This is a genomic window from Sedimentitalea todarodis, assembly GCF_032595355.1.
Taxonomy (GTDB): Bacteria; Pseudomonadota; Alphaproteobacteria; order Rhodobacterales; family Rhodobacteraceae; genus Sedimentitalea; species Sedimentitalea todarodis.
The window spans coordinates 1-57,671 of the sequence record NZ_JASMWN010000015.1; the positions used below are offsets into that span (position 1 = coordinate 1).

Genomic DNA, 57,671 nt, shown 5'->3' on the forward strand with positions numbered 1-57,671 from the left:
CAGACCCGCTTCTTCTGCCCCTTCTTCCCCGCCATCACCTACCTCAAGATGTCCACTATCGATGGTGGACACTATCACCCACTCCATCACGCAGGCAGGGCAGTCAGACCAGGACGGATACGCATCTCCGACATGCCGGTCTCACGCCTGCACGAGCTTCTGCCTTGGGAATGGGACGGGGCAACGCAACACGTCAAGGCAGCCTGACCGCGGTACACGGCGGATGCTTACGCCACGACAGCGCCGATGCCCATCAGCGTCGCGCCAAGAATCTGCCGCCGCAGCTCTCGCGGATCGTCACAGGCTTTCCATCTGAAATGGCCCATGTACAGGCTGCCCAGCAAGGCACCGAGGAGAACGCCGACAACAGAGCCTGTCCCGAAACTGATGGAATTGCCCGAAGACGTCATTAGATAGAGGATGGTTTCACCGATCGGGGCAGCAAACGTATGGCTGACCACGGGTGTTGCGTCATGGCCTTTGCTGACGACCCATTGGGTGCCGGCCCAGCCGGTCACAATTGCAACCCCAGCGATGGCACCCCACAAGATATGGCTCGTGGATCCGCGCAGATTGCGGCTCAGCAAGGTCGCACTCAGAATGATGCATCCAAGTGCGATACCAGTGCCTTCAATTGAGGCTCCGCTTGCCTGCGCCACTGCATGCGCAAACGTCGGGACATTTGTTGCGTGTTCGGGAGTGCCAAATATCCAGATGCGCAAACCTGACAGCGGCCCGCCCGATGTCACATAGGCAGAGATCCCCATGATCAACACGATGAGGAGAGAGCACAAGTCTCCGCCTCCGGCGCGTGCCAGGGCACTAAAGCCACAGTTGCCCGCAAGTGCCATACCGTAGCCAAAGATCAAGCCGCCCAATATGCTCTCGAATGGGTTCCAGCTTCGTGACAGATATAGCGTTTGCTGGAAATCCAGGAAACCAAAAGCAGAGAGCGCATAGGTGCCGATGACCGAGACCCCAATCGCGATGCCCCACATTCGCAGGCGCAGTGGGTTTTCGCCGTAATAGAGATCTTCTATCGCCCCAAGTGTGCAAGATCCGGTCAATGCGCGCTGCAAGCCCGAGCAGGACCCCGCCAAACAAGCCGACAAGCGCGACGAGGACTGGTTCCGAGGTTATTTCAAGCATGAGGCCGCTCTTTCCGGGTGAACAGGACCGCTCAGCGCGGCCCGTTCACTTTTCGCGACAGAACAGATCGTAAACGACTTCCATGATCTGTTTCGGGCGGTCATCGGCCAAACTGTAGTAGATGGCTTTGCCATCACGCCGAGGTGTGACAAGACCCTCCAGGCGCAAGCGTGACAACTGCTGTGATACTGCGGCCTGCCGCGCGGACAACAGTTCTTCAAGCTCGGTCACAGATTTCTCTCCCGAGGCGAGATGACACAAGATCATCAATCGTCCTTCATGGCTGATCGCTTTCAAGAAGTTGGACGCTTTCATGGCGTTGGCCGCCATCTTATCCATATCTTCGGCGCACATGTCGGTATCGAAAACTGGAAGTCCCATTTTTTCCTTGGTGTCCGGAAGAGTATCGGCTGCAATCGCCGTGTCATGCGAATTCATATTACTAACCTCGTCCCGCTACATCAATATTCGCTTGCGATAGCATTTGTGCCAGAAATCCCCAAAAGAAGTCTTCACCGGGATACCCTTCGATGCGCGAAACCTCTGTCCCATCGATCACCAGTACAAATGTTGGCGTAAAATTCAGCCCGCGCGCAAAGACAATGCCTTCGGGGCGTTCGGCGTGAACATCGATACGCAAGAGGGGCGCGGCTTTGCCTTCATTCGAATTTGGATAGATATGTGAGATTTCGTCGTTCCAACGTGCGCACCAGACGCAGCCCTTTTCCTCGACCATAACCAACACAGGTTCGGCAGCCGCCGTGATCGCTGAAAACAGACCTAGAAAGATGCCGATGATCAGAGTTCGAAAGAGCATACCAAATTTGACCCTTGCCTATCAAACCACATAATATGAATATGTGAATTATACAAGGAGAAGTGGCTGCCATGATGGAGATCACCTGTTACGGCGCTGCTTTTGCGGGTTTGTTGTCGTTTCTGTCTCCCTGCATTCTGCCAATCGTTCCGTTCTATCTGAGCTATCTCGCAGGTATCGGGATGAACCAGATCGCGGCTGGCACCGAAATCGACGGGACGACCCGCCGCCGTGCGGTAGTGGCCGCTACGCTTTTCGCAGCAGGAGTCATCACGATCTTCATGGGTCTTGGGGCTGCGGCGACTGCTTTTGGGCAGGTCGTACGGGAGCATTTTGACATCCTGCGATGGGTGGCCGCGGCCATCATCATTGCCATGGGACTGCATTTCCTAGGCGTAATCAGGATCGGTTTTCTCTATCGGCAACTGCGGGCGGATGCGAGGGCAACTTCGGATGCGGGTCTGCTGGGTGCCTATGTGATTGGATTGGCTTTTGCATTTGGCTGGACGCCCTGTGTCGGTCCGGTTTTGGCAACGATACTCTTCACAGCGGCCGGGGCTGATACGGCAACGACGGGGGCGACGTTGTTGTTTGTTTATGGCTTGGGGATGACAGCGCCGTTTATCTTCGCGGCATTTTTCATCGGCCCCTTCATGCAATGGATGACGCGGTTCCGCCGGTATCTTGGTCTCGTCGAAAAGATCATGGGTGCGATGCTTATCCTGTTCGGTGTCTTGATCGCCACGAACTCAGTAAACTACATCGCCCAGTGGATGCTTGAAATCGCGCCGGATATTGGAGTTCTGCGCTAAATTGGAGGACGAATGATGAAGATCCTGTTTTCAACCTTGGTCGCCCTGTTCCTTGTCATTGCGGGCCCATTTGCCGCCGAGCTCGGGGACGATGGTTTGCACAAAGCACCCTGGATGCGGGACACTTTCAAGGACCTGTCCGAGGATCTCGCCGAGGCAAATGCCGAGGGAAAGCGCCTGATGGTGTTGATCGAGCAGCGAGGGTGCATCTATTGCAAGAAGATGCACGAGGAGGTTTTTCCAGTCGAGGAAGTAAAGGCCTACATGGATGATCACTACTTTGTCGTCCAGATCAACATGTTCGGCGATGTCGAGGTTACAGATTTCGACGGAACCGAGCTTCCTGAAAAGGATATGGTCAGGAAGTGGGGTGCATTGTTCACTCCAACGATTCTGTTTTTTCCCGAAGAGGTCGCGTCTGGCACTTCCGCCGCCCAGGCCGCAGTGGCGACAATGCCAGGAGCGTTTGGGCGACACACCACCTTCAACATGCTGAACTGGATCGTGGAAAAAGGCTATGATGGAGACGAAAGTTTCCAGAAGCATCATGCGCGTAGGTTTGCGGATCAAGGCAACTAGAAGGTTCGCGCTTGTAGTTATCACCAGTCACATCTTGTCATTCAAACAGTTGAATTTGTTGTTGCGTTATCCCGGATCCCTGCGCTACGGTGTGTGAGATCGAAGTGTTTGGGAGGGCGCATGAAGATTCTTGTCATTACAACCGCACTGGTGGGGGGCTTGACGTCAGTCGCCCTCGCTGAAGAAATCTCGCCGACTGGCGTGAACTTCAGCGAAGGTGCTGTCGAGCAGTCATTGTCAGGCACGGCCGGAGATCCCGCGACTGGCCGGATCATCGTCGGCGACAAGGGACAGGGCAACTGCGTTGCATGTCATCAGGTTTCTGATCTGGCGGAGGTACCCTTCCAAGGTGAAATTGGGCCAATACTGGACGGCGCAGGTGAACGCTGGTCCGAGGCCGAGCTCCGTGGCATTGTCGCGAATGCCAAAGTAATGTTCGAGGACAGCATGATGCCGTCCTTCTACAAGACGGAAGGGTTCATACGGCCGGGTAACGCCTATACGGGTGAAGCGGCAGATGACACCTTCGGCCCTCTCTTGAGTGCACAACAAGTTGAAGACGTTGTCGCTTACCTCGTCACACTCAAAAAATAGCCGGCCCCGTTCAGGGTTGAAGGAGAGAGATATGGAACTGACAAGACGTCGTGCGATTCAGATCGGTGTTGGCGCGCTATTGATCAGCGGATTGCCGTTTCGCGCATCCGCATCAACCGAAGATGCAATTGCAGCATTTACAGGTGGTGCCGAAGTTGGCTCTGGTGATGTCAAGCTCATCGCACCAGAGATCGCAGAGAATGGTAACACGGTGCCAATCGAAGTGTCGTCCGATACCGCCAAGGAAATCATGGTTTTGGCCACAGGCAATCCAACGCCAAGTGTCGCGACGTTCAAGTTTGGCAAGCTTGCTGCGTCGCGTGCCGCATCAACCCGTATCCGGCTTGCCGGGACGCAGGACGTTCTGGCGATTGCAAAGCTTGAGGACGGTTCGTTCGTTCAGGCTTCGCGCACTGTCAAAGTCACCATCGGCGGCTGCGGCGGCTAACAAGATTCAAGGAGAGTTAAGATGGCAACTGGTGTAAAACCGCGCGTCAAGGTCCCGAAGAGCGCGGCGGCCGGAGATACGGTCACGATCAAGACGCTTATCAGTCACAAAATGGAATCCGGCCAGCGCAAAGATGATGACGGCAACGTCATTCCACGCTCGATCATCAATCGGTTCACCTGCGATTTCAACGGTGAAAACGTGATTGAAGTCCTGCTGGAGCCGGCGATCTCGACCAATCCCTATCTGGAGTTCGAAGCGATGGCTCCCGAGGCAGGCGAGTTCAAATTCACTTGGTACGATGACGATGGATCTGTTTACGAAACAGCAAAGAACATCGCAATCAGCTAGGCAACTGTCTTGGGAGGGACGACATGAGAAAATTGACAGGTGCAATTCTGGCCACGATTCTGGCAACACCATTTGCTTCGGCCGACCCGGTTGATGACACGCTCATTCTGAACGAAGAAACGGAGTTGGTGACGAGGACAACAGCGCCTGCACATGTCTCGGATGCTCTTGATGAGGTGATGTCAGGTTGGCTGTTCCGCGGCACTGAAACGCGTGCGATGCAGGCGGATGACTTCGACAATCCTGGGATGATCTTCGTAGAGCAGGCCCAGGAAATGTGGGAAACCGCCGAGGGATCCGAGGGCAAATCATGCTCATCGTGTCACAACGATATGGAAAGCCTGGCAGGGGTAAAGGCGACATATCCCAAGTGGAATGAAGCGGCAGGTGAAGTACGCACGTTGCAGATGCAAATGAATGATTGCCGTACCAATCGCATGGGTTCAGATGCCTGGAAGTATGACAAGGGTCCGGCAATCAATATGGAAGCCGCACTTTCCTCAGTTTCGCGTGGGCTTCCGGTCAACGTCGCGATTGACGGACCTGCTCAATCGGCCTGGGAATTGGGCAAAGAGCTGTATTATACACGGAACGGACAGCTCGAGTTATCCTGCGCAAATTGCCACGAGGAAAACTATGGCAACATGATCCGCGCAGATCACCTGAGCCAAGGTCACGTGAATGGCTTTCCTGTTTACCGCTTGAAGAACACCAAGCTGAACGGTGTGCACTCTCGGTTCAAGGGTTGTATTCGCGACACCCGCGCCGAAACGTACAGCCAAGGTAGCCCGGAGTTCGTTGCGCTTGAGCTCTATGTGGCATCTCGTGGCAACGGGCTCAGCGTTGAAGGTCCGTCCGTTCGCAACTGATTTGCGTGACGGCCTCATTCAACACCCCGTTGGGGCCGTTCTTCGCAAAACCATGCATAGATGCGCATACGTGCGCATGATCCGGAGTCACCAATGATCTCTCGTCGCGATTTTCTGCAAACGACGATGGCCACCGCGGCTCTTTACGGTGGTTCCGGTTTTGGAAATTGGGCCAAAGTCGCCGCTCAGCAATTGCTGACCCAGGACAAGTTGCTGGAATTCGACACGTTCGGAAACGTCTCATTGATTCACATAACGGACATTCACGCCCAGTTGGTGCCTCATTATTTTCGAGAACCGTCGGTCAATATTGGTGTCGGACGCAACACGGGCGCGGTGCCTCATGTCACGGGTGCAGAATTCAGAAAGCTCTACGGTATCGACGACGGCAGCCCATCGGCCTATGCGCTGACATACGATGATTTCGCATCTCTCGCACAAGGGTATGGTCGCGTTGGTGGCCTGGACCGCGTATCGACCGTGATCAAGTCAATTCGCGCAGACCGTCCGGATGCGTTGCTGCTTGATGGCGGCGATACGTGGCACGGCAGTTACACGTGCTACCAGACGCAAGGCCAGGACATGGTCAATGTCATGAATGCACTCAAGCCAGACGCAATGACGTTCCATTGGGAATTCACTCTGGGCTCGGACCGCGTCACCGAGATCGTCGGGGGGTTACCGTTCGCGGCACTTGGTCAGAACATCTTTGATGCTGAGTGGGATGAGCCAACAGAGTTGTTTCCGCCATACAAGTTTTTTGAACGCGGGGGCGTGAAAATTGCAGTTATCGGTCAAGCCTTCCCCTACATGCCCATTGCAAACCCCGGTTGGATGTTTCCGGAATACGCATTCGGGATCCGCGATGAGCGGATGCAGGAAATGGTCGATGAAGTGCGCGCGGCGGGTGCCGAGTTGGTTGTTTGTCTAAGTCACAACGGATTTGATGTAGACAAGAAGATGGCGGGCAAGGTGAACGGCATTGACGTGATCCTGTCAGGCCACACGCATGATGCTCTGCCTGAACCTGTGCTGATTGGCGAAACGATACTCGTCGCGTCCGGATCAACCGGCAAGTTTGTCAGCCGCGTCGACCTCGATGTGCGTAGCGGACGCATGATGGGATTCCGCCACAAGCTGATCCCGGTTTTTTCGGACGTCATCGAGCCTGATGCCGAACTCACCACCCTGATTGAAGAGCAGCGCGCACCTCACGCGACCTCCTTGTCTGAGGTGATCGGCAGGACGGCGGACGATCAACTTCTTTACCGTCGTGGCAATTTCAACGGCACATGGGATGACTTGATCTGTGATGCGCTGATCTCGGAGCGCGACGCAGATATTGCGCTGTCTCCCGGCGTAAGGTGGGGGCCATCGATCTTGCCCGGCCAGGATATTACCCGTGAAGACATCTGGAACGTCACGTCGATGACATACGGACAGGCCTATCGCAACGAGATGACGGGAGAGTTCCTGCATGTTGTCTTGGAAGATGTCGCCGACAACCTGTTTAATCCGGATCCGTATTATCAGCAGGGCGGTGACATGGTGCGTGTGGGTGGCCTTGGCTACCGTATCAATATCACCAAACCGCAGGGTGAGCGGATTACCGAGATGACCCTGCTCAAGACAGGTGAGGCGATTGATCCGTCCAGAACCTATCAGGTCGCCGGTTGGGCTTCGGTCAATGAAGGGACGGAGGGCCCGCAAATCTGGGACGTTGTCGAGGCGCATATCGCCATGCAGGGCACCATCTCTCTTGACCCAAACAACAGCGTGAAAGTCGTCGGCCCGTAATCTGGCCGTGAAACGGAGGCATCTGGTATGTCAGGCAAGAAACCAGGAAACGGATCATCACGGCGCGCGTTCTTGCGCGGCGCGACGGCTGCGGGTGCAGGGGCGCTGGCAGCGGGTACTGCAAGAGCTCAGGCGCCGGATCCGTTGATCACCAAAGTGCAACCCTGGGCGCAGGGGTTTGGCGATGGCGTCGACGAAACACCGTATGGTCTCCCGATCGAATATGAGAGCGACGTCGTTCGGCGTAATGTAGAATGGCTGACGGCAGATACAATCAGCTCGATCAATTTCACGCCGATCCATGCACTTGATGGAACGATCACTCCGCAGGGTTGCGCGTTCGAGCGTCATCACTCTGGCGCGATCGATCTCAGGAAGGAAGACTACCGTTTGATGATCAACGGTATGGTCGACACTCCGCTGGTGTTTTCCTATGCTGATCTTGAGCGCTTTCCCCGTGAAAATCAGGTCTACTTTTGTGAATGTGCGGCCAACACCGGGATGGAGTGGGCAGGTGCACAGCTGAATGGTGTGCAGTTCACTCACGGTATGATCCACAACATGGAATATTCGGGCGTGCCATTGCGCACGTTGCTGCAAGAAGCCGGCCTCGATACTGCTGGCGATCTCACGAACAAATGGGTGTTTGTTGAAGGGGCGGACGCGTCCTCAAACGGACGCTCGATACCGATGGAAAAGGCGCTGGATGATGTGCTGGTTGCCTTCAAAGCCAACGGTGAGGCGCTGCGCAAGGAACATGGCTATCCCGTCCGCCTTGTTGTTCCCGGTTGGGAAGGCAACATGTGGGTCAAATGGGTCCGACGTATCGAGGTCATGGATGGGCCCGTGGAAAGCCGTGAAGAGACCAGCAAATACACTGATACGCTGGAAAATGGCATAAGCCGGAAATGGACATGGGCGATGGATGCAAAGTCTGTTGTGACCAGCCCCAGCCCGCAAGCCCCGATCACGCATGGCAAAGGTCCGCTTGTGATCACGGGCCTGGCTTGGAGTGGCCGCGGCGCAATCACCCGCGTCGATGTATCCAGAGATGGTGGTATGAGTTGGCAGGCCGCGCGTCTGGCCAAGCCCGGTGAGCAGAAGGCGCTGACCCGCTTCTATCTCGACACGGATTGGGATGGATCCGAGATGCTGCTGCAATCACGCGCGATGGATGACACCGGTTACGTCCAGCCGACAAAATCACAACTTCGCGAAGTCCGTGGTCTCAATTCGATCTATCACAACAACTGTATACAAACTTGGTTGGTGCGTTCTGACGGTGAGGCTGAAAATGTCGAAGTTTCTTAAGACCGTTCTTATGTTTGGCGCGGTTGCATTGTCTGCAAGCCCGACCGTTGCAGAGAAATTCGGTTTGGGTCGGGCCGCATTGCCCGAAGAAATTGCTGCATGGGACAGGGACATCCGGCCAAACGGCACCGGCTTGCCCGAAGGTTCAGGTGATGCGATTGTCGGCGAGGAGATCTTTGCCACGCGTTGCGCCGCGTGCCATGGGGACTTTGCCGAGGGCATAGATAACTGGCCCGAACTGGCAGGCGGAGCCGATACCCTCGACCATGATGATCCCCTCAAGACCGTAGGATCATACTGGCCTTATCTTTCGTCAGGGTACGACTACATCAAACGGTCCATGCCCTATGGCAATGCCGGTACGCTGAGTGATGACGAGGTCTATGCGCTCCTGGCATATATTCTCTATTCCAACGACCTCATCGAAGACGATTTCGTTCTCTCCAAAGAAACCTTCTTTGATGTCGAGATGCCCAACGCCGAAGGCTTCATCATCGATGACCGCACCGAAACAGAATACACTCAATGGACCGGCGAGCCCTGCATGGAGAATTGCAAGGATGAGGTCAGGGTCACGATGCGCGCCATGGTGCTGGACGTCACGCCCGAAGAAGAAACAACACCCAAACCGGCCCAAGAGGAAACAGTTGGCGCGGGCGCCGCATCCTTTGACGCGGAGTTGGCGGCCAAGGGCGAGAAAGTCTTCAAGAAATGCAAAGCCTGCCATCAGATCGGAGAGGCTGCGAAAAACCGGACGGGTCCGATCTTGACTGCAGTGGTGGGCAATCCGGCCGGTGCTGTTGACGGGTTCAAATATTCCCAACCATTGAAGGAAAGGGCCGAAAATGGCCTGGTGTGGACCGAAGAAGAGCTAGTAGCGTTCCTTGCCAAGCCCAAGGCGTACATGAAGGGGACCAAAATGTCGTTTGCGGGTCTGAGCAAGCAAGATGATCTGGCCGCAATCGTCGAATACCTGAAATCGTTTGGGGTTTAGGTCTTGGGTATCCGCCGACAATTCTTCCTGACACTTGCCGCAATGTTTATGGCAGGGGCCGCTTGGGCGAACGAATTTGGTGACCCGAAAAAAGGCGCGGACGTCTTCAAGAAATGCAGTTCGTGTCACCAGATTGGTGAGGGTGCAAGGAGTCGTGTTGGCCCTCAGCTAAACGGTGTTTTTGGCCGCACAGCGGGCACTTTGGTTGGTGCCAGGTATTCGCAGAACATGACGCACGCCGGCGACGAAGGGCTGGTCTGGACCCAGAAAACCCTGGACGCATACATCGAAAATCCAAGAGCGCTGGTCTCGAAAACACGGATGGATTTTGGTGGAATTTCTGATCCAGTGGAAAGATCACACCTGCTCGCGTATCTCAGAGCTTATTCGGATGACCCTGCAAACATACCCGAGGCCGAACCGACAGCCACCGGAACCGATCATGAGCTGGACCCCGCGATCCTCGCAATCGTCGGTGATCCAGAGTATGGTGAGTACCTCGCGAGTGAATGCACGACCTGCCATCAGGTCAGCGGTGCGGACAGCGGCATCCCTGCAATACGCGGATGGCCCACCAAAGACTTCGTGGTCGCGATGCACGCTTACAAACGAAAGCTCAGACCACACCCCGTCATGCAAATGATGGCAGGCCGCTTATCTGATGAAGAGATCGCTGCGATCGCTGCGTACTACAATGACCTCGAATAGAGGCTGCCTCAGGGAGGAGACAACATGAAACTCAATAGACGTGTTTTTATCGGCACCGGTGCTGCCGGAGCGGCGGCAGTGGCCGCGCCATCTGTTTTTGCGGACGGTCACGGTAAGCCAAGGGTCGTCGTCGTTGGTGGTGGTGCAGGCGGCGCAACCGCTGCACGCTACATTGCCAAGGACAGCAAGGGGGAAATTGACGTCACGCTGATCGAGCCATCACGCATGTACTACACATGTTTTTTTTCGAACCTCTATCTCGGTGGCATCAAGTCCATCGAAGATTTGGGCCATTCCTATGGAAAACTGGCTGCTGGTGGCGTGAATGTGGTTCATGACTGGGCTGTTGGTGTTGATCGTGACGCCAAAACTGTCGCACTGGCGGGTGGCGGTTCGCTGCCATACGACAAGCTGATCTTGTCACCCGGCATCGACTTTGTTGATGGCGCTGTCGAAGGTTGGGATTTGTCCTCACAAAACGCCATGCCACATGCCTATAAAGGCGGCTCACAAACTGAACTTCTCAAGGCACAGCTTGCCGCGATGCCCCAAGGCGGCACGTTCGCCATGGTGGCGCCACCAAACCCTTACCGCTGTCCTCCCGGCCCATACGAGCGGGTTTCGATGGTCGCGCACGCCCTCAAGGCCACCAACCCGACGGCCAAGATAATCGTGGCAGATCCCAAGCCAAAATTCTCAAAGCAGGGCCTGTTCCAAGAGGGTTGGGCGGACCACTATGAGGGTATGATTGACTGGATCGGTGAGGACTTTGGTGGCGGCAACGTATCTGTTGACTCCGCTGCAATGACGGTCACGATTGACGGTGAAGTCACCAAGGTTGATGTCTGCAACGTGATCCCGGCCATGAAGGCCGGCCGTATCGCAGAGCTTGCGGGTGTGACGGATGGCAACTGGGCCCCTGTAAATGCCGCAGACATGGCAAGCAAGGCAGATGCAGACATATATGTCCTGGGCGATGCCTCTCAGCAGGGCGACATGCCGAAGTCCGGCTTTTCCGCCAACAGCCAAGCGAAGGTTTGTGCAAACGCGGTACGCGGTGCTTTGACGGGGTCCAAAGTGTTCCCTGCGAAGTTCTCCAACACATGCTGGTCGCTGATTGATGCAAACGATGGTGTCAAAGTTGGCGCGACATACGAAGCGACTGCCGAAAAGATCGCCAAGGTCGACGGCTTCATTTCGCAGGTTGGTGAAAGCGCCGAGTTGCGTAAAGCAACCTACGAAGAGTCCGAGGGTTGGTATGCCGGTATCACGTCTGACATGTTCGGCTAGGCAACTTTTTTGAACCCCAAAGCGTTTCGCGAGATACCAGATGGCCCAAGTCAAAGGCCAAACACACTGGATGTTGATCAAGGCCAAAATCGAAATCGCTTAGATGTCCGGTGAAACGGGGGTCAATTCAGGTGGCAACATCGCGACGCGCGTGATGCAGGACGAAAAGGATTGGCGACCGTCTGTTCGAGAGCATTGTGAATTCAAGTCTCACCCTTACGGTTCCATATTGGATGTTATAGCCTGATGCGCGTGTCTGATCTCCGTTTGACAACACTGCCCACACCCTGCCTTTTGGAAGCTATGCGTATGGCTGGGTTACCCTGTCCGGTGGTGAGCATCGGCTCGACTCCGACGGCGCACGGCGCCAGGGATCTGACCGGTGTCACCGAATTGCGCGCGGACGTCTATGTTTTCTTCGACCTGGTCATGGCGGGGATCGAGGCCTGCGCCGTCGATGATATCGCATTGAGCGTCCTGACCACGGTAATCGGACACCAGTCGGCACGCGGATGGACAATCTGCGATGCGGGCTGGATGGCGATGTCGCGCGACCACGGGACAGCCAGTCAGCGCGTGGATCAGGGCTATGGCATCGTCTGCGACGACGCCGGCAAGGTGATCGCCGGACTATACGTCAAGCAGGCCAATCAGGAACATGGCGTGATCGCAAGGCATCCGGATTTTGACGGCGTTTTGCCGGATTTCGCGGTGGGCACGCGCCTGCGTGTTCTGCCGAACCACGCCTGTGCGACGGCGGCGCAGCACCAGCGCTATCATGTCGTACCGGAAAAGCCGGGCGCACCGCTGAGGGAATGGCCTCGGTTCGGCGGCTGGTAACGGCCAGCGACGTCACCGCCGCCGGCCTTTGAACCTCCCGATCCCAGGCCTATTCGTCGCAAGCCGCATCGACGATAATCTCGACCTTGAGTTCCGCGCGCGCAAGTTTCGCCTCGCCGCAGGCGCGGGCGGGGGCATGCCCCTCGGGCACCCAGGCATTCCAGACCTCGTTCAGCCCGTCAAAGTCTGCCATGTCCGCCAGCCAGATCGTGGCGCGCAACATCTTTTCGCGCGACGAACCCGCCTTGATCAGAAGCGCGTCCAACCGGCTCAGGCATTCGCGGGTCTGATCCTGGATCGTCGCGCCTTCTCCGACCTGGCCGGTGATATAGGCAACGCCCCGATGCTTTACGATCTTGGAGGATCGCGCTCCCGTTTCAATTCGTTCGATCATGTCTGACCTTTCTGTTTTCTAACTTCGGCAGCCTGTTCGGCGGTGCCACCGCGGTCCCGGCCCCGGTGGCTGTAAAGGGCCAGACCTTTGCCGGCTTTGCAATGGTCTGAAACCGCATCGAGTGTATTATTCCCGGCAGCTATGGCACCCACCGGTACGCCTGCCTTGCCCGCCCTCCCGCGCGATAGGGCGCGGGAACCTGTCAATGCATGTCTTGCCTTCACGGACAAGATGATCTCCTGTGTCGTCAGGCCCGTAGCCGCCAAGAGACCGGAAGGGGTCTGACGGCCTGAACGGGTTGCCGGGAACGATTGGAGAATTCGATGAACGTCTGGGTCGCCGACGCAATCGCCAAAATCAACGCGGATGCACACAGGTCGGCCGATACACATCTGTTCAAGCTGCCTTTGCCGCGATTGGAAGGGGTCGACATCTATCTCAAGGATGAAAGCACCCATCCCACCGGCAGCCTCAAGCACCGACTGGCACGATCCCTGTTCCTCTATGCGTTGTGCAACGGCAAGATCACCGAGGGCAAGACGGTCGTCGAAGCCTCCTCGGGCAGCACGGCCGTGTCCGAGGCCTACTTCGCGCGGATGATCGGTGTGCCCTTTATTGCCGTTGTCCCCAAAAGCACGGCGCGCAGCAAGATCAGGCAGATCGAGTTCTATGGCGGCCAGACGCGGTTCGTTGACACCGCGCCACAGATGCACGACGCGTCCGTCGCCCTTGCCGCCGAAATCGACGGGCACTTCATGGACCAGTTCACCTATGCCGAACGCGCCACCGATTGGCGCGGCAACAACAACATCGCCGAAAGCGTCTATACCCAGATGGAGCGCGAGCCACATCCGATCCCGGTGCATCTGGTGATGAGCGCGGGCACGGGCGGCACTTCGGCGACATTGGGCCGCTACATCCGTTACAAGGGCTATGACACCGACCTTACTGTCGTCGATCCTGAGAATTCCGTCTTTTTTGACAGCTACCAGACCGGAGACCGCAGTCTCACCGCGAACACATCCAGCCGGATCGAAGGCATTGGACGGCCCAAGGTCGAACATTCCTTTCAGCCCGAGGTCATCGACCACATGATCCAGGTCCCCGATGCCGCCAGCATCGCCACCATGCTGTGGCTGGAAAAGCTGATCGGGCGCAAGGCGGGGCCGTCGACCGGAACAAATCTCTGGGGTGCGCTGATACGGGCACAGGAGATGCAGCAGCAAGATCGCCGAGGTTCCATCGTCACGCTCTTGTGTGACAGCGGCGAGCGGTATCTCGACACGCATTATAACCCCGACTGGGTCCGCGACCGCATTGGCGACTGCCACGAATTTGCAACTGATTTGGAGGCTGAATTCGGCTAGGATCTGGCCGCCGGCCTGTTTCCGCGAATTGGGCAGCGCGTCCGCTGTTTCCGGCAAGACCCGGCTATTCGGCCAACTGTCGATCTACCTGTTGTTCTTCGTTGATCATTGCCTGCAATTGCCGCCGGAATCGCAATTGCCCACCGTCAATTGGCAAGTCTATGTGAGGCGAGGTCTTGTTGGTCATGCCCTTTTGCACCGCGTTCAGGACTCCCCGATCTTCTTCAAACGCGTGCTGCACGTCCTCGCTCATCATCTTTGACAGCGCCTGATCATCGGGGCGGATATTGCGCAACTGAAACCAGTAGTATCGGGTCTGGCCCTCATGTGTGGGGGTCATGAAGTTGTAGCTGTCCATGATAAAGGTCTTTTCATGCAGGAGACCGTCGGGGCCACCTGTACCCGCTGGCGTAAACACGGCCTTGATCAATGCGTGGGAGGGGTAGCGCACCTCGTAATGCTGCAAGCGGTCGCAGTTGCCCTCGAATTCGACGATCTTCTTGTAAAACGGCGCGGGCTCGTGATCCATCATCCAGCGGTGAACGATGACACCATCATTGGTTTTCGTGATGCGCAGCGGCGTGTCTTTGGTCGCGGCGGCGGCGAAGCTGCTTTGATGCACCCAGGCCACATGGGTCGGGTCCAGTAGGTTATCGCACACCAGCAGATAGTTGCAGTCCAACTCCATTGCCGCTCCGCGGTTCATGCCCCATGCCGGATCGCCGTAATTTTCTATCTCGAAGATGTCATCGGGCTCGGCCAGTGCCGGGTTGCCCATCCAGATCCAGACCAGGCCATATTTTTCGTGCAGTGGGTAGGCGTGAACCTTGGCATTCGACGGAATGCGCCCGGTGCCCGGTGCCCAGACGCATTGGCCGGCGCAATCAAACGTCAAACCATGATAGCCGCATTCGACAGTGTCACCCTTGAGGCGCCCCCTGCTGAGTGGCAACTTGCGGTGTGGGCAGGCGTCTTCCAGCCCGACAAGCTCGCCAGCCTCGGTGCGAAAGATACAGATCTTTTCTCCGAGCACCGTAATCTGTTGCAACTCGTGAGAGATTTCCTCATCCCACGCCGCCACGTACCAAGCGTTCTTCAAAAACATCTATCGTCCCTTCCGTTCCGGCGATTGAAGTTGTCGGCCGTATCCCCGCTCCACGACCGAACCTTGCGTTGCAAGGGCATCGGCGGCAACCCCACCGCTGCGTGAAAACCGCAATGTTACGAAATTTGGGATCGAGGTATTGGTCAAGGCGTCAAGAAATAGGATAAGCCTCTGTGATTGAATGGCATTTCTCATGGGCACCGTTGGACAGGGCCTGACGAGAATGCCGAACTCTTGGCCGACGGCCCGAACCAATCCCCTGGGGTCCCGACCCTGGAACGCGAACGCAGATCAAGAAGCGGCAGATTTGTTGAACCAAGTCTTCCTCCACTAAGCTGCGGCGGTTCGGACTGTCGTGCGCGCGGGTCGCACTAATTGCCCGGATGGCCAGCCGTGATTGCGGCCTCCAGTTCATCCAATGACCGTTTCGGATATTGGGAGAGCAGGTCTGTCACGGTCTCGCGGCAAATCTGGCCGCGCCAGCCATCGGGAAAGACGTGATCCGGCAGGACAGGTGCCTTGAGAACAATGCGCCGCCAACCGTGAACAAGAAGAACGCGAATGACCGCGATTTCAAAGGTGCTGAAGTCGGAGGATGCGTTCAGATAGGGTCTCATTTCATCCAATGCCGTCGCGAATTCCCGAGACATCCTGATCGCGGTGTCATCACAGACTTTGCCTGTAACCCAATGGGGCAGGGCGGTTTCAACACCCAAAGGCGCGACAAAGACCTGCGGCAGATCAGGCGGGACGGAGGTCACCAACACGTTTGATGTGATCCAGCCGCCACTGGCGTCCGCGTTCTGCGCAGGTTGGCCAGGGTTGAACATCACAAGCCAGGCCTGATCGGCGGCTTGTTCCGAGGCATAGATGCGCGGAGAAGCCAACGCGCTTTGCGCCCGGCCCCATGCGGTGAGGAAATAGGCGCTGGTACGTCCCTGCCGTTCGCTGTCGATCCAGCCATCCTTGCGCAAACGGTGAATGGCCACGCGCATTGCCTCGGGTTTGATGCCGATACGTTCGGTCATATGCCGCAAGAGCGATCCGCTGATCCGCGATCCCTGTTCTTGTGCCAATTCCCCGAACACCGATATCAACAGGGACCAGACCCGTGGAGTCTGGTCCTTTGTCAGGCGATTGACGACAGTTTGAAACGGTGTGGTTTGCATAGGCGGTTCCTAGTCCGCATATGCCTGTTTTCCAAGCCTAGATTGCGAAAGCGTTCATCGTCAAAAGCTCGTATTCGGCAACCAATTCGTCGTTCTGATTGGTCAGCGTGGCGTGCCAGCGCACCTCGCCATACTCTTCGTTGCGCGGGGTTTTGTGCTTGACGGTCAGGCGCACCTTGATGCTGTCCCCCGCCTGCACCGGCTTCATGAAGCGCAGCGTGTCCAGTCCGGTATTGGCAAGGACGGGACCTTCGTTTGGCTCTACAAACAGACCCGCCGCGAAGCTGAGCAACAGATAGCCATGCGCCACCCTGCCGGGAAAGAACGGGTTCCGTTTAGCGGCGGCATCGTCCATGTGGGCATAGAACGTATCGCCTGTGAACTCTGCGAAATGCTGGATGTCATCTACCGTGATCACACGGGGATCGGAATAGATGGTTTCGCCAATCTCGAGATCGTGGAACGTGCGGGTGAACGGGTGTGCCGGTGCCGGCTTTTCGGTGGCCCCGGGCACCCATTTCTTGCCAATCGCGGTCAGGATATCGGGGCTGCCTTGAATGGCGGTGCGCTGCATATAGTGCATTACGCCGCGCACGCCGCCCAGTTCCTCGCCGCCGCCTGCGCGTCCGGGGCCGCCGTGGACCATATGGGGCAGGGGCGACCCATGGCCAGTGGATTCCTTCATGCTGTCGCGGCTGTTGAAGTAGAGCCGACCGTGGAAAGCCCCGGCGCCCAACGCAACCTCACGCGCGACCTCCGGGTCATGTGTGATGACGGATGCAACCAACGATCCGTCGCCACGGTTGACGAGGGCAATGGCGTGGTCCAGATCGCGGTAGCCCATGATGGTCGAGACAGGGCCGAATGCCTCCGTGTCATGGATGCGGACTGCGGTGTCCGGGTCGGCACAATGATAGAGCATCGGTGGCAGGAACGCGCCTTGTTCGGGGTCCGCGCCCTGTACATCGAAATTATCGGCATCGCCAAAGACGCGCTCGGCCTCTGTTCCGATGATCCCGGCCTTTTCCAGCACATCACGCTTCTGACTGTTCGAGACCAGCGCGCCCATCCGGGTGCCCTCGGCCTGCGGATCACCAATCACCGTCTTTGCAAGCCGCGCGCTGAGCGCTTCGATCACGGCCTCGACCTGTGCTTGTGGTGCGATGATGCGGCGAATGGCGGTGCACTTCTGGCCCGCTTTCGTGGTCATCTCGCGCTGCACTTCTTTGATGAAAAGGTCAAACTCGGGCGTGCCGGGCACTGCATCGGGGCCAAGAATGGATGCGTTCAGGCTGTCCTGTTCGGCGACAAACCGGATCGAATTGCGCAGGATATGTGGAGCTGACCGCAGCTTGAATGCCGTCTGTGCAGATCCTGTAAAGCTGACCACGTCCTGACAGGTCAGACGGTCGAGCATGTCACCCAGACCCCCCGAGACAAGCTGCAATGCACCTGCCGGGAGGATGCCGCTGTCGAGCATGATCTTGACCGCCAGTTCGGTCACATAGCATGTCGCCGTCGCGGGTTTGACTATGGCAGGAACACCTGCAAGCAAGGTTGGCGCGAGCTTTTCCAACATGCCCCAGACCGGGAAGTTGAAGGCGTTGATATGAACGGCGACACCTTGCAGAGACGTCGCGATATGTTGTCCAAGGAAGCTGCCAGTGCGCGAGAGTTGCTCGACTTCGCCGTCCAGGTAGACATGGGAATCCGGCATTTCCCGGCGGCCCTTGGAGGCAAAGACAAACATGGTTCCTATCCCGCCGTCGATGTCGATCGTGTGATCGGCTTGCGTCGCGCCGGTGGCGAACGACAGATCGTAGAGCGCCTGTTTGTGCTTGCCCAGATGGGTGGCCAGCGCCTTGAGCATGCGTGCACGGTCATGGAACGTGAGCGCCCGCAGGGCAGGACCCCCGGTCTGGCGCGCGTGATCCAGCATCGCCTGCACATCAAGCGACTCGTTTCCCGCTCGGCCAAAGGGTGCACCGGTGACGGCATTTTCGATCATCCGCGCCTTGTCATCCGGGGCGATCCATTCTCCGACTGCAAAACTTTTGACTTCGAGAAGGCTCATGTGATTTCCTTTCATGAGAGTTGCGGGCACCTAGTGCCCAATACCACCCATTTGGTCTGGCAAAAACAGAACAAGGATCGGCAGCGCCACGATAAGCGCAAGCCGGAAGATGTCTGCGACCCAAAATGGTGTAACGCCCTTGAATATGGTCCCTGTCGATACATCTCCGACCACGCCCTTGAGGATGAACACGTTCAGCCCGACAGGCGGCGTGATCAGCGAGATTTCGACCACAACAACCACGACGATGCCGAACCAGATCGGATCGAATCCGAGCGATGTGACCAACGGGAAGAAGATCGGCACCGTGAGGAGCAACATCGACATGCTCTCGAATACACAGCCCAGAACGACATACACCAGGAGGATCATCATCATGACGACCATCGGCGAAACGTCATAGGCGGTTACAAGCGCGATCAACCCTTCCGGCATTCCGGCGACGTTGACGAAGTTGGAAAACACCTGCGCACCGATCAGGATGGCGAAGAGGCTGGCAGAGGTAAACGCGGTTTCCTTCAGCGTTTCGAGCAGAGCCTCGACGTTCAGTCCGCCGCGCGAAAGCGCGATAACGAAGGCACCCATCGCGCCCATGCCTGCGGCTTCGGTCGGAGAGAAGGTCAGGTTGAGCGGCTCAAAATCGAACAGGCCATAGAGCCCACCGATCACGAGGAAGAACAGGATCAGGACCGCCCAGACCGATTTCAGCGCGGCGATCCGCTGTGGCCAGGGCGTGCGTTCGCCTGCGGGGCCAGCGCCGGGGCGACGCCACACGGTCCAGCGCACCGCGCCAAGATAAAACAGGATGCCCATGAGACCGGGGATGATACCGGCCATGAACAGTTTGCCAATCGAGGTTTCTGTCAGGATGCCGTAAATCACAAGGATCACCGAGGGCGGTATCAGAATGCCGAGCGTGCCGCCGGCAGCGATGGACGCTGTCGCCAGACTGTCGGTGTAGCTAAACCGGCGCATTTCGGGCATTGCAACCTTGGACATGGTTGCGGCTGTTGCCAGCGACGATCCGCAGATCGCGGAGAAACCACCGCAGGCCATGACCGTCGCCATCGCAATGCCACCGCGCATATGGCCTAGAAAGGCATTGGAAACCGCGTAGAGTTCGCGCGCCATGCCGCCCTTGTTTACGAAAAGCCCCATCAGGATAAAGAGCGGTATCACGGACAGCCCATAGTCCTGGGCGGTGTCGGTGATCTGTCGCCCGACCATCGAAAGGGACGCGCGCATACCACGCTCGTCAAACAGGCTGCCACTGCGTTCAAAGCTATACCCAAGCGTTCCGACGAGGCCCATCGCAAAAACGATCGGCATGCGCAGAAGGACGAGAACGAGGACAATCCCAAAGCCAATGAGTGCAGCGGTCATGATTTGATTTCCCTGAGAATGCGAGGCGCTGCGAGGGTCAGCACGCCGGCAATCACCATAGCCATTGCCGCCAATGTGATACCGGCTGCGATGAACCACATTGTCAGGTATTGCGGCAGCCCCAGGTATTCGGTGACATCGCCGTAATCGCGCGTCCGCTCGGCCAGTTTCCAGACCTGTGCGACGGGCCAGGACAGCATCCCTCCGGAAAGGATCAGGACCAATCCGTCGCGGAGGCGGCTGAGGCGATACCGCTCAAAGAAGCCATCCGTCAAATCGACCGCGATATGACCGTCGGTAACGGATATATGCGGCATCACCGCGAACACCATCACCGCCACCAAAATCCGGGTCAGTTCGGTCGCCGCTTCGATCGGGTTGTCAAAGCTGGATCGCAGGATCACGTCGCTGAAGGTCAGTAACATGAGCAAGAACAGCGAAGTACAGGCGAGCCAGATCGGCACCTGTGCCAGAAAATGTATGGCTTTCTTGATTGCCGACATTGTCTATCTCCTCGGGGGCACCAAGGCCGGGCATTCGAGACGCCCGGCCATTTCGTCTACTGACGTGTCACTCGACACCCAACTCGCTGCGGAACGATGCCAGTGCCGCGTCGCCGTCAATGCCCTTGGCGCTGACTTCTTTCACGACGCTCGCCGTCACGTCGTCGATGATCGACGCAAAGGATGCGATATCCTCTGCCGAGGCTTGGGTGATCGTGTTGCCATCGGTGTCCTTTGTCAGTTGGATGCTGAAGGCATCGCCCGCGTCCCAGACAGCACCGGACATGCGGCTGATCGGCTCTCCGAACACCTTTTCTTCCAGCGCCTCCTGAAGATCGTCAGGCAGATCGGCAAAGGCATCCTCGTTCATGATGTAGGCGAATGAGCCGCGAAAGAAGCCACCGGGTATTTCAAAGTAGTTCGGTGCAACCTCAGTCAGGCGAAAACCCTGGCGGCTATCGATGGTCATCATCACACCGTCTGCCGTATTGGATGCCAGAGTCTCGTAGACCTTGGGAGCGGGCACCTGAATGCCAGTGGCTCCAAGTGCCGCCCCGACATCGCCTGCGACACCACCGGGCATGCGCAGCTTGAGGCCGGCCATGTCTGCAAGACCCGCGATTTTGGTGTTGGTATGTAGCTGGCCCGGGCCGTGCGTGTGCAGGCCAATCACCTTGACGCCGCGATGCTCGTTCAGTTCCGCAAGATGTTCCTGGAAAAGGTTCCAATACGCGACAGAAGCCGCCTCGGCTGTGGTGTCGACGCCAGGAAGTTCTACCAGTTTGTAGCTGGTAAAGCGGCCGGGCTGGTATCCGTGAAAGACATAGGCCACATCAACGGCGCCATCGAGGACAAGGTCCATCTGTGCGGGCGGTGGCGCGATGCCAAGACGGACCTCGCCAGTCACGCGGCCATCGGTGGCCTCTTCGATCATCTCGATCATCTTGGGCAGCATCTGTGCGTTGATGTTGTGAGTCGGCGGCACCCAGCTTGAAAACACCAGCGTGTGTTCGGCTTCGGCGTGGGCTGCGACACCTGCGGTCAGGGACAGCGCGGTCAGTGTTCCCAGTAGAGATTTTTTCATGGTTTCCTCCTCGTGAATGAACGTTGTTGAGTGATCATTGAAAGCGTGTTGCCCTGACCCAGGAGCCAGGGCTTTGCGCTTCGAGCGCGCTCAATGCGACGCGAATGGCATCGTCGCCCGCGGTCTTGGCGGCAAACATTGGCCCGCCGCGCCAGCGCGGAAAACCGTAGCCATGCAGCTTGACCATATCGACGGCCGCATCGTTATCGGCGATGCCTTCCTCGACGATCCGCGCGCCCTCGTTGGCAAGGACCGCGAGCAATTGCGCCTGGATATTGTCCAATCCATAGGGCTGACGTGTGATGCCGTGGTCTGTGGAAAATTTTGTGATCAGATCGGTCACGGCCGGGTCCACCTTTGGGGCGCGGTCGCCACCGGTGTAAGCATACCAGCCCTTGCCCGCGCGCTGGCCGGTGCGGCCCAATGCGCAAAGCTGGTCCGAAATCGTGACATAGCGTTCGCTGGCCGGGCGCGTGGCGTCTTGTCGGCGGCGATTGGCTTCGGCAATCTGCAATCCGCCCATGTCCTGTGCCTCGAACGGACCCATGGCCATGCCAGAGGCGCGCATCGCATCGTCGATCTGTTTCGGGGTTGCACCATCAGCCAGCATGTATTCCGCCGCGCGGCGATAGGCGGCCAGCATCCGGTTGCCGATGAAGCCATCGCAAATACCCGACAGCACTGCATTTTTCCGCATCCGCTTTGCCAACGAAAAAGCCGTGGCGAGCGTGTCTTTCGACGTCTGGGGAAGCTTCACGACCTCCAGCAGTTTCATGATGTGCGCGGGCGAAAAGAAATGCAGCCCGACACAGCGTGCCGGGTTGTCAATCCCTTCGAATATGTCGCGCGGATCAAGGTAGGATGTGTTCGTTGCAAGAATGGCATCCTTGGCCATGACCTTTGCCAGTTCCGCAAAGGCCGCCTTCTTGACCTCGACGTCTTCGAACACCGCTTCGATGGCGAGGTCTGCGCCTCGCGCAGTATCGTAGCCTGCGCTGGCCTTGAATGCCGCGATCTGTGCATCATGCGTCGCCTGGTCGACCGTGCCGCGTTTCAACGCGCCTGCGATCAGGGACTGAACGCGGCCTTTCGCGGCACGGGCGGCGTCGTCGTCCCGCTCGATGATGGCAACCCGATAGCCCGCAGCCAGACATGCCGCCGCGATGCCCGCGCCCATGAGACCGCCACCGACAATGGCGATATCCTCAATTTCTTTCGGCGTGGCGCCGGAAACATCGGATGGCTGTGCCACGGCGCGCTCGGCAAAGAACGCATGCCGCAAGGCGCGACTTTCATCCGAGGTGCGCAGCGACAAATGCAACGCGCGTTCTTTCGGCTGGCCTTCTGCAAAGGGGCGTGTGGCCCAGTGCAGGGCGTCCAGATTGTGCAGCGGTGCCGCCTGACCTTTGGCGCGGTTCATGAGCGTTGTGCGCTTGTCCAGAAACCAATCACCATCCAGCGGTGCGACAGGGCGCTGCGACACCGGCGTTGGGGGAGCCAGTGTCAGGCTCCGTGCGGCGTCTTCCAGGTCGCTCTCAATCGCGTTGATTGCCCCAAGCGCCAAGGCCGCCTTTGCAGAAAGCAGTTTGCCGAAACACGCCATGTCAATCGCAGCGTTCCAGCCAAAAAGGCGTGGGGCGCGTTGTGTGCCGCCAGCGCCGGGGACGAGGCCGACGTTGACCTCGGGCAAACCGAACCGGGTGCCCGGTGCCGCAATCCGGTAAGCACAAGCCATTGCGACTTCGAGACCGCCGCCAAGCACTGACCCGTGCATAATCGCGACAAACGGTGTGGCGCTGTTTTCAATCGCGTTCACGACATCTGGCAGATGCGGCGCTTGCGGTGGGGCGTCAAATTCACTCATGTCGCCACCGGCGATGAATGTGCGGCCCGCACATTTCAGGATTGCAAGGCGCGCGCCTTGTACCTGAGCCACAGCGTCTAGCAAGCCTTGTCGCATACCTGTCGACGTCGCGTTGACCGGAGGGTTGTTCACCGTCACCCAAGCCACATCGTCTATCATGAGTACATCGACAACGCTCACGACGTTTCCTCCACCAGAATCATTGTTGCATCATTAGTTGACCAACCGGTCGGTTTATGCAAGTATCAAAATTGTAAATCGCAGACAGGGACCAGAATGACTGATCCGATTCTAGTTCAAGCCAATGAAAACTGGATAGAAATCACTTTGAATCGTCCAGAGCGACTCAACAGCTTCAACGACGAGATGCATATTGCGCTGCGCAGCGCTCTCGAAAATGCACGGGACACAGGCGCGCGCGCGGTTCTTTTGACTGGCGCGGGTCGGGGCTTTTGCGCCGGTCAGGATCTGGGCGATCGCGATCCCTCCAAGTTGACAACACCGCCCGATCTGGGCACGACTGTCCGCAACTTCTATGCGCCGCTGGTACGGTTGATCCGCGCGCTTGAATTTCCGGTTGTCTGCGCCGTGAACGGTGTGGCCGCCGGGGCAGGAGCCAATCTGGCACTGGCCTGCGACGTTGTTCTGGCCGCACATAGCGCGACGTTCATCCAGTCGTTTTCAAAAGTCGGGCTGATCCCCGACACCGGTGGCAGCTGGCATCTTCCGCGCCTGCTGGGCGAAGCCCGCGCCAAGGGTCTGGCCTTTACCGCACAGCCTTTACCGGCGCAGAAGGCCGAAGACTGGGGGCTGATCTGGAAGGCGCTGCCGGACGAAGAGTTGATGGAGCAGGCGCGCGGCATGACCGCAGGCTTTGCCAGTGGACCGACGCTGGGGCTGCGTCTCAGCAAGGCGGCCATTCAGGCGGCAGCAACCGATACACTTGACGATCACCTCGATCTTGAGGCCAATTACATGAAAACCTGCGGCGAGAGCGCGGACTATGCCGAAGGCGTGTCCGCCTTTCTTGAAAAGCGCAAGCCGGCGTTCAAGGGGAAATGACCAAGACACCGCAAGCGCGATGTCGCTGACCAGGCGCATCAATGACCAGACCGACCGGACAATTGCTGACATGCGCGCCCGGTGGCGGTTGATCGAAAGCCACTTGTTCAAAGAACAATCCGAGGGATGGAGGACACCAAATGAAAGACCTGAGCCCGGCAAAAGCTGATCTGGATCCTATTGAAATCGCCAGCCGTGACGAAATCGCGGCACTGCAACTTGAGCGGATGAAATGGTCTCTGCGACACGCATATGACAACGTGCCAATGTATCGCAAACGCTTTGACGCGGCGGGGGTACATCCCGATGACCTCAAAGTTCTGAGTGATCTGGCCAATTTCCCGTTCACCTACAAGAACGACCTGCGCGACAATTATCCGTTTGGGCTGTCTGCCGTACCCAGGAACAAGTTGGTGCGCATCCATGCCTCTTCGGGTACGACCGGCAAGCCAACGGTCGTGGTTTACACAAAAAATGACATCGAGGTCTGGGCCGACACACTTGCGCGCAGCCTGCGGGCGTCTGGATTGCGGGCGGGGGATATCATTCACAACGCATACGGATACGGTCTCTTCACCGGCGGGCTTGGTGCCCACTACGGCATCGAAAAGCTGGGGGCTGCCGTTGTGCCGATGGGTGGCGGCCAGACCGAAAAGCAGGTTGGCCTGATCACCGACTTTGAACCCCAAGGGATCATGGTCACGCCGTCCTATATGCTCAATATCCTCGAAGGTTTTCACAAGGCCGGGATTGACCCGCGCAGTTCATCGCTGCAGGTGGGCGTCTTTGGGGCCGAACCGTGGACCAACGCGATGCGCAAAGAGGTTGAAGAAGCCTTCGACATGCATGCTGTCGACATCTACGGGCTGAGCGAGATCATGGGCCCTGGCGTGGCCAACGAATGCGTCGAAACCAAGGATGGCCTGCATGTCTGGGAAGACCACTACTACCCCGAAATCATAGACCCGGCGACGGGCGAGGTTGTTGAGGACGGGCAGGAAGGCGAACTGGTCTTTACCACGCTGACCAAGGAAGGCATGCCAATGATCCGTTACCGAACACGCGATCTGACCCGGCTCCTGCCCGGCACCGCACGGAGTATGCGGCGGATGGAGAAGATCACCGGTCGATCCGATGACATGATCATTCTGCGTGGTGTCAACGTCTTTCCGACGCAAATCGAGGAACAGGTCATGGCCACCGGTGGTCTTGCGCCCTATTTCCAGATCGAGCTTTACAAGGCCGGTCGCATGGATGCGCTGAGGGTCTTTGTCGAAGCCAGTCTGGATGCGACAGATGAGTTGTCCAAAACCGCAGCAGCCCGTATGCTGACCAAGCACATCAAGGATATGGTCGGGATCTCCACTGAAGTGGTGGTGGGTGAGCCGGGCTCTGTTGCGCGTAGTCAGGGTAAAGCCGTCCGCGTCGTGGACAATCGTAACAAGGAATAGTCGTGTCGCGTCCCATTGCAAAAGACCACGATGCAAAACGGACCCACATTCTGAAAATCGCTGCCCGCGTGTTTGCCGAACAAGGCTTTGCGCGGGCGTCGATGTCTCAGGTGGCGAAAGACTGTGGTATCTCGAAAGCCAACATCTATCACTACTACAGCAGCAAGGATGCGCTGCTCTTTGACATTCTCGATAGCTATCTTTCGGCGCTTCGAGATCGCATCCTGGGAATCGATATGGCGGGGCTTGACCCATCCGATCAATTGGGGCGTGTCGTGGTTGAAACGCTGCGTGCCTACGAGGGTATGGATCATGAGCACAAGATCCAGATTGAAGGCATTCCGCTCCTGCCCGAAAACCAGCAGAAAATTCTCAAGGCCTACCAGCGGGATCTGGTGACGCAGATGAGTGAAGTTGTGTCAGGGATTGCGCCCGAAGTGTTCGAGGACGACTCGGGCAAATTGCGCGCCACCGTGATGTCGATTTTCGGGATGCTGAACTGGTTCTACATGTGGAACAATCCCGCTGATCAGGACTCTCGGGAAAGTTATGCCAAGGTTGTGACCGGGCTCACATTGACGGGTGTGCGCGGCCTCTGAATGCCGCCCGCCCGCCTGTCTATCTCGCTCAGGACACGGTCGAAGAGGCGGGAACCGCAGCGATGTTTGGGGTATTCGCGCTTTCCGCCTCAGCCGCCGTTGCGCCTCTTGGAACGCACTCGCCTCGGTGTATTTCCGAAATACGCAAGTTTTGCGCGTTTGCCATGTCTCTGGCTTTGCAATGGGCCATCAAACGGGAACCTCTCTGAGAGTGAGCGGCAATGTCAAAGACAAATGACTGGCAGTTTGTTGAAAATACGCAATCAGACGCATTCGATGATCAAAGCTGTGCCCTGGCCCACACCGACACACATGGTGCAAAGAGCATAGCGCCCGCCGGTGCGTTTGAGATGATGCGCCGCTGTCAAGACAAGGCGTGCGCCGGACATCCCAAGGGGGTGACCAATCGCGATGGCACCGCCAAGTGGGTTCACTCTCGGATCGTCATCCGCCACGCCAAGCTGCCGCAATGTGGCGAGGCCCTGTGCAGCAAACGCTTCGTTCAATTCTATCACATCCATCTGTTCGATGGTGAGGCCCGTTCGGTTCAGAACTTTCTGGCTCGCAGGTGCCGGGCCGATCCCCATGATACGGGGCGCAACGCCGGACGAGCACATGCCAACAACCCGTGCCATTGGCGTCAACCCATGCGTTCTGGAGGCTGTTTCAGAGGCAATCAGGATTGCAGCCGACCCATCATTCACACCGCTGGCATTGCCGGCGGTGACCGTAAGGTCAGGGCCATTTACCCCTCTCAGCCTGGCCAGCTTCGCCTCGTCGGTGCCGGGGCGAGGGTGTTCGTCGGTGTCGAAAACAACCGCATCGCCTTTGCGTTGTGGCACCGATACTGGGACAATCTCATCGCCAAATAGGCCCGCTTCGTGTGCAGCCACCCAACGCGCCTGTGACCGGGCCGCAAAGGCATCCTGATCTTCGCGGCTGATATCGAACTCGGCGGCAACGTTGTCTGCGGTTTGGGGCATGGAATCGACGCCATATTCGGCCTTCATCTTCGGATTGATGAATCGCCAGCCGATCGTAGTGTCATAGACCACATTGGACCGCGTGAACGCTGTATCTGCCTTGGGCATCACAAACGGGGCCCGGCTCATGCTTTCGACACCACCCGCAATGGTCAGGTCATAGTCACCTGCCTTGATCCCGCGTGCGGCAAAGCCGACGGCATCCATCCCGCTGGCACAGAGCCGGTTGACGGTCGTGCCCGGAACATCTTCGGGCAGACCCGCGAGCAGCGCAGCCATCCGCGCAACATTGCGGTTGTCTTCTCCGGCCTGATTGGCAGAGCCGAAAATCACTTCGTCAACCGCTTTCCAGTCAACATCAGGGTTGCGCTCAACAAGTGCCGCAATCGGCAATGCCGCAAGATCATCAGTGCGAATAGACGACAGCGCACCGCCGTAGCGTCCGATCGGGGTGCGAACCCCATCACAAATCAAAGCGTCCACCGGGGATCCTCCTGAGAATTAATCGACCGTATGGTCGGCTTATGTTACAAGAGAGATTCGATCAAGAGAAAAGTTACATGCAAGGTGTCATCAGAAGAGTTACGTAACATTATTAGATTTAGGTGATCCGCTCTGAAGCGCGAATCGGACAGACCTGAACAGAAACCTCTGTGCCGACCGGTGTGAATTGAACGCGCCGAACGTCTGCTCAAGCAATGCGGCCGGTTTTCCGACGCTGCCGCCCGGGTGCGAACAACGTCGGCCGGGCAGGCATATGGGCATTGCTATGCTTGCAAAGCCGACGTGTCACGTGCGTCTAATGCCCACTCGTGGAACGTCCGAATACTCTCGGTGGTTGAACTGGACGATTTCAGCCTGGTCAGCAAATAGTAGTCATGATCGTTCAGCACCGTGCGGTCAGAAAGAGGGATCAGCCTGCCTGCATCGATATCCGGACGAATAACCGACAGCGCGCAAAGCGCGATTCCCTGCCCCGACAACGCCGCCGCGCGCAGTAGGTTGAAGTCTTCGAAGACCGGACCGGCGAGTTTTTGCTCGCTCGTATGGCCGGCCTGCCGCAACCACTCCTGCCAGCCAGACGCATCCCCGTCGTGCAAGAGACCAAGCGACAGGAAATCTTCCGGGGTCGAAGGCGCATGCCCGTGCCGGTCCAGAAGCACAGGGCTGCAGACCGGACCGCTTGCGCCGGGAAGGAAGAACCGGCTGTCCACGTCGAGCAGGTGCGGGAGTCTTTCGGCAAAAACAAAAGCGATGTGAACGTCGCGAAAGTTAATCTCCCGACCGTGCAGCGCGTAGATCACCTGTACTTCGATGTCCGGGTGTGCAGCCCGGAAACTCGACAGCCGGGGAATAAGCCAGCACATTGCGATCGATGGAATGGCCGCTATGACAATGGGTTGCTCTATTGCGCTTGAACCTGCGCGCCGGCAGGCGGCTTCAATCTCCGTGAAAGATTCCGACAATGCCCGTGCCAGGTCCTCACCATGTGGCAACAAAAGGGTGCGGTTGCCCTTGCGTTCGAACAGACGCCGACCGAGCCAATCTTCCAGATGACGGACCTGGTGGCTGACCGCAGATTGCGAAACGAAAAGCGCATCGGCCGCGGCTCGAAAGGACCCCGTACGTGCCACAGCTTCGAATGTGCGCAGAGCGGTCAGGGGAACAGTGGGCATGGCTTGCCAAAACAATAGGGTGAATTTGATTCATGCTGGCATGAAAAACCATCTGTTGACAAGCACCCATTTCGTCACCGATTGACCGCGCAAATGCGTCGCCTGTCCCGATAGGCCAACACAATGGAGATCACGATGAAGCGCGAGAGATTTCAGGACTATACAAACAATGGTGACGCGGCATCGCAGACGTTTTCAGCGGCCGAGATGCAGCGGAGGCTGGATGATATCCGGGGCTACATGGTCAGGGAAAGCATAGATGCTGCGCTGTTCTCGTCCTATCATTGCATCAACTATTATTCGGATTTCCTGTACTGCTATTTCGGTCGTCGTTACGGCCTGTTGGTTGATCACAACATCTCTACATCCATCAGCGCCGGCATTGACGGTGGCCAGCCCTGGCGTCGGACGTTCGGTGGTCGAAACATCACCTACACGGACTGGCAGAAGGACAACTATTTTCAAGCTATCCGCAAGCTGACGGGTGGCGTCAGGCGTCTTGGGATCGAGTTTGATCACATCAGTATCGACACATTGAACCTGCTCAAGACCGAATTCCCGGAGATGGAATTCGTTGACATCGCCGCAGCGTCGATGCGGCTTCGGATGATCAAATCAGCCGAGGAAATCGCCCATATCGAAAAGATGACCCGCATCGCCGATATCGGCGGGGCGGCCTGTGTTGAAGCCATCGCCGTTGGCGTGCCCGAGCACGAAGTTGCGCTACACTCGACCGCCACAATGGTGCGCGAGATTGCCAAGGTCTGGCCGGATGGGGAGTTGCTGGATACCTGGACCTGGTTCCAGTCGGGCCTGAACACCGATGGCGCGCACAACCCCGTGACAAGCCGCAAGATCGAGAAGGGCGATATCCTGTCGCTGAACTGCTTCCCGATGGTTGCCGGCTACTACGTGGCGTTGGAGCGCACCCTGTTCGCCGAAGAAGCGAGCGACGCGCATATCGCCATGTGGAAAGTCAACTGCGCGGTCCATGACCGTGGCAAGGAACTGCTGGTGCCGGGGGCCAAATGCTCCGTCATCGCCAAGGAACTGAACGCAATGTATGCCGAACAAGACCTGCTTCAGTACCGCAGCTTCGGTTACGGCCACAGCTTCGGCGTACTCTGTCACTACTACGGTCGCGAAGCAGGTCTGGAGCTGCGCGAAGATTGCGACACCGTTCTGGAGCCGGGCATGGTCATCTCAATGGAACCGATGATCACGATCCCCGACCATCTGCCTGGCGCCGGAGGATACCGCGAGCACGATATTCTGGTGATCACAGACGACAACAACACAGGCAATCGTAACATCACCGGATTTGCCTATGGTCCAGAACATTTGATCGTGAAGAAAAATGGCTAGCGCCCTGGTCAGCAAAGCTCACCGGGCCTCGGCCCGGTGAATGTCTCGATCGTGACGATGAATACGAACATTCTCGACCAGATCGCCCATCGTGTGTTCTCCCTCATTGGGCGGCGCTCGGTTTCATGTGGCTGTGCGGCGTTGGATCAAGCTGGACGCCCGGGTGGTCTCTTGACCTGTCGGCAGGATCACCAGTCAGAGGTTATTGACGGATCAGACCGGATTTTATCTTAACATCTTCATCCTCATCCTCATCTGCATGGAAATCGATGCTGGACACTGGAACACCTTGGGAAAAAAGGCGCGGGTGTTCATTCGACCACCTCTTCTTTCAGGCGCAGTCCTTGCAGGCCCATCGCGTCTGATTGGTTGACGGAGTGCGTGCCGCCATCAACAGCGGTATCTGCACTTTTCATCCAATTCAATTGAGAGGACAGCCGCAAAGCATCAATTTCTTCCGGTGCGCGGAGCCGTCCTGTCCGTTCGGAATTTGGCTATTCTGGCGCCAATCGCCTGTTGGACATCGCCACGATTTCCGGTGGCAATATCGCCCGGGCTCAGTGAGTTTATCCGAAACACGCAGTTCAGCATCGTTTCGGCTTCGGCGAGGGTCTACACGCTCATGGCTTCGCTGGTCAGGCAAAAGCAACGCATTGCATCTATCTGTTCCGCCATGACAAAATCCACACGCTGATCGGGGCGTGTCAGATGAGACAGCTGTCTCGCTTGCGATGCTGACCGCTTCGTTGAGATTCATCTTGGTGAGTTGATCCAGGATGCAGCTAAGCCTGGACGCAAACCTGTCCGATTTCTCGGGACCCCTTCAGAACTGGGTGCGACACTGTTTTCCAGCATGCCGCTTGGTGTTGGAATTTGTGTATATTTTGTGGGATTTGTGTTTGTATGAGTGCTTGATATGTCCGGGTGTTGAAACTAGAAAAGTTGCATGTTTTTCCGATTATTGCTGGACGTTTCATGATAACGATTTCTCACCGTGGGTATTGGAAAACAGCAACGGAAAAGAACACGGGCCTCGCTTTTGACCGGTCATTTTCGCTCGGTTTCGGCACCGAGACCGACCTGCGTGATCTGGATGGGGGGTTGGTTGTTTCGCACGATCCTCCGGCGGCGGGTGCGATGCCGGCGGAGGAGATGTTCGCCCGGGTTGCGGCGCATGATCCGGGGTTGCCGATGGCCCTTAATATCAAGGCCGACGGGCTGCAGGAGATGGTCTCGGCGGGTGTCGCGCGGCATGGTCTCACGGGGTGTTTCGTGTTTGACATGGCGGTGCCGGATGCGGTGCAGTGGCTGAAGACCGATATCGCCGTCTTTACCCGTCATTCGGATGTGGAAACGGTCCCGGCGCTGTACGATCAGGCCGCGGGCGTCTGGCTGGATGCGTTCCGGAGCGACTGGTGGGACATGGACGTCATCGCCGCGCATCTGGAAGCCGGCAAACGCGTCGCGGTGGTCTCGCCGGAACTGCATGGCCGCGATCACACGAAGATGTGGACAATGATGCGGGATTCACCAGTTTGTCTTGGCAATGATGTCATTCTCTGCACGGATATTCCCGAAACAGCAAAAGAGTTTTTAGGGTCATGAAGATAGAAGCGGTTGTTTTCGATATGGACGGGGTGCTGATCGATGCCAAGGACTGGCATTATCATGCGCTGAACCGGGCCCTGGAGCATTTTGGCTATACGATTTCCCGGGCCGATCACCTGTCGACCTTTGACGGGCTCCCGACGCGCAAGAAGCTGGAGATGCTGAGCCAGGAGCGGGGCCTGCCGCGGGGCCTGCATGAATTCCTCAACCAGCTCAAACAGAAGTACACGACGGACCAGGTGCACACCTCCTGCCACCCGATCTTTGTGCATGAATATGCGCTCTCCAATCTCAAGGCGCGTGGCTACAAGCTGGGGCTGGCGTCCAACTCGGTGCGCAACTCGGTCGAGCTGATGATGGAGAAATCCGCCCTCGAGCCGTATCTCGACGTGATGCTGTCCAACGAGGACGTGAAGAAACCCAAGCCCGATCCGGACATGTATCTCACCGCGACGCGGATGCTGGGTGTCGATCCCGCAAACACCCTCGTGGTCGAGGACAACGAAAACGGCATCAAGGCGGCGAGGGATGCGGGATGCCACCTGCTGGTGGTCCAGAGCGTCTATGATGTGCAGCTCGATCGCATTCTCGATGCGATCGCCCGGGTGGAGGGTCAGGCATGAAAATCGTTATTCCCATGGCAGGCTCGGACGAGCGCTTCAAGCAGCATGGTTTCCCGTTCGCCAAACCGGTGGTTGAGATCGACGGCCGGCCGCTGATCGAACATGCCCTCGACTGCCTGCGCATGGCGCCCGAGGCCGATTTTACCTTTGTCATCCGCAAGGAGGACGACCTGCGGTTCCATCTGCGCGACGTGCTGCGCCTGCTCGCGCCGGACTGTACGATCATCACCGCCGACGGCGAGACCGCGGGGGCCGCCTGCACGGTGATGCTGGCGGTGGAACAGATCGACAATGACGAGGAGCTGCTGATTGCCAATGGCGACCAGATCCTGGGGTTTGACCTGAACGCCGTGGTCGCGGACTTCCGCGCGCGCGGCCTGGATGCGGGCACGGTGGTCTTTGACAGTGTCCATCCCCGCTGGTCCTTTGTGAAGACCGATGCTCAGGGCCAGGTGATCGAGACCGCCGAAAAGCGCCCGATCAGCCGCAACGCCACGGCGGGCATCTACTATTTCAAGAAGGGATCGGACTTTATCGCCGCGACCAAGGCCATGATCATGAAGGGGGCCAGCGTGAATGGCGGCTATTTCGTCTGTCCGGCCTTCAACGAGCTGATCCTGAAGCAGAAGAAGATCGCGGTTCACGAGGTCGAACGCGATCAGTATATCTCGCTTGCCACGCCGCAGGCCGTGGAGGAATACGAGCAGGTTCTGCTGGCGCGAAAACGGGGTGGCTGAGATGAAAACATACCGACTGGACGACATGACCAAGGGCTGGTTCGTGGGCAACTTCGACCCCGCCGTTGTGAAAACCGACGCGGCAGAGGTCGCGGTCAAATCCTACGCGGCGGGCGCCGTCGAGGCGAAGCATTATCACAAGGTCACCCCCGAAGTGACGCTGATTGTCTCGGGCTCGGTGCGGATGAACGAGGATCATTACGGCGCGGGGGACATCATCCTGATCGAGCCCGGCGAGGCGACCGATTTCGAGGCGCTCAGCGATGTGACCACCGTCGTCGTCAAATTGCCCAGCGTCGCGGGAGACAAGTACCTATGCTGAACATCGTTGTCCCGATGGCGGGCCGTGGCAGTCGCTTTGCCAGGGAAGGCTATGAGCTGCCCAAGCCGCTGATCCCGGTGCAGGGCTATCCGATGATCCAGGTGGTGATCGAGAATCTGCGCCCGGCCACGCCGCACCGGTTCCACTTTCTGATCCTGCGCGACCATGACGAGACCTATGGTCTGGCCGACAAGCTGCGCGGCTGGGCCCCTGGCTGTTCGATTGCCTTTGTCGACGAGGTGACAGAGGGCGCCGCCTGTACCGTGCTGCTGGCCCGGGAGGCCATCGACACGGCGGATCCGCTGATGATCGCCAATTGCGACCAGTATATCGATGCCTCGATCGACGCCTATCTGGCGGACATGAAAGACGCCGATGGGCTGATCATGACCATGTGGGCGGATGACGACAAATGGTCCTTTGTGCGCCGCGACGACAGCGGCCGCGTGGTGGAAGTGATCGAAAAGGTCGTGGTCTCGGACGAGGCGACGGTCGGGATCTACAATTTTGCCCGCGGGGCCGATTTTGTCCGCGGCGCCGACGCGATGATCGCCGCGGGCAACCGGGTGAACGGCGAGTTTTACGTGGCGCCGGTCTACACGGCCTTGGCCGGGGAGGGTGCCGAGATCCGCTGCCATTCCATCGGCAAGGTGGGGGCGGGCATGCATGGCATCGGGGTTCCCGATGATCTGAAGGCGTTCGAGGCAAGCCCGGTTTCTGCAAAAGCGGTGGCGCGCCTGCCGTCGTCGACCTAGGAGCTGCTGTCTTGACCGATAGGAATCTTCTGGTCCGGGTGGGCAACAAGGTTGCGCAGCGGATGCTGGACAGCTCGATCCGCTGGCTCAACAAACGCTCGGACCAGTACACGACCTACCGGCAGCGCCCGAAGTTTGCGCGCGATCTGGGCACCCGGGGCGACCCCATGCCGACCATGGAGCCGATGGCGATTGTCATGCAGGGCCCTCTGCCGGTGCCCGACGACTTTACCCGCGAGACCTTTGCCATCTATCGCCGTCACATGCCGGACGTGCGGCTGATCCTGTCGACCTGGGCCGACACGCCGGAAGACCATCTGGCGCCCCTGCGCGCCCTGGGTGTCGACCTGGTGCTGATCGAGAAGCCCGAAAATCCGGGTCTCTTCAACGTCAACATGCAGCTGGCAAGCGCCGGCGCAGGCATGCGCAAGGCCGTCGAAGAGGGGGCCGTCTGGGTGCTGAAGACCCGCGTTGACCAGCGGCTCTACAATCCCAATGTCATGGCGGAACTGGCGATGATGGCCAGGACCTTCCCGGCGTCGGGCGGGTTCGATCAGAAGTACCGCATCTTCGGCCTTGGCTATGGCTCGCTGAAATACGCGACCTATCACGTGACGGACCAGACCGTGTTCGGCCATGCCGATGACATGCTGAAATACTGGACACCGCCGTTGCGCGACGACGAGGCGCCCGCACATTTTCCATCGAGTGCGCATGATATCTATACCCAGATCCCGATCGGAGAAGAAGTGCGATATGCCGCGCCCGAGACCTATATCGCCGCGCAATACCTGATGCGGATCGGCCGTGATCTGGACTGGACGATCGAGGACACCTGGGCGGCCTTCCGCGATTGTTTCTGTTTTGTCGACTACCAGAGCACCGATTTCTTCTGGCAGAAAACACAGACCTGGACCCGCCTGGAGCTGTTGCATCGCTATGACGTGGTCTGGACGCGGCATGAAATGACCTTTGCGCACTGGATGCTGCTCTATTCCGGGGCGCTTGCCCCGCAAGCGGCCGCGCGCTATGAAGGGGCCCTTGATCAGCTCTTCATGAGCCCGATCGACGTGGCGCACTGAGGACCCCGGAAACATGAAGCTGGATCCAGCCGGTATCGCAGCGGTGCGGACGCATCTGCTTGGCCCGGACGGTGCATCGTTGATCGACTACATGTTCCGCCTGAACACCGGGGGCGATGTCTCGGCCGTCTCCGGCGACACGCGGGCAGCATCGCGCGACCTTGGCTGGACCGACGCGGCTGACCAGCTGACCGGGATCGGCAGTTTTGCCGCCGACAGCTGCCGCGAATACGTCTTCTGGACAGAGCGCGACCGGGACCTGCCGTTCAAGGGCATTGGCGGGCTGACCCGGGAGTATTTTGCCGGCAAGGCGGTGGTTGAGGTCGGCGCGGGCATGGGTGCGAACCTGATGTCGCTGGGCGCGACCGTAACGGATCTGTCCGGAGTGGAACCGCTGGAGATATACTCCCAGATGGGGGGCATCCTGCGCGAACGCGAGGGCCTTGCGCCGGTCGATGTCCGAACCGGCAGCGGCGAGCAGATCCCCTTTCCCGACGGCCGCTTTGACGTCGTGCTCTGTGTCACGGCGCATCAGTACATGGACATCTGCCCGGCCCTGAAAGAACTCGCGCGGGTGCTGAAACCCGGAGGCGAGCTGATCATCATCGGCGGCACATTGGATCGCTATGTCAAGGATGCGATGGCCGCATTCCCCGCAAACCTGAAGGCCCATGTCATCACCGTGGTCAACACCCTGGGCTACACGGCCCTGCGCCGCCGGATCATCCCGGGACGCGGCGCGGCGACAACCAGCCGACCCATCTACCCACTGCCAGCAACCATGCAGCGATGGATGCAACAGGCCGGCCTCCAACCCAAATCACCCCTGCTCAAGGTCGACACCGAAACCATCTTCCAAAGCAAACGAACCCAACAAATCAACCAATAGACAACAGAAAAAAGGCCGGGCGTATTACGGCGTGAACCTGCCGTCGTTTGAATGCGCATGCGGCTCGACGCGCTCGCCAGCTCGCGCTGACTCGGTTGATCCCAATTCGTCATTTGATTCATCGCCAGAATTCAGTGACGGCCGCAATCACACGTTCTTGCTGAGCATTGGTCATATTGTAGAACAGCGGCAACCTGAGAAGCCGTTCGCTTTCGACTGTCGTATAGCGATCAGAGCCGCAGAAATGGCCAAACCGCTTTCCGGCCATAGAGGAATGCAATGGCACATAGTGAAAAGACGCAACTATCCCGTGAGCCTTCAGCCATGCACTCATTGCAACGCGTTCGTCCAGGTCGCCGAGTTTGATATAGAACATATGCGCATTGTGCTCTGTCCCCTCGGGATGGGCCTGCACTTCGATCCGCCCGGCCGAGACCAAGGGGGCGAGTTCGGTTCGGTAGACATCGTGAATCGCCCTTCGGCGCGCCTGGATCTCGTCTCGAGCCTTGATTTGCACCCAAAGAAAGGCGGCGCTGATTTCGTTCATGAGGTAGGAACTGCCCAGATCGACCCAAGAATACTTGTCAACTTTACCGGACAGGAAGCGACTTCGATCTGTACCCTTTTCCCGGATTATCTCGGACCGATCAACCAACGCGGGATCGTTGATGATCGTCAGGCCACCTTCGCCGCCCGAGCTGAAATTCTTGGTTTCGTGGAATGAAAATGCCCCAACCGCACCGATCGTGCCGAGCGGTCGGCCGCGCCAGCTTGCCATCACGCATTGCGCGGCATCCTCGATCACAGCGATTCCACGCCTCTGGGCGAGCGCCATGATCTCATCCATTTCGCAGGCGACACCAGCATAGTGGACCACAACGATCGCGCGAGTCCGATCGGTGATCGCGGCTTCGATCTTGGTTTCATCAATGTTCATCGTGTCGGGGCGGATATCGACAAAGACGATCCGCGCCCCTCGCAGCACAAAGGCATTCGCGGTCGATACGAAGGTGTAAGAGGGCATTATCACCTCGTCGCCCGCGCGGATATCAAGAAGTAACGCCGCCATCTCCAAAGAATGCGTACCGGAGGGCGTAAGCAGAGCGCAGGCGCATCCGAGATCCGCCTCGAACCAGTCACGGCACTTGCGCAAATGCGTATCGTTGCCCGAAAACCCTTCTTCGCGTATCAGTTGCGTGATGACATCGCATTCGTACCCGGTGATTGGAATCCGGCTAAACGGAACGATGCTCTCAAAACTCGTGCTGTTGGAATTGGACGCGTCCATCACATGCAACCCCCGTTTGCTATGCGCTCTTGGACAAGCTGAAGCGTCGCCTTGAGTTTGTCCAGTTCCAGGTGGAAGCCCTCTGACGTTCCCTCAGCCACTACAAATCCCCAATGCAAATTCAGCGCGGCGGACAGATGGCGAAAAATGACGTTGAATCTATCTGCAGGCTGGATGCAAACTATTGCCCCGCCTTCTGCCATGGTAAAGAGAGCGTGCACCAAATGGCTGCCCTCGACCCCGACCACAAGTGGAACGCCTTTCAGGGCGGCGCAGATTTCATCGACGGACTGGTGCTCCGGATCGACGATGACGAACCCCTGGGCAACGCACCAGGCTTCGATTTCGGCGGCGTTTTCCAGGGCACGGACTTGGCCCGTGACACCACGACGAATAAATGCACCTGGGCTGGGTTCGGATGCAGGCGTCGCTGCCTTGGCGCGCGCAGCCATGCTCTGCAATCGCCGCCGCTTGTCGGGGCCAAGAGAATAATCCCGGAACAGCCACAGATCACGAACCCGGACGTGTTGCCGTTCCACATATTTCGACCCGAAACGTGACAAGTAATCGAGACAATGGGGGCTGCGCGGCATGTCCGCGCCTGAATAGAAGGGTTCCGCAAAGTCCTCGGCCAGGGAATATGTCGCGGCATCGTCGATCAGGAAATGGGCAAAAAAGTCATTACCCTGCCAGGTCGAGCATAATGCTGCGGCATCGAGTTCCTCGGTAACGCGAAGCGGCCTGCAGCGTGCATGGCGCATTGACAGGTCCTTGAATCCTGCCCAGGTGCTGACCCGGTTGTTGCCGACCATAGCATCCCGGATCAGATAGGCGTGCGTCTCGATATTTTCCAAGTGCGACGCGACCGTCTGGCCAAGCTCGTCCTCCAGACTGACAGCCATATCATGAGTGCCGGTGACACGATCAAGTTCGTCCTGAAGGTATATTGCCTCGGCAAGAGGCATGACTTCTGGGCGCGCGATAGAAACGGTCCTAGCGGCGCATTCTTCGAGGGTCTGATATCCCATAACTTTCTGAACAACCCGGCTTGCAACCGGCATAAAAGATAAACCCAATTTTTCGCACTCAAAAATTTGTCTCGAATAAGAAATGTTAACAGATTTTGGCAAATTTTGCGACAGGAGTTTCTGCGTGGAACCAACCACACCGTATTGGCTGCACCAGTTTGCTTCCGGATGCGCCTGAATCGTGGCCTCTGGTCGAACGCGACTTGCATTTCTAATTGGTGAATGCCTGGGAGCGCCCGTCACGTGCCGTCCTTCACCACTTCCTCGCCTCGCCCTCACGGCAAAGCCCGAATACTCTGATCTCCAAGGGGACTTCACCTTCCAATTCAGCCAAGGCTTCGCAACCGGAAGAATGACACGCCGTCAAGGCAATCGAGGACATACAGCTCTCTGAAGTGCGCTTCCTGGAAAAGGTTGTCGAACGCCTTGATGACATTCGGATTGTCGGCCCAATCTGCGGCGCAAGCATCAAGTTGTGGGTTCACGACCTGCGGAAGGGCTTGGTAGAACACCGGCTTGGAGAACGCACCATAGCTGCCGCGGCGGCCCCGGTCAGCGTGCGCCATTTCCGACCAGTTGAGTCCCAGCATGTCGTAGATCGGCCCGTCATAGGTCATCGCGATCCCACCCGCGATGTACACTGCGACCGATCTCTCGTCACCGAACTGGTTCAGCACGGTGCCTGCAGCGCGGGCATCCTCGGCCAGGCGGAATTCGATCTCGTAGTCACCCTTGTCAGCGGCAAAGGCGGCCCATTGCAGCACCAATGCCGCGCTGACGACCAACGCAAAACCCTGCAGTGTTCGGCCGAACTTGGTCGAGAGCCAGAGGATCCCCAAAACGGTAGAGGGGACCAGCAGCACCAGAAAGATCTGATAGTAACGGTGTGACCCGAAATGATCGCCGCCGAGAACTGTGTAGACTGCCACTGTCCCGATGCCGACGGCGCTTGCAAAGACCCCCACAGAGATGAGCGCGCGCCGTTCCGGTGCGGAAGCAAGACGCAAGACTGCCAGGGGCCCGAGAGCGGCAAGCGCAAACAGAATCAGAGTATCCGGCTGACCAATGTAGTCGAGCGTATAGCGCGCCCCTGCCTTGATTTCCGCAATGCGGTCGGTGGAAACCTTGGCATAATATGTGTTGGGATGAGGTACACCGAAATAGAAAGTCCGCGCCGCTGTCAGCGCGAGGAACGTTGCGATTCCCGCGCCGGTCGTCAGCAGAAGGAGACCCGTGGCACGCGGGCCGGGCAGGGTCCGGTCGATCAGGAAGAGGACCAGAACCGCGCCCGAAACGAGCAGGATGGCCTCTGGCCGGGTCAGAACCATCAGAACGGCGAAGAGGATCAAGGCCGCGCCATCTGCCTGTGACGCCGACCGATTGCGGGTTTGCAGCAGCCGGACAGACGCCCAGAGGAAACCGGCACCCAAAAAACACCAGAGCCCCGTTTCCATCAGACTCCAGACCGTCCAACCGAAGAGTGCCGGGAAGCAGGCATAGAGCAGGGCGACGAATATTGCGGTGTAGCGGCTTTCCAGGCCGGCCATGACGACAAGCCTGCGGGCGATCAGGATCGTGAAAAAGATCATGCCGACGGTGCAGCCAAAACCGACCGATGCAAGAAGGGCCTCGGGCGCTCCCGTGATCAGAAAGCCAAGTGCGTTGACCGCAGTCCAGAGGGCAGACGTGGAACCCTCCACCCGCTCGCCGCCAGCATAGTAAACATATCCAAGCCCGTTGGCGATATTCTGGGCATAGTTCTGGGTGATATTCGCGTCGTCAAAACCCACGCGGGGGTCCAGAATGATCCAGGTGAAAACGGCGAGAATCGCGGTGCAAAGGATCGCGACGATGAGATCGTACAATGTGCGCATCAGAACAGGGTACCTTTCAAGCTTCGCAATACGGCTCACAACACAGCAGCGATGTTTCTATCATGCGTGAGTTGCCAGAGTTCAGAAAGTTCTCGCAATTTGAACGGCGTTTCGTGAGGCACCGGCACGGAATGAGGTTGGAGTGATGGTTCTTTTCTGAGCGCATACTCAATGCACTCCGATGGGTTCCCCGGAAAAGTTGCGATCCTTGAAATGAAGCTGCATCGACCGAACGTCTAGTCATTGTCCTGCAAGTTCTATGGTTCGCAGGATCTCTTCGGGATCAACCTCATAGTCGTCCTGCCCGCCTTTACCGACGACAAATCCATAGCGCATCCCAAGCCCGTCGGCATAGTCCTTCATCATATTGTTGAACCGCCAGGGTGGGAACAGCATCACGACTGTGGTGTCTGGGGCCATTGCGAGCATACCATGGGTCATGCCGCTCCCCTCGACACCGACCAGATTTTGCGCGCCGCGAATGCGGGCAACCATGTCATCGACGCTCATCTGGCTCGGGTCGATGATCTCATAATCGCGAGCGGCGAAGTAGTCCTCGAGCTCCGCCTCGTTCGAAGGCGCGCGGTGGGTACCCCAACCGCGCCGGCGGATAAACACCCCGTGTCCGGAACGTGTTCCGGGAAGAGCGCGGACCCGGGCACTCAGCGTCTTGAGCCTTGCGGCCTTGTGGCTGTTCATACCGCGATCCTCAAAGATCCAGGCGTCCCTGATACGCACGTCGCGAACGGCCGTGAAATTGAGACCGAAAAGTTGCCAATAGCGCCCGACGTGTCCGGACGTGTCCTTGGCCACCTGCCTGTCGATGTAGCTTTCGCCGAACGATTGCGCCATCAACGCGGTGGCGCCGCCATCAAAAACCATATGGCCGAAATAGATAGCCGCAAAATAAGACAGGGGAAGCACGGCCGTTTCCAGATCGTCGGTCACTTTGGCGATCAATTTCCGTTTCCGCTGCGCCCCCTGAGCGTTTTGCAAGCGATGGGTGTAGAGCCGCCCACCGGAAAAGAAGGAATTCTCGATCCGGTATGCAATCGTGGCGCCTTGCCTGCACAGCCCGCCTGCAATGCGTATGCTCTCCAGATCGAAAGAGGAGTGGTCCGCGACCCCTGTCACCCGGTCGGTTTGACCGTCAAGATAGAACGCTGGTGCCACGAGGGTTTCTTCTTCAGGGCAAACGATCACTGTTTCTGCAGCGGATTCGGCACAGCCCCGAGCGAGTCCGAGATACTTGAATACGAGCTGTGTCAGAGGCTTGGCACTAATGCCGCTGCCGGAAATCGATTTCATTCAATAGCGATCCAGATTTTCAGAAAATTGTTTAACAAAATTACTTTGAACAAAAAAAGATACTAATACGACCCTGACTTCTCTGGCAACATCGAATTGGCTGTGAACTATTTTTGGCCCAACGGTATCGAGGGGCGTTTTCTGGCACGGTCTCGCCGTCTTTAGACAGTCACGAATTCGCGAGATTCGTTGGTACCAGAAGTCATTTTGGCTATGGTCAGTTGGTCGGCCTGTTCGCACAATACACATTACAGCCAGCCTTGGTGAGGTCCGCAGATCGGATCCCTATCAAATGTGAGTGGCTATGACGCCCTGACAAGACCACGCGGCGGGCCAGTGCCTGGGCGGCCAAGCGCCAATGGAAATGTCTTGATCCAATGCGCGTCGGCCTTCAACATTGAGCATCAACATGCATGAGGCGAGACAATGAAGTCCATTCACGGCAACGCCATCCCATATCACGCCATGTTTGATGCGGCCTTTCGTGCCGATCCGTTCCCATTTTATGACTATCTTCGAAGAGAGGCACCGGTGGTTTGGGACGACGTCTTGCAGGCCTGGGTCGTGGCTCGGGCGGTGGATGTTGAAGCGATCTTGCATAATCCGCAGGTTTTTTCGTCGAACCGGCTCGCGCTTGGACGGCAGCGGTTCGCTGATCCGAGTCTTGTGCCGCTGTTCGACGTGGTCGAACGGTTGATGCTGCAGATGGACGCGCCAAACCACGACCGGTTGCGAAAACTGACCGCACAAGCCTTCAAGCGGAAGGCCATAGAAGGCTACGCGCCTTTGGTGGAACAGCTGACCAGAGATTTGCTGGCACCCCATGCCAATGTCGGGCAGATGGATTTCGTCGATGGTTTTGCCGTGCCGCTTCCAGTTCTGGTGATTTCTGCGATCCTTGGGATTCCGCCACAAGACCGGGACCAGATCAAACGCTGGTGTGACGACTTTTCGATTGTGGCACTCAACTTCTATGCCAAGATTACCGACGAACAGCTGCGGGCTGGTCAGATAGCCGTGGCCGATTTTCGCGAATACCTGCGCGCGCTGGCAGCCGATCTGCGGGGTAGGGGCGGCACGGATCTGCTTTCAACCCTGATCGAAGCAGAACGGGAAGGAGAGAGGTTAAGTTTTGATGAGCTTTTGGCCAACGCAATCCTGCTCCTGAACGCGGGCAACGAAACCACGTCGATCCTGTTGATCAATGCCATGTACATCATGTGCACCAAACCGGATGTAACTGCGGCGTTGCGGGCCGACCGCGCCCTGATACCGCAGATGATTGAGGAAACTCTACGCTACATGCCCCCGGTACATTTCATTGGCCGCCTCGTCACGCGCGAGGCATCGCTTGGCGGCGAGGTGCTGCGGAAGGGCGATTTGCTGATGATCTTCCTAGGCTCTGCCGGACGGGATGCGGACCGATATGACGACCCTGACGCGTTTCGGCTGGATCAGAAGAAAAAGGCCCATGTGTCGTTTGGTACCGGCCCGCATGTCTGCCTTGGCCTGCAACTGGCGAGGTTGGAAGCACGTGTCGCGATCAATGCAATGCTGGATACTTTTTCGTCGTTCGAACTCGCCAGCACGGACCTGAAATTCGGGCCAAACCTCAACCTGCGCTGTTTTGCGCACTTGCCGTTGGTGACCAAGGCCGCCTGACACGAGTCGCCCTTGGACGAACTCAATCCGCAGGGCAGTCCAAGTTGGAAAATCGCTTTGATCGGCGCTCGTTCAGTTACTTCAAAACATTAATATCGCTTCATACCTTATTGATAGTAAATTATTTAGTTATTTAGGTGACACAGCCCTCTTGGACTTGGCAAATAGCCCGCCTCTGGACTATCGGTATTTGGGCATGCCGCTTCACATGGTCCAGTCCAGTTCAAAGCCGCCAGACGTATAAATCGACTTCTCCATGCCGTCCTCGAACCGGATGGGTCACCTGCCGGTCAAATGGCAACGGCAGCGGTTCGCTGATACGGGCGATGAAGTCGCTTGTCGCCGCAATCGTCGCGCGCTCGGCCTTGGCAATCTCCAGAAGGCGGCTGCAGAGATTGACGCTGTCACCGGTAATCGTGACCTGCTGTTGGCGGTCGCTGCCCATGCGCGACAGAATAACCGATCCCCAGTGCAGCCCTATCCGGCACCCCATTGGATGCGTGAACCCCTCGGCTTCTCCAAGTGCACGGGTCTGTTGCGCGATACTCAGGGCGGCCTGCAACGCCTTGTCCGCCGGGTTGGAAGACTGGTCGAACATCCCGAACATCAGCAAGGCACCGTCTCCCATGAAGTTCAGAACAATGCCGCCCCGTTTTTCAGCGGTCTGTTCCAGAAAAGTGTGAAACTTCTTCAGAAACGCCTCGGTCTCTTCCGGCCCCAAATCCTGGGAGATTTGGGTAAACCCCGTCAGATCGACGAATGACACCACCAGATCACGGGACTCCGGCACCAGCAGGAATTCCGGATTCTCGGCAATTCGGTCGGCCAATGCCGGAGATTGAAATTTCTTCAACGCCGTCACTGCCCTGTCCGAGCGCGCCGCCCGACGCCTTTCATGTGTGTATCGCAGCATCGCGGCCAGAATCAGGAGCGGCCCGGCACTTGCCAGAGGCAGTGCCGCGCTCAGCCAGATGCCAAACCCGAAGGCCAGCCATATGGCGGCGATCCATAGGACCAGAGCGCCCGCAGCCAGTGGAATGCCGATTGCCAGTGGCAGCATCAGAACCACAACGATGCAGATCATTGCCAGCAGGATGGCCCCGATCACGTCAATGTGCCGGATCATGTCGTCACGGCGCAGCAGTTCACCACCCACGATCTGAGAGATCGCTGTCGCCATGACTTCGACACCCGGCAGATCGGGATCAAATGGCGTTGGAAATCGATCCCCAAGCGCGGTGGCCGTCACCCCGAGCACAACTGCTTTACCGGAGAGATCAACCGCCGCAGGTCCTTGCAGCAAATTCAATGCCGGAATGGTGGTAACAGTCCCGGTCGGGCCAGCCAGCCGCAACGGCATTTGCAATCCGGTATCGAGGGGGATGATCCGGTGTCCCAATGTCAACGCGCCGGTGGAAACATCCAGAGTCTCGCCTGTGAACAGGGCCGCCGTTTGTGCTGCGAATGAAGGCTGGGGGCCCTTGGAGGTCATGAAAACCATCGGCACATGTCGCGGTGTACCCGAATGATCCGTCGAAATATTGACCATACCCACATCGGAAACGTCACTGAACATGGATTGCGGCCAAAGCGCATCCTGAGTGACCGGAACCCCCTGACCCGTCAGGTCGTGGGCAAAGCTGCCAGCGGCGGCGATGACGGTCGGCAGCTTTGCCAATGCGGCGGCGAGCGCCCGATCCCCCGAGGAATTGCCTTTGTCGGTCAGCAGGATGTCCACTGCTGCTACCGATGCGCCCGCCGCAGCAATTGCATCGATGAGGTCGGCCAGATTCTGGCGGCCTTGCGCCAAGGGGTTCGCGGTGGCCAGCATGGCGTCGTCAATGGCAATGATCACCACGTCGTCAGGTGTCTCGATTGCCCCTAAGGTCGACATCCGCAGATTGACCATCGCCGTTTCCAGCGGGTCGAGAATGCTGGACCGTCCTTCTCGGTGCGGCATCGAAATTGTGGCGGCCCAGGCTGCGGCACCAATCGCGGCAACCGCCCCGAGGATCAGCCGCCTTCCAAAGGGCGGTTTCACTGCCCGAAGCGTGACAACAGGGTGCGAACCCGGCCCTCGCCCCAGGTCTTTACCTCCAGACTTTGCCCAGGAGTGACGTCGACGCCCTGTCCGGCTTGCAGTTCCACCGATCCGTCTGATCCGTGCAGATGGCGGACGTTGACCGCGCCGCGCACGACGAAAACCGCCGTCGAACTGGATTGTATATCAACGGCATAGACCGTTCCGCGCACGGCCGCGATCGCGTGTGGCGTCCGGATTTGCGGAGCGGCACCGCCTGGTTCCACGTCGATCAAAACCGTGCCCCCGGTCAATGTCACGCGTTCGGCAAGGCCGTCGCGGCCATTGGCGATGCCCAGTTTTGTCGCGGCATCCATCTCGATCACTAGATTCCCGGCACATTTGAGCACATAGCGGTCAGAATCGGAAACAGCGGTCAATGCGCAGTTCTCCGGCATCTGCGCATGGGCCTGCAGCGCGTGAAACATCAGCAGCGCCGAGACAATCATCATTCTCGCAAAACTCATAGTAAAGCCACCTGTCACTTGAAGGGCAAAAAACTCGTCGATTGCGCGCAAGATAGCACATAGTTCCGGGCTTCACAGTGCGGACCAGCCGGCTATCGGACACGGCGGCGTGAATGGAAATTCCCCCGGTTGTTCACCAAGGCAGAGCCGGGGCGCAACTTGAAATCAATCCCAATTCTGTTAGTTATCGGCGGGAACATGCAGAGAGGTTCCGGCAGCGAAATGCGCACCGTAGAAACCGGTGTCCAGCATGTGCGCATACAGATCATCAAATTGAACAGAAGACGCCGCTTGGGATTCGCTCGGACGTGTTGGCGTCCGTGGCTCGGGAGTGCTGCGCGGAGGGAATACAGTATGGACGACCGATCTCGCAGGTTTGCCGGTTCTGAATCGAACAACGTTCCGCTTGGCATTTGCCGGCTTGGAACTGACCCGTGCGGGCAAGCGCGACCCATCCATGTCGTCCACAAACAAGGCGTCGCTGAACCCGTGTCCAGCAACGCCCTGATCCGTTCAGTTCGGGTGTTCAGGCGACGTCCTGGGCTGGCGGTTCCTTGGCGCCGGTCATGAAGGCGACGGCGTCGGACATGGTATAGTCCTTGGGATCAATGGTGCACAGCCGTTTGCCCAGCCGATGAATGTGGATGCGGTCGGCGACCTCGAACACATGCGGCATGTTGTGGCTGATCAGGATGATGGGTATGCCACGCGCCCGCACGTCCTGGATCAATTCAAGCACCTTGCGGCTTTCCTTGACGCCAAGGGCTGCGGTCGGCTCATCCATGATGATGAACTTGGTTGCAAAGGCCGCCGCGCGCGCCACGGCGACACCCTGGCGCTGCCCACCTGACAAGGTCTCGACCGGTTGCTTGATCGACTGCACCGTCATCAACCCCAGTTCGGTCAGCTTGTCGCGCGCGAACTTCTCCATGGCGGGCTTGTCAAGCATGCGCAGGTACTTTCCCATCCAGCCTTCCTTGCGGATCTCACGGCCTGTGAACATGTTGTCCGCAATCGACAGGGCAGGGGACAGGGCAAGGTTCTGGTAGACGATCTCGATCCCCATATCCCGCGCTTCGATGGGCGAGCTGAACCTGACCGGTTTTCCTTCGATCAGGATTTCGCCCTTGTCGGGAATGGTGGCGCCGCAAATCGCCTTGACGATAGATGATTTGCCGGCACCGTTGTCTCCGATCACGGCGAGAACCTCGCCGGGGCGCAGTTCGAAATCGGAGTGGTCGATCGCGGTCACGTGGCCATAGCGCTTCACGATTCCGCGGGCCTGTACAACAGGAGTTGCGTTTTCCATTATGCCGAAACCCTTCTGATCCATTGGTCGATTGCGACCGCGATGATGATAAGCCAGCCGATGGCAAAGACCTGCCAGAGCACATCCACACCCGAAAGGCGGAGGCCGGAGCGAAACACCCCCACGATCAGCGCGCCGAAGAGAGCCCCCATGATCGAGCCGCGCCCACCAAAGAGCGAGATGCCACCGATTACCACCGCGGTAATCGAATCCAGGTTCCCCTCGTAGAACGACTGTGGAGAGATCGAGCCGACCCTGCCGATCGAAGCCCAACCTGCCAGCGCGCAGACGAACCCGGCAAGCCCGTAAACCGAAAGCAATGTGCGATTGGTTCGGATACCGGAAAGATCGGCGGCTTCCTTGTCGTCGCCGATGGCATAGACATGACGCCCCCAGGCTGTCTTGTTCAGCATGTACCAGAGCACGATGAACACAACGATCATCAGAACCGCGCTCAGGGTGATCCGTGCACCGCCGATTTCGAACGTGGTTCCGAAGAACTTTAGAAACGGAGCTTCGGTATCGATATCCTGGCCCCGGATGGATTGGGCACCGGACAGCCAGAGCAACAACGCGTAGAAAATCGACCAGGTGCCAAGCGTGGTGATAAAGGGCGGCAGCTTGACCTTGGTAATGAACCATCCGTTCATGAGGCCAGCGCCAAAGCCGCCAGCGAGGCCCACCAGAATGGCAATGCCGGATGGCACCCCTGCGAAAACTGCAAGATTACCCATGACAACCGACATCAGAACCATGATGGCGGCAACCGAAAGGTCGATGCCTGCGGTGATGATGATAAGAGACTGGGCGGCTGCAAGAATGCCAATGATCGAAACCTGCTGTAGTATCAGGCTGAGATTGAAGGCGGAGAAGAACTTTCCACCCGCGATCAGGCCGAAAGCGGCGAGGCTGAGGATCAGGACGATCACCGGTACCAGCGTGGGATTATTGTGCAGCAGGTGCTGGATACGCTCCAGCAGCGTATGTTGTTTTGCATCGAATTCGGCGACCTTGGTGTCACTTCGATCCAGGGTCTGTTCGAAATCCTGGCCCTGTTTGGCCGGTTGTGTTGGTTCAGACATGACTCTCTCCCTCGCCGACAAGCCTGGTTGCGGCATTAGACTGCGTCAAAATAGTGGGATAGGGGCCGGCAGGGCGGCAGCGCCCTGCCGGAGAGGTTAGCTCGGGATCAACCCCAGCATTTCTTCAGGCCTTCCTCGGACGTGATCGAAGGCACGCCGTCAACGGGTGCATCGGTGATCAGCTCTACGCCGGTGTTGTAAAAATCCAGCCCGTCGCTGTTCTGCGGCTTTTCGCCGGTCTCGGCAAAGGTCTTGATGGCCTCGATGCCCTTTGACGCCATCAGCAGCGGGAACTGCATCGAGGTCGCGCCGATGACGCCACCCGCGACGTCCTGCACGCCCGGGCAGCCGCCATCGACCGAGACGATCAGGACACCCTCTTCCTTGCCGAAGGATTTCAGCGCCTCATAGGCCCCTGCGGCGGCAGGCTCATTGATGGTATAGACGAGATTGACCTCCGGATCGAGTTGCAGCAGGTTCTCCATCGCGGTGCGACCACCGTCGGGCGAGCCGTCGGTCACGTCGTTGCCGACGATGCGCGGGTCGTCTTCGTCGCCGATATCGGTCGGATCCTTGATGTCGATGCCGAACCCCTGGAGGAAGCCGTTGTTGCGCTGATAGTCGACCGAAACTTCGGAAGCGTTCAGGTCCAGCAGTGCGATCCTGGCGTTCTCGGCCTGATCACCCATGGTGGCCCTGGCCCATTCACCGATCAGTTCGCCGGCCTTGAAATTATCGGTTGCAAAGGTCGCATCCGCTGCATCCGCCGGCTCGAACTGAGTATCCAATGCGATGACGATGGCACCGGATTCGCGGGCCTGGGTGATGACCGGCACCAGCGCGCGGCTGTCGGTCGGGGTGATCAGGATTCCCTTGGCGCCCGACGCGATGCAGGTCTCGACGGCGGCAACCTGGGTTTCGACGTCACCATCATATTTCCCGGCAAAGGTCGACAGGTTGATGGCGCTGGCGGCAGCGGCTTCGGACGCACCTTCCTTCATCTTTACAAAGAACGGGTTGGTGTCGGTCTTTGTGATCAAGCACGCGTTGGTTTCCGCAAGAGCGTTCCCGGCAAAAGCGGCCAAGGCAATTGCTGAACATGTCAGTAGTTTTTTCATGGTGTCCTCCCATTCAAGTTCGTCGTGTCGTTCGAGGCCTGCATTGGCCGCATTCGAACCCGCAGCCTGTTCTCCTCTGCAGGTTGCATATCAAAGTGGCTGATTCCCCTGGCAAAGTCAATTAGTTTGTAAACTTTACTAATTAATATACCTTGTGTATCTTCCATAAGAGAGGAGCGGGAACTATGGTCGGGGTCATGGATGGAACAAATGTCAGGGTGCGCGGTGCCGGGGTGAATCAGCGAGGCATTCGCGATCACAACGAACGGTTGCTTCTGTCCTTGCTGCAGCGCCATCGGGCGCTCTCTGGCGCTGATCTGGCACGGCACAGCGGGCTGTCGCGACCAACCGTTTCAACCATCTTGCGCGAGCTCGAAGAAGATGGGCTTGTTCGAAAAGGCGACCCGATACGGGGAAAGGTCGGCAAGCCCTCGATTCCGATGGAGTTGGACCCTGATGGTGCGTTTTCCTGTGGCCTGAAGATCGGACGCAGAAGCGCCGACCTGTTGTTGCTCGACTTTGGGGGCAGGGTGCGACAGCAAATCTATACGACATACGACTACCCAATGCCGGATGCCGTGTTCGGCTTTCTCAGGGAAGGCATCAAGACCCTGCTCGGCGACCTGCCTCCGGGGCTGCACGATCGCGTCAGTGGTATTGGCATTGGTACACCCTTCGAACTGTGGAAATGGCACGATCTTGTCGGCGTTGCCGCGGACAGGTTTCGCTCGTGGAGGGACACTGATTTCGCCCAAGAGGTTGCGAAGTTCAGTGATCTTCCCGTGTTTGTCGTGAATGATGCGACAGCAGCCTGCCACGCCGAGCATCTCTATGGTCGCGGCAAGGAGTTTCGCGATTTTGCCTATTTCTACGTAGGTTCATTCGTTGGGGGCGGGGTCGCGCTGAACGGGACCGTTTTCGAGGGGAGCCAGGGCAACGCAGGTGCGCTCGGGTCAATGCGGACAACCGGCCCTCTGGGTGAGAGTCAGCAACTCATTGACACGGCCTCTATCCACCTCCTAGAGGCGCGATTGGTCGAGGCCGGGATTGACCCGCAGATCCTATGGAAAAAACCGCAGGACTGGAGCGGGCTGAGCCGCTACGTGGGTCCCTGGATCGGGACAACGGCGCAGGAGCTGGCCAGGGCTTTGCTGTCTGTTTGTTCAGTCATCGATTTCGAGGCTATTCTCATCGATGGCGCGTTTCCGCCTGATGTACGGAACGAACTGGTGGAACGAGTTCGGCGATACCTGATCAATCAGGACACCCGTGGATTGATCGTCCCGAAGGTCGAGGCGGGACGTGTCGGCGAAAACGCCCGAAGCATCGGTGCCGCCAGCAGCCCGATTTTCTCACAATTTCTGCTCAACACGAATTCCGGACTCTCCACATTATAGACCGTTCTTGGCCGGACATTCGAACCGGCACACGCAGGCAATCTGGCTGCGGTACCGGAAACTCTCGATCCCACTTTCATAATTATTAATATAAACAACATATTGTCATGTTTTCTTAATGAATGATATGAGGAGCGTGGTTGCTGATCCTTGCAGGTGTTCCGGGATCGGGCAGAACTTGTGCACTTCAGTTGCCCGACGACAGGGCCTCAGCCATACCGCGTGCGCTCCGCGCTGAACCCCAACAGCAATTCCTCGACAACCCGACATTCATCGAAGCCCTTCTTGCGTTCGGATTTCAGCAAGTAATAGCCATGATCCGTGCGCACCTTGGCAGACCCCAACGGGCGCACGAGTTTTTGCCGCTGCAAGAGGGGATCCACGAGGTGCCCCCAGCCCAATGCGATACCCAATCCCTCAACCGCCGCCTGCACCGAAAGTGGGTAAGTGTTGAAGAGCGAGCCTTGATGCAGGTCTTTGACCGCGAACCCGGCGCTTTCAAGCCAGGTGCGCCAGTTCATCCATTCGCGGTGACTGGATGACACCTCGATCAAGTCAAGCGTATGAATCCTGGCCGGATCCGCCACCGTCGGGTTGGCCTCCAGGTATTCGGGCGAGCAGACCGGGAAAACGGTTTCGCCAAACAACATCTGGGCGTCATACCCGGGCCAGATCCCGTCGCCGCGCAGGATCGCAAGGTCGACATTGTCAGACAGGCATTCGTTGTCGTCATCCGACGACACCAGCATGATTTTCAAATGCTTGTTGTGCTGATTGAATTTCTGCAATCGCGGCATCAGCCAGAGCGCCGCGACAGAGTTCGTGGCCGCCAGAGTGACAGGCCGGTCCCGGTGATCGGCGATGGTCTTGCGGGACGCATCGCGCAGCATGTCCAATGCCGGCTTAATCCGCGCGAGGAACACGGCGCCCTGCGGGGTGATGCTGATCGATCGATGCCCGCGGAGAAAGAAGGGCACGCCGTAATGCAATTCCAGCAGCCGCACCTTCCGGCTGATCGCCGTTTCGCTGATGTTCAGCGATTTCGAGGCCGCAACGAAACTTTCCGCTTCCGCCGTCGCCTCGAAGGCCAGCATGTAGTCAAGTGGCGGGAGGGATATGGAGGTCTCTTTCATCATTCTCGCAACTGGGCTTTTTGCCCCGGCCGATTCAGGGGCCGGAAGTGGGCCGGGGTTTCTTTTCCTTCCGACACTGCTTTCATCTTGGCGGACGAGACCTGATCCTGCCAGCAATTTTTCGCGGCAAAGCGCTCAAAAAATCTATGCAGAGAATCTCGGTTTTGAGATCAAGATGCGTCCCAGGTCGGGCGAAAGTGACTCGGCGCCAATGAATAACCAACCCAGGAGAGGTCATGAAACTGAATATTGCACTGCCCGTCGCGGCAATGGTCGCCATATCGGCAAACGGCGCATTCGCCGCCGACAGTGACGATCCGATCGTCATTCCCATTCACAACTGGTCCTCGCAGATCGTCATGAGCCACGTGGTCGGCCAGATCTTCGAAAGCATGGGCAGCCACGTCGAATATGTCACCACCGATAGCCAGGCGGTCTATGAATCGGTTCGGCTTGGCGACGTGACGCTGGAACTCGAAGTCTGGGAAGGTGCCTTTGGCGCGTCCTTTGACGCCGCCGTCGAAAAAGGGGGCATTCACGCCGCCGGCGAACACAACGCCGTTACCCGCGAAGACTGGTGGTATCCGGCCTGGACCAAGGAAAGCTGCCCGGGCCTTCCCGATTGGGAAGCGCTGAACGCCTGTGCCGCAGTTTTCGCGACGCCGGAAACCGGAGACAAGGGCCGCTTCCTCGGCGGACCGGTCGACTGGCTGAAGCATGACCAGGAGCGTGTCGATGCGCTCGAGATGGATTTCGTCGTCGTCAACGCAGGCTCGGCCGCAGCACTCTGGGCCGAGATCGGCGCTGCCGAGAAAGACAAGAAGCCGGTCGTGGTCTTTAACTGGACGCCAAACTTTGCCGAGGCGGTCTGGCCAGGTGAATTTGTCGAGTTCCCGACCTGGGTCGCTGGCTGTGACGAAGATCCGTCGGTCGGTCCGAATCCGGATGCAACCTATGACTGTGGCAATCCCGCGACGGGATACCTGAAGATCGCGGCCTGGGACGGCATGAAGGAAAAATGGCCGGCCGCATACGAGACGCTGTCCCAGATCTCCTTCACCAACCCGCAGATCGCTGAAATGGCCAAGCTGGTCGACGTGGACGAGATGGAGCCCGAAGAAGCAGCGGCCGCATGGCTGGAAGCCAACCCGGACATCTGGGAAGGTTGGACCGGCTGATTTCACCCGTCTGATCACAATTGAAATGAACCCGTCGATCCCATGATTGGCGGGTTCCACCTTCGGGAGAAACCAGATGCCGTCGCAAGAGACCGTGATATCCTGTTCCAATGTCTGGAAACTGTTCGGCCCGCGCCCGGAGAAATATCTGGCCAGCATGCCCGCAGGCCGCAGTTTCGAAGAGATCCAGCAGGACGGGTACATCGCCGGTGTTCACGACGTGACGCTGGACATCACCCGGGGCGAGATGCTTGTCATCATGGGTCTTTCCGGCTCGGGCAAATCGACACTGGTGCGCTGTTTCTCTCGTCTGCACGAGATCACCGGAGGCACCATCAAGGTGGACGGACAGGATATCGGCGCGCTCAGTGACAAGGATTTGATTGATCTGCGCCGCAACAAGATGGGCATGGTGTTCCAGAGTTTCGGCCTCTTGCCGCACCGCACGGTGCTGGAAAACGTCGCCTTTCCGCTGGAGATGCGCGGTCAGGACAGGCACGACCGCCGCGAGAGGGCGCTCGAAGTGGTCAAGCTTGTCGGACTGGAGGGGCGCGAAGAGTACTTTCCGCGTGAACTGTCCGGTGGACAGCAGCAGCGCGTCGGCATTGCCCGCAGTCTCGCCATCGAACCGGACATCTGGTTTCTGGACGAACCGTTTTCTGCGCTTGATCCTCTTATCCGTCGTGAAATGCAGGATGAATTCCTGCGCCTGCAAGAGATGCTGGGCAAGACCATCGTTTTCATCACCCATGATTTTGATGAAGCCCTGCGTCTGGCTGATCGGATCGCCATCATGAAAGATGGTGCAATCGAACAATGCGACACACCGGACCAGATCGTACTGAACCCGGCGACCCCCTACGTTAGGAAGTTTACAGAAGATATTGAAAAGTCTCGTGTTGTGCACGCCGGTGTCCTTGCCAATCCGGTGAACGGGCATGTTCCCGAGGGTGTTCCGGTCCCCGCCGGCGCAACGATCCTGCAACTGGCCCGGCAGTTGGTGGACGACACCCGCGATGAACTTCCCGTGGCCGGCAAGAACGGCGAACTGATCGGAATCATGAACCGGCAAGAGGCGCTTGACGTCCTGCTTGGAGCAAAATGATGGCGGTGGCCCAGACCGATATCGCCGTGACGAGCGCCCGACAAACCAAGCTCAGGATGGCGCAGATCCTGCTGCTGGCCGCCGTGGCGCTGGCCATCGCTCGTCCAATCCTGCCCGATTTCCTGATCAGGGTGCCGGAGTGGGCGGTCTTGCCCTATGACGTCTGGTTGCAAGCGCTGTTTGATTTCATCAAGGACGACCTCGGCCTGATCTACCTGACACGCGGCATCGCGGCAGGCCTCGAATACCTGCTCGATCTCACCGCCAACCTGCTTTACGGCAAGCGTCGCTGGCCGAACTTCGATCCGATCCCCTGGACCGCCATCGCAGGCGTCGCCGCTGTGATCGGTTACTGGCTGGGCGGCTGGCGGATGGCCGCGCTGGCTGGCGGCACCTTTGTCTGGGTGGCGCTGATCGGCCAGTGGAAGCTGGCGATGCAGACCATGTCGGTGATTGTCGTCGCCGCACCCGTCGCCTTTCTGCTTGGACTGGTTCTTGGAATTTTCGCGTGGAAGTCGGCGCGCTTTGAACGGTTCCTGATGCCGGTTCTGAGCATCCTGCAAACCCTGCCGTTCTTTACCTATCTTCTGCCCGCCGTGATCTTCTTCAAGGTCGGCCCCACAGCGGGCTGCGTGGCCACGATCATCTATGCCATACCACCGATGGTGCTGATGACCTCGCTCGGCCTGAAAAAGGTCTCACCCGAGGTTGTGGAGGCCGGCAACATGGCCGGATCGACCCGCTGGCAGATGCTGCGCCATGTCTATCTGCCCGCCGCCCGGACCGAGATCCTGGTCGGCGTGAACCAGGTCATCATGCTTTGCCTCGCGATGGTCGTGCTGACCGCCTTTATCGGCATGCCGGGACTGGGTGCAAAGCTGTTGTCGCTGATGAACTCGCTGAAACTGGGCCGCAGCTTCGAGATTGGCATCACCATCGTGCTGATTGCGGTGACGCTGGATCGGCTCTCCAAGGCCTGGGTTGTCAAGCAGCCCGAGCATTTCGAGCGCGGCGCGACCTGGCTGACCCGCCACAAGACGCTCGTCACCGGTTTTGCGGTCTTTGTCGGGTTCATCATTGTGGCACAGTTCGTGCAGGTCGCAGACCACATCACCCGCGATCAGGAACTGTCGATGGGCAAAGAGATCGACACGGTGATCCGTACAGCCCTTGCCAATGACACCGTGACCGGCATTACGGATTGGCTGCGCTGGTTCCTGATCACATGGGTGCTGATCCCGTTCCGCGATGGTTTGCTCTGGCTGCCGACGTCGACCGTCGTGCTGGCCATTGCCGCCGCAGGTTATGCCGTCGGCGGGCGCAAATCGGCGCTGCTGGTCGGCGGCTTCTTCGCAGTCATCGCGCTCACCGGTTGGTGGGACCGCTCGATCATCACGCTCTATGCCGTGATCTCGGCCGTCATCCTCGCGGTGCTGATCGGTATCCCTCTGGGCATCGCCGCCGCGCGCAATCCGAAATGGGCCGAGCCGATCCTCTTGGCATGCGACACGATGCAGACCTTTCCCAGCTTCATCTACCTGATCCCGGCAATCATGCTGTTCAGCGTCAATGACGTGGCCGTTGTCTTTGCCATCCTGATTTTCGCCACCGTGCCCCTGACCCGCTATACGATCGAAGGCATGCGCGCCGTACCGCCCGAGCTGATCGAGGCTGCGGACATGGCTGGGGCGACACGGCAGCAGAAACTGATGAAGGTGCAATTGCCGCTGGCATTGCCGACGATGGCGGTGGGTTTCAACCAGGCCATCATGTTTGCCTTCTTCATGGTGATCATCGCCGCCTTCATCGGCACTCAGGATCTGGGACAAGAGTTGCAGAAGACGCTCGCGGGTAACGACCTGGGCAAGAACTTCGTATTGGGCATGTGCGTCGCGCTGATGGCACTGACTTTTGATCACATCATTATGCGCTGGTCCAATGAGCGCCGCAAAGCGCTCGGATTGGGCTGATCATGGGCCGGATTGCCGAAGATAGAATTGTGTCACGCGTGACCGGCGCCGCCTACGAGCCGATGACGATCGATAATCGCGTCTGCGACGATGTCTGGTGGCACAACATCTCTTTCGACGAGGAATCCGGGCGCGGCAGCTACCTGATGCTCTTGGCTCCGGGGGCCAGCAGTTGGCCGCACGAACATGTCGGGATGGAGGAATTCTACGTTCTCGAAGGCGAACTCGTGGATTTTGATGGCCATATCTATGCCGCAGGCGATTTCGTCTGTTTACGGGCAGGGTCACGCCACTCCTCCATCTCGCCTTCGGGATGCAAGCTGATCGTCACCCATCACGGGCGGACCCGCAAACTAAACGACAATGAATGGACTGCAGAAACATGAATATCCTCCCGGTATTCCCAACCCCGTACGAGCGGGCCGGCGTTGTCACGCCGGGCTTGCCGATCCTGCCGCATGGTGTCGAGCGACACCCGGTGCCCGGCGGCGGCAGCCGCGCGGTACAGATTCGCAAGGGCGATCAGATCACCGTACAGGACCGCGAAGGGCTTCAGCCGGTAGAACTGGTTTTCTTTGCGCCCGACGGGACCTCTGACGCCGGGATGATCGGCGCGACGGGCGGGCGTGATCCGCAGGGTTTGAAGGCCGCATTGTCGGGCGATGCCTCGGGTGCGCGGGTCATGCGCGCGCTGGACACCGCAGGTTTCGACATCGGAAAGGCCGACGGCGCCATTGTCTTTCCCGAAGGTTCCAATCCCGGCGACTATGCCAGTTTCGTTGCCTCTCGAGACGGGCTTCTGATCGTCTGTGCCCCCGGCGGTGCGATGGAGCCGCACGAGCAATGGGCACCGACCGAAGTGGTGCTCTATGTTCGCCGTGCTAATCCGGGCAAGCAGAAGGACGGGCTTGTCCCGCCGGACCCGCTCGCCGATCCGCTGGCCGATCTGAACATCCAGCCGGGCGAGGCCAGGCCCTTTGAGGTCAAGGCCGGGCAATACATCCAGATCCTCGATGTC

At 58.2% G+C, this 57,671-nt stretch carries 55 protein-coding genes (1 of these 55 running past the window's edge); 32 read left to right on the forward strand and 23 right to left on the reverse strand.

From position 1 onward, the window contains the following. Positions 1-207, forward strand: a 207-nt coding sequence (locus QO231_RS16865) for a hypothetical protein (RefSeq protein ID WP_316779018.1), incomplete at its 5' end; no start/stop codon positions are given. A gap of 20 nt (positions 208-227) precedes the next feature. Here the strand turns inward: QO231_RS16865 and QO231_RS16870 are convergent. The 3 genes from QO231_RS16870 to QO231_RS16880 all read right to left on the reverse strand — a co-directional run bounded on the left by QO231_RS16870 (position 228) and on the right by QO231_RS16880 (position 1,966). After that, complete coding sequence (locus QO231_RS16870) at positions 228-1,067, reverse strand: YeeE/YedE family protein (protein ID WP_316779020.1); 840 nt, start codon at positions 1,065-1,067, stop codon at positions 228-230. A gap of 127 nt (positions 1,068-1,194) precedes the next feature. Next, a complete protein-coding gene (locus QO231_RS16875) occupies positions 1,195-1,530 on the reverse strand; it encodes an ArsR/SmtB family transcription factor (RefSeq protein WP_316779336.1) in 336 nt (111 codons plus the stop codon). 61 nt (positions 1,531-1,591) lie between these two features. After that, positions 1,592-1,966: a hypothetical protein gene (locus tag QO231_RS16880; RefSeq protein WP_316779022.1), complete on the reverse strand. Its 375-nt coding sequence runs from the start codon at positions 1,964-1,966 to the stop codon at positions 1,592-1,594. A gap of 71 nt (positions 1,967-2,037) precedes the next feature. Between QO231_RS16880 and QO231_RS16885 the strand changes: the two genes are divergently transcribed. From QO231_RS16885 to QO231_RS16940, 12 genes are all read left to right on the forward strand, one after another. Beyond that, positions 2,038-2,778 (forward strand): cytochrome c biogenesis CcdA family protein, encoded by a 741-nt coding sequence (locus tag QO231_RS16885; protein ID WP_316779025.1) that lies wholly within the window; start codon positions 2,038-2,040, stop codon positions 2,776-2,778. 15 nt (positions 2,779-2,793) lie between these two features. Next, the gene (locus QO231_RS16890) at positions 2,794-3,357 is read left to right on the forward strand and encodes a thioredoxin family protein (protein ID WP_316779337.1); all 564 of its coding nucleotides are present in this window, start codon (positions 2,794-2,796) and stop codon (positions 3,355-3,357) included. A 120-nt stretch (positions 3,358-3,477) separates the two neighbouring features. Continuing rightward, a complete protein-coding gene (gene soxX, locus QO231_RS16895) occupies positions 3,478-3,951 on the forward strand; it encodes a sulfur oxidation c-type cytochrome SoxX (RefSeq protein WP_316779028.1) in 474 nt (157 codons plus the stop codon). A 31-nt stretch (positions 3,952-3,982) separates the two neighbouring features. Further along, positions 3,983-4,399, forward strand: coding sequence for a thiosulfate oxidation carrier protein SoxY (soxY, locus tag QO231_RS16900; protein WP_316779030.1), 417 nt, complete (start codon positions 3,983-3,985; stop codon positions 4,397-4,399). A 21-nt stretch (positions 4,400-4,420) separates the two neighbouring features. Then, positions 4,421-4,750 (forward strand): thiosulfate oxidation carrier complex protein SoxZ, encoded by a 330-nt coding sequence (soxZ, locus tag QO231_RS16905; protein ID WP_316779032.1) that lies wholly within the window; start codon positions 4,421-4,423, stop codon positions 4,748-4,750. A 23-nt stretch (positions 4,751-4,773) separates the two neighbouring features. Then, positions 4,774-5,619: a sulfur oxidation c-type cytochrome SoxA gene (soxA, locus tag QO231_RS16910; protein ID WP_316779035.1), complete on the forward strand. Its 846-nt coding sequence runs from the start codon at positions 4,774-4,776 to the stop codon at positions 5,617-5,619. 93 nt (positions 5,620-5,712) lie between these two features. Then, positions 5,713-7,416 carry a thiosulfohydrolase SoxB gene (gene soxB / locus QO231_RS16915; RefSeq protein WP_316779038.1) on the forward strand — a complete coding sequence of 568 codons (1,704 nt, stop codon included), beginning with the start codon at positions 5,713-5,715 and terminating at the stop codon, positions 7,414-7,416. Positions 7,417-7,443: 27 nt separating this feature from the next. After that, complete coding sequence (gene soxC / locus QO231_RS16920; protein ID WP_316779040.1) at positions 7,444-8,727, forward strand: sulfite dehydrogenase; 1,284 nt, start codon at positions 7,444-7,446, stop codon at positions 8,725-8,727. Further along, positions 8,711-9,721 carry a c-type cytochrome gene (locus tag QO231_RS16925; protein WP_316779042.1) on the forward strand — a complete coding sequence of 337 codons (1,011 nt, stop codon included), beginning with the start codon at positions 8,711-8,713 and terminating at the stop codon, positions 9,719-9,721. The genes soxC and QO231_RS16925 overlap by 17 nt, the downstream gene beginning before the upstream one ends. Positions 9,722-9,763: 42 nt before the next feature. Further along, complete coding sequence (locus QO231_RS16930) at positions 9,764-10,429, forward strand: c-type cytochrome (RefSeq protein WP_316779338.1); 666 nt, start codon at positions 9,764-9,766, stop codon at positions 10,427-10,429. A gap of 24 nt (positions 10,430-10,453) precedes the next feature. Continuing rightward, positions 10,454-11,719, forward strand: a complete 1,266-nt coding sequence (locus QO231_RS16935; RefSeq protein WP_316779045.1) for an NAD(P)/FAD-dependent oxidoreductase — start codon at positions 10,454-10,456, stop codon at positions 11,717-11,719. 309 nt (positions 11,720-12,028) lie between these two features. Continuing rightward, complete coding sequence (locus QO231_RS16940; protein ID WP_316779048.1) at positions 12,029-12,559, forward strand: type III PLP-dependent enzyme domain-containing protein; 531 nt, start codon at positions 12,029-12,031, stop codon at positions 12,557-12,559. 49 nt (positions 12,560-12,608) lie between these two features. Here the strand turns inward: QO231_RS16940 and QO231_RS16945 are convergent, their stop codons facing one another. Then, positions 12,609-12,953: a RidA family protein gene (locus tag QO231_RS16945; RefSeq protein ID WP_316779051.1), complete on the reverse strand. Its 345-nt coding sequence runs from the start codon at positions 12,951-12,953 to the stop codon at positions 12,609-12,611. Positions 12,954-13,276: 323 nt separating this feature from the next. Here QO231_RS16945 and QO231_RS16950 point away from each other — a divergent pair, with 323 nt between their 5' ends. Next, entirely contained in the window at positions 13,277-14,320 is a 1,044-nt protein-coding gene (locus QO231_RS16950) for a PLP-dependent cysteine synthase family protein (protein WP_316779054.1), read from the forward strand. Between the two features lie 64 nt (positions 14,321-14,384). Here QO231_RS16950 and QO231_RS16955 read toward each other — a convergent pair whose 3' ends face one another. The 7 genes from QO231_RS16955 to QO231_RS16985 form a co-directional block, all read right to left on the reverse strand. Beyond that, a complete protein-coding gene (locus QO231_RS16955) occupies positions 14,385-15,425 on the reverse strand; it encodes an aromatic ring-hydroxylating dioxygenase subunit alpha (RefSeq protein WP_316779056.1) in 1,041 nt (346 codons plus the stop codon). Between the two features lie 371 nt (positions 15,426-15,796). After that, complete coding sequence (locus QO231_RS16960; protein ID WP_316779059.1) at positions 15,797-16,594, reverse strand: PaaX family transcriptional regulator C-terminal domain-containing protein; 798 nt, start codon at positions 16,592-16,594, stop codon at positions 15,797-15,799. Between the two features lie 37 nt (positions 16,595-16,631). Next, on the reverse strand, positions 16,632-18,668 hold the full coding sequence (paaZ, locus tag QO231_RS16965) for a phenylacetic acid degradation bifunctional protein PaaZ (protein ID WP_316779061.1): 2,037 nt from the start codon (positions 18,666-18,668) through the stop codon (positions 16,632-16,634). 30 nt (positions 18,669-18,698) lie between these two features. Beyond that, positions 18,699-20,051 (reverse strand): TRAP transporter large permease, encoded by a 1,353-nt coding sequence (locus tag QO231_RS16970; protein WP_316779062.1) that lies wholly within the window; start codon positions 20,049-20,051, stop codon positions 18,699-18,701. Continuing rightward, the gene (locus tag QO231_RS16975) at positions 20,048-20,554 is read right to left on the reverse strand and encodes a TRAP transporter small permease (protein ID WP_316779065.1); all 507 of its coding nucleotides are present in this window, start codon (positions 20,552-20,554) and stop codon (positions 20,048-20,050) included. Before QO231_RS16975 ends, QO231_RS16970 begins: the two co-directional genes overlap by 4 nt. A gap of 67 nt (positions 20,555-20,621) precedes the next feature. After that, positions 20,622-21,638 carry a TRAP transporter substrate-binding protein gene (locus tag QO231_RS16980; protein ID WP_316779068.1) on the reverse strand — a complete coding sequence of 339 codons (1,017 nt, stop codon included), beginning with the start codon at positions 21,636-21,638 and terminating at the stop codon, positions 20,622-20,624. 34 nt (positions 21,639-21,672) lie between these two features. Beyond that, positions 21,673-23,682, reverse strand: a complete 2,010-nt coding sequence (locus tag QO231_RS16985) for an FAD-dependent oxidoreductase (protein WP_316779071.1) — start codon at positions 23,680-23,682, stop codon at positions 21,673-21,675. A 96-nt stretch (positions 23,683-23,778) separates the two neighbouring features. On the opposite strand from QO231_RS16985, the gene paaG reads away from it, so the two are divergent. The 3 genes from paaG to QO231_RS17000 all read left to right on the forward strand — a co-directional run bounded on the left by paaG (position 23,779) and on the right by QO231_RS17000 (position 26,614). Next, a complete protein-coding gene (gene paaG, locus QO231_RS16990; protein WP_316779074.1) occupies positions 23,779-24,564 on the forward strand; it encodes a 2-(1,2-epoxy-1,2-dihydrophenyl)acetyl-CoA isomerase PaaG in 786 nt (261 codons plus the stop codon). A gap of 140 nt (positions 24,565-24,704) precedes the next feature. Next, the gene (gene paaK, locus QO231_RS16995; RefSeq protein WP_316779077.1) at positions 24,705-26,015 is read left to right on the forward strand and encodes a phenylacetate--CoA ligase PaaK; all 1,311 of its coding nucleotides are present in this window, start codon (positions 24,705-24,707) and stop codon (positions 26,013-26,015) included. 2 nt (positions 26,016-26,017) lie between these two features. Then, positions 26,018-26,614: a TetR/AcrR family transcriptional regulator gene (locus QO231_RS17000; RefSeq protein WP_316779079.1), complete on the forward strand. Its 597-nt coding sequence runs from the start codon at positions 26,018-26,020 to the stop codon at positions 26,612-26,614. Between the two features lie 263 nt (positions 26,615-26,877). On the opposite strand, the gene pcaF is transcribed toward QO231_RS17000, so the two are convergent. Further along, positions 26,878-28,080, reverse strand: coding sequence for a 3-oxoadipyl-CoA thiolase (gene pcaF, locus QO231_RS17005; RefSeq protein ID WP_316779082.1), 1,203 nt, complete (start codon positions 28,078-28,080; stop codon positions 26,878-26,880). Between the two features lie 284 nt (positions 28,081-28,364). Next, positions 28,365-29,273, reverse strand: a complete 909-nt coding sequence (locus QO231_RS17010; RefSeq protein ID WP_316779084.1) for a LysR family transcriptional regulator — start codon at positions 29,271-29,273, stop codon at positions 28,365-28,367. A gap of 135 nt (positions 29,274-29,408) precedes the next feature. On the opposite strand from QO231_RS17010, the gene QO231_RS17015 reads away from it, so the two are divergent. The 8 genes from QO231_RS17015 (at position 29,409) to QO231_RS17050 (ending at position 36,654) form a co-directional block, all read left to right on the forward strand. Beyond that, a complete protein-coding gene (locus tag QO231_RS17015) occupies positions 29,409-30,638 on the forward strand; it encodes an aminopeptidase P family protein (RefSeq protein ID WP_316779085.1) in 1,230 nt (409 codons plus the stop codon). Positions 30,639-31,613: 975 nt separating this feature from the next. After that, the gene (locus QO231_RS17020; RefSeq protein ID WP_316779087.1) at positions 31,614-32,243 is read left to right on the forward strand and encodes a PI-PLC domain-containing protein; all 630 of its coding nucleotides are present in this window, start codon (positions 31,614-31,616) and stop codon (positions 32,241-32,243) included. Beyond that, entirely contained in the window at positions 32,240-32,869 is a 630-nt protein-coding gene (locus QO231_RS17025) for an HAD family hydrolase (protein ID WP_316779090.1), read from the forward strand. The genes QO231_RS17020 and QO231_RS17025 overlap by 4 nt, the downstream gene beginning before the upstream one ends. Further along, positions 32,866-33,606, forward strand: a complete 741-nt coding sequence (locus QO231_RS17030) for a glycosyltransferase family 2 protein (protein ID WP_316779092.1) — start codon at positions 32,866-32,868, stop codon at positions 33,604-33,606. The genes QO231_RS17025 and QO231_RS17030 overlap by 4 nt, the downstream gene beginning before the upstream one ends. A 1-nt stretch (position 33,607) precedes the next feature. Further along, positions 33,608-33,928, forward strand: coding sequence for a cupin domain-containing protein (locus QO231_RS17035; RefSeq protein WP_316779095.1), 321 nt, complete (start codon positions 33,608-33,610; stop codon positions 33,926-33,928). Further along, positions 33,922-34,683 carry a glycosyltransferase family 2 protein gene (locus QO231_RS17040; RefSeq protein ID WP_316779098.1) on the forward strand — a complete coding sequence of 254 codons (762 nt, stop codon included), beginning with the start codon at positions 33,922-33,924 and terminating at the stop codon, positions 34,681-34,683. Before QO231_RS17035 ends, QO231_RS17040 begins: the two co-directional genes overlap by 7 nt. A gap of 11 nt (positions 34,684-34,694) precedes the next feature. Further along, positions 34,695-35,765, forward strand: a complete 1,071-nt coding sequence (locus tag QO231_RS17045; RefSeq protein ID WP_316779100.1) for a WavE lipopolysaccharide synthesis family protein — start codon at positions 34,695-34,697, stop codon at positions 35,763-35,765. 13 nt (positions 35,766-35,778) lie between these two features. Then, positions 35,779-36,654, forward strand: a complete 876-nt coding sequence (locus QO231_RS17050; RefSeq protein WP_316779102.1) for a class I SAM-dependent methyltransferase — start codon at positions 35,779-35,781, stop codon at positions 36,652-36,654. Between the two features lie 118 nt (positions 36,655-36,772). On the opposite strand, the gene rffA is transcribed toward QO231_RS17050, so the two are convergent. The 4 genes from rffA to QO231_RS17070 form a co-directional block, all read right to left on the reverse strand. Next, the gene (gene rffA, locus QO231_RS17055; protein ID WP_316779104.1) at positions 36,773-37,942 is read right to left on the reverse strand and encodes a dTDP-4-amino-4,6-dideoxygalactose transaminase; all 1,170 of its coding nucleotides are present in this window, start codon (positions 37,940-37,942) and stop codon (positions 36,773-36,775) included. After that, positions 37,942-39,213 carry a glycosyltransferase family 61 protein gene (locus tag QO231_RS17060; protein WP_316779106.1) on the reverse strand — a complete coding sequence of 424 codons (1,272 nt, stop codon included), beginning with the start codon at positions 39,211-39,213 and terminating at the stop codon, positions 37,942-37,944. The genes rffA and QO231_RS17060 overlap by 1 nt, the downstream gene beginning before the upstream one ends. Positions 39,214-39,296: 83 nt before the next feature. After that, entirely contained in the window at positions 39,297-40,844 is a 1,548-nt protein-coding gene (locus QO231_RS17065; protein ID WP_316779107.1) for a hypothetical protein, read from the reverse strand. 240 nt (positions 40,845-41,084) lie between these two features. Beyond that, positions 41,085-42,152 (reverse strand): glycosyltransferase family 61 protein, encoded by a 1,068-nt coding sequence (locus QO231_RS17070; protein ID WP_316779109.1) that lies wholly within the window; start codon positions 42,150-42,152, stop codon positions 41,085-41,087. A gap of 426 nt (positions 42,153-42,578) precedes the next feature. Here QO231_RS17070 and QO231_RS17075 point away from each other — a divergent pair, with 426 nt between their 5' ends. Continuing rightward, complete coding sequence (locus QO231_RS17075; protein ID WP_316779110.1) at positions 42,579-43,814, forward strand: cytochrome P450; 1,236 nt, start codon at positions 42,579-42,581, stop codon at positions 43,812-43,814. A 223-nt stretch (positions 43,815-44,037) separates the two neighbouring features. On the opposite strand, the gene QO231_RS17080 is transcribed toward QO231_RS17075, so the two are convergent. The 5 genes from QO231_RS17080 to QO231_RS17100 all read right to left on the reverse strand — a co-directional run bounded on the left by QO231_RS17080 (position 44,038) and on the right by QO231_RS17100 (position 49,870). Continuing rightward, on the reverse strand, positions 44,038-45,855 hold the full coding sequence (locus QO231_RS17080; protein ID WP_316779113.1) for a CHASE2 domain-containing protein: 1,818 nt from the start codon (positions 45,853-45,855) through the stop codon (positions 44,038-44,040). Further along, the gene (locus QO231_RS17085) at positions 45,852-46,361 is read right to left on the reverse strand and encodes a FecR family protein (RefSeq protein ID WP_316779116.1); all 510 of its coding nucleotides are present in this window, start codon (positions 46,359-46,361) and stop codon (positions 45,852-45,854) included. Before QO231_RS17085 ends, QO231_RS17080 begins: the two co-directional genes overlap by 4 nt. 526 nt (positions 46,362-46,887) lie before the next feature. Beyond that, positions 46,888-47,694: an ATP-binding cassette domain-containing protein gene (locus QO231_RS17090; protein ID WP_394356615.1), complete on the reverse strand. Its 807-nt coding sequence runs from the start codon at positions 47,692-47,694 to the stop codon at positions 46,888-46,890. After that, a complete protein-coding gene (locus QO231_RS17095) occupies positions 47,670-48,752 on the reverse strand; it encodes an ABC transporter permease (protein WP_316779121.1) in 1,083 nt (360 codons plus the stop codon). Before QO231_RS17095 ends, QO231_RS17090 begins: the two co-directional genes overlap by 25 nt. A gap of 107 nt (positions 48,753-48,859) precedes the next feature. Next, positions 48,860-49,870: a substrate-binding domain-containing protein gene (locus QO231_RS17100; RefSeq protein ID WP_316779124.1), complete on the reverse strand. Its 1,011-nt coding sequence runs from the start codon at positions 49,868-49,870 to the stop codon at positions 48,860-48,862. Between the two features lie 197 nt (positions 49,871-50,067). Between QO231_RS17100 and QO231_RS17105 the strand changes: the two genes are divergently transcribed. Next, a complete protein-coding gene (locus tag QO231_RS17105) occupies positions 50,068-51,267 on the forward strand; it encodes an ROK family transcriptional regulator (RefSeq protein ID WP_394356621.1) in 1,200 nt (399 codons plus the stop codon). 209 nt (positions 51,268-51,476) lie between these two features. Here the strand turns inward: QO231_RS17105 and QO231_RS17110 are convergent, their stop codons facing one another. Then, positions 51,477-52,403, reverse strand: a complete 927-nt coding sequence (locus tag QO231_RS17110; RefSeq protein WP_316779130.1) for a LysR substrate-binding domain-containing protein — start codon at positions 52,401-52,403, stop codon at positions 51,477-51,479. A gap of 233 nt (positions 52,404-52,636) precedes the next feature. On the opposite strand from QO231_RS17110, the gene QO231_RS17115 reads away from it, so the two are divergent. The 5 genes from QO231_RS17115 to QO231_RS17135 all read left to right on the forward strand — a co-directional run. Next, positions 52,637-53,578, forward strand: coding sequence for an ABC transporter substrate-binding protein (locus QO231_RS17115; protein WP_316779134.1), 942 nt, complete (start codon positions 52,637-52,639; stop codon positions 53,576-53,578). Positions 53,579-53,654: 76 nt separating this feature from the next. Next, positions 53,655-54,683 (forward strand): quaternary amine ABC transporter ATP-binding protein, encoded by a 1,029-nt coding sequence (locus QO231_RS17120; protein WP_316779136.1) that lies wholly within the window; start codon positions 53,655-53,657, stop codon positions 54,681-54,683. Further along, positions 54,683-56,653, forward strand: coding sequence for an ABC transporter permease (locus QO231_RS17125; RefSeq protein WP_316779137.1), 1,971 nt, complete (start codon positions 54,683-54,685; stop codon positions 56,651-56,653). The genes QO231_RS17120 and QO231_RS17125 overlap by 1 nt, the downstream gene beginning before the upstream one ends. 29 nt (positions 56,654-56,682) lie before the next feature. Next, positions 56,683-57,039 (forward strand): cupin domain-containing protein, encoded by a 357-nt coding sequence (locus QO231_RS17130; protein WP_316779140.1) that lies wholly within the window; start codon positions 56,683-56,685, stop codon positions 57,037-57,039. Then, on the forward strand, positions 57,036-57,671 hold the 5' end (the start) of the coding sequence (locus tag QO231_RS17135) for a DUF1989 domain-containing protein (RefSeq protein ID WP_316779142.1). The gene runs 1,731 nt beyond the window's last position; only the first 636 of its 2,367 coding nucleotides appear in the window; it begins with the start codon at positions 57,036-57,038; the stop codon falls past the right edge of the window. The genes QO231_RS17130 and QO231_RS17135 overlap by 4 nt, the downstream gene beginning before the upstream one ends.

Bases quoted from the DNA above. Each gene is read 5' to 3' on its own strand.
- QO231_RS17025 (WP_316779090.1), top strand. From the start codon at position 32,240: ATGAAGATAGAAGCGGTTGTTTTCGATATGGACGGGGTGCTGATCGAT.
- QO231_RS16890 (WP_316779337.1), top strand. From the start codon at position 2,794: ATGAAGATCCTGTTTTCAACCTTGGTCGCCCTGTTCCTTGTCATTGCG.
- QO231_RS17090 (WP_394356615.1), bottom strand. From the start codon at position 47,694: ATGGATCAGAAGGGTTTCGGCATAATGGAAAACGCAACTCCTGTTGTA.
- QO231_RS16970 (WP_316779062.1), bottom strand. From the start codon at position 20,051: ATGACCGCTGCACTCATTGGCTTTGGGATTGTCCTCGTTCTCGTCCTT.
- rffA (WP_316779104.1), bottom strand. From the start codon at position 37,942: ATGGACGCGTCCAATTCCAACAGCACGAGTTTTGAGAGCATCGTTCCG.
- QO231_RS16925 (WP_316779042.1), top strand. From the start codon at position 8,711: ATGTCGAAGTTTCTTAAGACCGTTCTTATGTTTGGCGCGGTTGCATTG.
- QO231_RS17010 (WP_316779084.1), bottom strand. From the start codon at position 29,273: ATGCCCACTGTTCCCCTGACCGCTCTGCGCACATTCGAAGCTGTGGCA.
- QO231_RS17035 (WP_316779095.1), top strand. From the start codon at position 33,608: ATGAAAACATACCGACTGGACGACATGACCAAGGGCTGGTTCGTGGGC.
- QO231_RS17020 (WP_316779087.1), top strand. From the start codon at position 31,614: ATGATAACGATTTCTCACCGTGGGTATTGGAAAACAGCAACGGAAAAG.
- soxA (WP_316779035.1), top strand. From the start codon at position 4,774: ATGAGAAAATTGACAGGTGCAATTCTGGCCACGATTCTGGCAACACCA.
- QO231_RS17110 (WP_316779130.1), bottom strand. From the start codon at position 52,403: ATGATGAAAGAGACCTCCATATCCCTCCCGCCACTTGACTACATGCTG.
- QO231_RS16875 (WP_316779336.1), bottom strand. From the start codon at position 1,530: ATGGGACTTCCAGTTTTCGATACCGACATGTGCGCCGAAGATATGGAT.
- soxY (WP_316779030.1), top strand. From the start codon at position 3,983: ATGGAACTGACAAGACGTCGTGCGATTCAGATCGGTGTTGGCGCGCTA.
- QO231_RS17040 (WP_316779098.1), top strand. From the start codon at position 33,922: ATGCTGAACATCGTTGTCCCGATGGCGGGCCGTGGCAGTCGCTTTGCC.
- paaG (WP_316779074.1), top strand. From the start codon at position 23,779: ATGACTGATCCGATTCTAGTTCAAGCCAATGAAAACTGGATAGAAATC.
- QO231_RS16930 (WP_316779338.1), top strand. From the start codon at position 9,764: ATGTTTATGGCAGGGGCCGCTTGGGCGAACGAATTTGGTGACCCGAAA.
- QO231_RS16975 (WP_316779065.1), bottom strand. From the start codon at position 20,554: ATGTCGGCAATCAAGAAAGCCATACATTTTCTGGCACAGGTGCCGATC.
- QO231_RS17100 (WP_316779124.1), bottom strand. From the start codon at position 49,870: ATGAAAAAACTACTGACATGTTCAGCAATTGCCTTGGCCGCTTTTGCC.
- QO231_RS17075 (WP_316779110.1), top strand. From the start codon at position 42,579: ATGAAGTCCATTCACGGCAACGCCATCCCATATCACGCCATGTTTGAT.
- paaK (WP_316779077.1), top strand. From the start codon at position 24,705: ATGAAAGACCTGAGCCCGGCAAAAGCTGATCTGGATCCTATTGAAATC.
- paaZ (WP_316779061.1), bottom strand. From the start codon at position 18,668: ATGAGCCTTCTCGAAGTCAAAAGTTTTGCAGTCGGAGAATGGATCGCC.
- QO231_RS17105 (WP_394356621.1), top strand. From the start codon at position 50,068: ATGGATGGAACAAATGTCAGGGTGCGCGGTGCCGGGGTGAATCAGCGA.
- QO231_RS16955 (WP_316779056.1), bottom strand. From the start codon at position 15,425: ATGTTTTTGAAGAACGCTTGGTACGTGGCGGCGTGGGATGAGGAAATC.
- soxZ (WP_316779032.1), top strand. From the start codon at position 4,421: ATGGCAACTGGTGTAAAACCGCGCGTCAAGGTCCCGAAGAGCGCGGCG.
- soxX (WP_316779028.1), top strand. From the start codon at position 3,478: ATGAAGATTCTTGTCATTACAACCGCACTGGTGGGGGGCTTGACGTCA.
- soxC (WP_316779040.1), top strand. From the start codon at position 7,444: ATGTCAGGCAAGAAACCAGGAAACGGATCATCACGGCGCGCGTTCTTG.
- QO231_RS16960 (WP_316779059.1), bottom strand. From the start codon at position 16,594: ATGCAAACCACACCGTTTCAAACTGTCGTCAATCGCCTGACAAAGGAC.
- QO231_RS17065 (WP_316779107.1), bottom strand. From the start codon at position 40,844: ATGCGCACATTGTACGATCTCATCGTCGCGATCCTTTGCACCGCGATT.
- QO231_RS17070 (WP_316779109.1), bottom strand. From the start codon at position 42,152: ATGAAATCGATTTCCGGCAGCGGCATTAGTGCCAAGCCTCTGACACAG.
- QO231_RS17085 (WP_316779116.1), bottom strand. From the start codon at position 46,361: ATGAGTTTTGCGAGAATGATGATTGTCTCGGCGCTGCTGATGTTTCAC.
- QO231_RS16945 (WP_316779051.1), bottom strand. From the start codon at position 12,953: ATGATCGAACGAATTGAAACGGGAGCGCGATCCTCCAAGATCGTAAAG.
- QO231_RS17015 (WP_316779085.1), top strand. From the start codon at position 29,409: ATGAAGCGCGAGAGATTTCAGGACTATACAAACAATGGTGACGCGGCA.
- QO231_RS16950 (WP_316779054.1), top strand. From the start codon at position 13,277: ATGAACGTCTGGGTCGCCGACGCAATCGCCAAAATCAACGCGGATGCA.
- QO231_RS17125 (WP_316779137.1), top strand. From the start codon at position 54,683: ATGGCGGTGGCCCAGACCGATATCGCCGTGACGAGCGCCCGACAAACC.
- QO231_RS17095 (WP_316779121.1), bottom strand. From the start codon at position 48,752: ATGTCTGAACCAACACAACCGGCCAAACAGGGCCAGGATTTCGAACAG.
- QO231_RS17120 (WP_316779136.1), top strand. From the start codon at position 53,655: ATGCCGTCGCAAGAGACCGTGATATCCTGTTCCAATGTCTGGAAACTG.
- QO231_RS17050 (WP_316779102.1), top strand. From the start codon at position 35,779: ATGAAGCTGGATCCAGCCGGTATCGCAGCGGTGCGGACGCATCTGCTT.
- QO231_RS16935 (WP_316779045.1), top strand. From the start codon at position 10,454: ATGAAACTCAATAGACGTGTTTTTATCGGCACCGGTGCTGCCGGAGCG.
- QO231_RS17030 (WP_316779092.1), top strand. From the start codon at position 32,866: ATGAAAATCGTTATTCCCATGGCAGGCTCGGACGAGCGCTTCAAGCAG.
- QO231_RS16885 (WP_316779025.1), top strand. From the start codon at position 2,038: ATGATGGAGATCACCTGTTACGGCGCTGCTTTTGCGGGTTTGTTGTCG.
- QO231_RS17115 (WP_316779134.1), top strand. From the start codon at position 52,637: ATGAAACTGAATATTGCACTGCCCGTCGCGGCAATGGTCGCCATATCG.
- QO231_RS16880 (WP_316779022.1), bottom strand. From the start codon at position 1,966: ATGCTCTTTCGAACTCTGATCATCGGCATCTTTCTAGGTCTGTTTTCA.
- QO231_RS16980 (WP_316779068.1), bottom strand. From the start codon at position 21,638: ATGAAAAAATCTCTACTGGGAACACTGACCGCGCTGTCCCTGACCGCA.
- QO231_RS16940 (WP_316779048.1), top strand. From the start codon at position 12,029: ATGGCTGGGTTACCCTGTCCGGTGGTGAGCATCGGCTCGACTCCGACG.
- soxB (WP_316779038.1), top strand. From the start codon at position 5,713: ATGATCTCTCGTCGCGATTTTCTGCAAACGACGATGGCCACCGCGGCT.